At 45.2% G+C, this 57,671-nt stretch carries 54 protein-coding genes, 1 pseudogene and 1 riboswitch (1 of these 56 running past the window's edge); of the genes and pseudogenes, 7 read left to right on the top strand and 48 right to left on the bottom strand.

Annotation, left to right across the window (positions count from 1 at the left end; translation table 11 throughout):
- From addA to recX, 4 genes are all read right to left on the bottom strand, one after another.
- Nucleotides 1-432, bottom strand: partial view of a helicase-exonuclease AddAB subunit AddA gene (gene addA, locus H7198_RS01185; protein ID WP_274457980.1) — the 5' portion only. Its footprint begins 3,378 nt before the window's first position; only the first 432 of its 3,810 coding nucleotides appear in the window; it begins with the start codon at nt 430-432; its stop codon lies beyond the left edge, outside the window.
- Nucleotides 425-4,030 carry a PD-(D/E)XK nuclease family protein gene (locus H7198_RS01180; protein ID WP_274457979.1) on the bottom strand — a complete coding sequence of 1,202 codons (3,606 nt, stop codon included), beginning with the start codon at nt 4,028-4,030 and terminating at the stop codon, nt 425-427. The genes addA and H7198_RS01180 overlap by 8 nt, the downstream gene beginning before the upstream one ends.
- A gap of 103 nt (nt 4,031-4,133) precedes the next feature.
- Complete coding sequence (gene ntdP / locus H7198_RS01175) at nt 4,134-4,703, bottom strand: nucleoside tri-diphosphate phosphatase (protein WP_091501228.1); 570 nt, start codon at nt 4,701-4,703, stop codon at nt 4,134-4,136.
- Between the two features lie 70 nt (nt 4,704-4,773).
- A complete protein-coding gene (gene recX, locus H7198_RS01170) occupies nt 4,774-5,577 on the bottom strand; it encodes a recombination regulator RecX (RefSeq protein WP_274457978.1) in 804 nt (267 codons plus the stop codon).
- A gap of 311 nt (nt 5,578-5,888) precedes the next feature.
- Between recX and H7198_RS01165 the strand changes: the two genes are divergently transcribed.
- The gene (locus H7198_RS01165; protein ID WP_274457977.1) at nt 5,889-6,848 is read left to right on the top strand and encodes a Dyp-type peroxidase; all 960 of its coding nucleotides are present in this window, start codon (nt 5,889-5,891) and stop codon (nt 6,846-6,848) included.
- A 340-nt stretch (nt 6,849-7,188) separates the two neighbouring features.
- On the opposite strand, the gene holA is transcribed toward H7198_RS01165, so the two are convergent.
- The 8 genes from holA to pepA form a co-directional block, all read right to left on the bottom strand.
- On the bottom strand, nt 7,189-8,184 hold the full coding sequence (gene holA, locus H7198_RS01160; protein WP_274457976.1) for a DNA polymerase III subunit delta: 996 nt from the start codon (nt 8,182-8,184) through the stop codon (nt 7,189-7,191).
- The gene (locus H7198_RS01155) at nt 8,153-10,471 is read right to left on the bottom strand and encodes a DNA internalization-related competence protein ComEC/Rec2 (protein ID WP_274457975.1); all 2,319 of its coding nucleotides are present in this window, start codon (nt 10,469-10,471) and stop codon (nt 8,153-8,155) included. Before H7198_RS01155 ends, holA begins: the two co-directional genes overlap by 32 nt.
- On the bottom strand, nt 10,468-11,136 hold the full coding sequence (locus tag H7198_RS01150) for a helix-hairpin-helix domain-containing protein (RefSeq protein WP_274457974.1): 669 nt from the start codon (nt 11,134-11,136) through the stop codon (nt 10,468-10,470). The genes H7198_RS01155 and H7198_RS01150 overlap by 4 nt, the downstream gene beginning before the upstream one ends.
- A 76-nt stretch (nt 11,137-11,212) precedes the next feature.
- Nucleotides 11,213-11,689 carry a pantetheine-phosphate adenylyltransferase gene (gene coaD / locus H7198_RS01145; protein ID WP_274457973.1) on the bottom strand — a complete coding sequence of 159 codons (477 nt, stop codon included), beginning with the start codon at nt 11,687-11,689 and terminating at the stop codon, nt 11,213-11,215.
- Nucleotides 11,690-11,701: 12 nt separating this feature from the next.
- Nucleotides 11,702-12,256, bottom strand: a complete 555-nt coding sequence (rsmD, locus tag H7198_RS01140) for a 16S rRNA (guanine(966)-N(2))-methyltransferase RsmD (RefSeq protein ID WP_274457972.1) — start codon at nt 12,254-12,256, stop codon at nt 11,702-11,704.
- A complete protein-coding gene (locus H7198_RS01135) occupies nt 12,257-12,640 on the bottom strand; it encodes a YlbG family protein (protein WP_345945862.1) in 384 nt (127 codons plus the stop codon). It lies immediately after the preceding gene.
- Nucleotides 12,640-13,824, bottom strand: a complete 1,185-nt coding sequence (locus tag H7198_RS01130) for an FtsW/RodA/SpoVE family cell cycle protein (protein WP_274457971.1) — start codon at nt 13,822-13,824, stop codon at nt 12,640-12,642. The genes H7198_RS01135 and H7198_RS01130 overlap by 1 nt, the downstream gene beginning before the upstream one ends.
- On the bottom strand, nt 13,824-14,897 hold the full coding sequence (pepA, locus tag H7198_RS01125) for a glutamyl aminopeptidase (protein WP_274457970.1): 1,074 nt from the start codon (nt 14,895-14,897) through the stop codon (nt 13,824-13,826). The genes H7198_RS01130 and pepA overlap by 1 nt, the downstream gene beginning before the upstream one ends.
- 278 nt (nt 14,898-15,175) lie before the next feature.
- Here pepA and H7198_RS01120 point away from each other — a divergent pair, with 278 nt between their 5' ends.
- Nucleotides 15,176-16,486 (top strand): NCS2 family permease, encoded by a 1,311-nt coding sequence (locus H7198_RS01120; protein ID WP_274457969.1) that lies wholly within the window; start codon nt 15,176-15,178, stop codon nt 16,484-16,486.
- 89 nt (nt 16,487-16,575) lie between these two features.
- On the opposite strand, the gene H7198_RS01115 is transcribed toward H7198_RS01120, so the two are convergent.
- The 7 genes from H7198_RS01115 to xseA form a co-directional block, all read right to left on the bottom strand.
- Nucleotides 16,576-17,019 carry a hypothetical protein gene (locus H7198_RS01115; RefSeq protein WP_274457968.1) on the bottom strand — a complete coding sequence of 148 codons (444 nt, stop codon included), beginning with the start codon at nt 17,017-17,019 and terminating at the stop codon, nt 16,576-16,578.
- Nucleotides 17,020-17,156: 137 nt separating this feature from the next.
- On the bottom strand, nt 17,157-17,459 hold the full coding sequence (locus tag H7198_RS01110; RefSeq protein ID WP_274457967.1) for a hypothetical protein: 303 nt from the start codon (nt 17,457-17,459) through the stop codon (nt 17,157-17,159).
- Nucleotides 17,460-17,695: 236 nt separating this feature from the next.
- Nucleotides 17,696-19,393 (bottom strand): DNA repair protein RecN, encoded by a 1,698-nt coding sequence (recN, locus tag H7198_RS01105; RefSeq protein WP_274457966.1) that lies wholly within the window; start codon nt 19,391-19,393, stop codon nt 17,696-17,698.
- A gap of 49 nt (nt 19,394-19,442) precedes the next feature.
- A complete protein-coding gene (locus H7198_RS01100; RefSeq protein ID WP_274457965.1) occupies nt 19,443-20,267 on the bottom strand; it encodes a TlyA family RNA methyltransferase in 825 nt (274 codons plus the stop codon).
- A gap of 2 nt (nt 20,268-20,269) precedes the next feature.
- The gene (locus H7198_RS01095) at nt 20,270-21,145 is read right to left on the bottom strand and encodes a polyprenyl synthetase family protein (protein WP_274457964.1); all 876 of its coding nucleotides are present in this window, start codon (nt 21,143-21,145) and stop codon (nt 20,270-20,272) included.
- Nucleotides 21,138-21,365, bottom strand: coding sequence for an exodeoxyribonuclease VII small subunit (locus tag H7198_RS01090; protein WP_274457963.1), 228 nt, complete (start codon nt 21,363-21,365; stop codon nt 21,138-21,140). The genes H7198_RS01095 and H7198_RS01090 overlap by 8 nt, the downstream gene beginning before the upstream one ends.
- Nucleotides 21,358-22,632 (bottom strand): exodeoxyribonuclease VII large subunit, encoded by a 1,275-nt coding sequence (gene xseA, locus H7198_RS01085; RefSeq protein ID WP_274457962.1) that lies wholly within the window; start codon nt 22,630-22,632, stop codon nt 21,358-21,360. Before xseA ends, H7198_RS01090 begins: the two co-directional genes overlap by 8 nt.
- Before the next feature lie 381 nt (nt 22,633-23,013).
- Here xseA and H7198_RS01080 point away from each other — a divergent pair, with 381 nt between their 5' ends.
- Nucleotides 23,014-23,268, top strand: a complete 255-nt coding sequence (locus H7198_RS01080) for a hypothetical protein (RefSeq protein ID WP_274457961.1) — start codon at nt 23,014-23,016, stop codon at nt 23,266-23,268.
- Between the two features lie 44 nt (nt 23,269-23,312).
- Here H7198_RS01080 and H7198_RS01075 read toward each other — a convergent pair whose 3' ends face one another.
- The 14 genes from H7198_RS01075 to efp form a co-directional block, all read right to left on the bottom strand.
- Nucleotides 23,313-23,837: a hypothetical protein gene (locus H7198_RS01075; RefSeq protein ID WP_274457960.1), complete on the bottom strand. Its 525-nt coding sequence runs from the start codon at nt 23,835-23,837 to the stop codon at nt 23,313-23,315.
- 100 nt (nt 23,838-23,937) lie between these two features.
- On the bottom strand, nt 23,938-25,281 hold the full coding sequence (locus H7198_RS01070) for a dihydrolipoyl dehydrogenase family protein (protein WP_274457958.1): 1,344 nt from the start codon (nt 25,279-25,281) through the stop codon (nt 23,938-23,940).
- A 168-nt stretch (nt 25,282-25,449) separates the two neighbouring features.
- On the bottom strand, nt 25,450-26,004 hold the full coding sequence (locus H7198_RS01065; RefSeq protein WP_274457957.1) for a hypothetical protein: 555 nt from the start codon (nt 26,002-26,004) through the stop codon (nt 25,450-25,452).
- Between the two features lie 317 nt (nt 26,005-26,321).
- Entirely contained in the window at nt 26,322-27,698 is a 1,377-nt protein-coding gene (gene glmU, locus H7198_RS01060) for a bifunctional UDP-N-acetylglucosamine diphosphorylase/glucosamine-1-phosphate N-acetyltransferase GlmU (protein WP_441316736.1), read from the bottom strand.
- Nucleotides 27,698-28,531: a pur operon repressor gene (gene purR, locus H7198_RS01055; RefSeq protein ID WP_274457955.1), complete on the bottom strand. Its 834-nt coding sequence runs from the start codon at nt 28,529-28,531 to the stop codon at nt 27,698-27,700. Before purR ends, glmU begins: the two co-directional genes overlap by 1 nt.
- Before the next feature lie 130 nt (nt 28,532-28,661).
- Nucleotides 28,662-29,450 carry a metal ABC transporter permease gene (locus tag H7198_RS01050; RefSeq protein ID WP_274457954.1) on the bottom strand — a complete coding sequence of 263 codons (789 nt, stop codon included), beginning with the start codon at nt 29,448-29,450 and terminating at the stop codon, nt 28,662-28,664.
- Nucleotides 29,440-30,141: a metal ABC transporter ATP-binding protein gene (locus tag H7198_RS01045; RefSeq protein WP_274457953.1), complete on the bottom strand. Its 702-nt coding sequence runs from the start codon at nt 30,139-30,141 to the stop codon at nt 29,440-29,442. Before H7198_RS01045 ends, H7198_RS01050 begins: the two co-directional genes overlap by 11 nt.
- Before the next feature lie 59 nt (nt 30,142-30,200).
- A complete protein-coding gene (locus H7198_RS01040; RefSeq protein ID WP_091501178.1) occupies nt 30,201-30,431 on the bottom strand; it encodes a Veg family protein in 231 nt (76 codons plus the stop codon).
- A 96-nt stretch (nt 30,432-30,527) separates the two neighbouring features.
- Entirely contained in the window at nt 30,528-31,412 is an 885-nt protein-coding gene (gene rsmA, locus H7198_RS01035) for a 16S rRNA (adenine(1518)-N(6)/adenine(1519)-N(6))-dimethyltransferase RsmA (protein ID WP_274457952.1), read from the bottom strand.
- Nucleotides 31,396-31,995, bottom strand: a complete 600-nt coding sequence (rnmV, locus tag H7198_RS01030; protein ID WP_274457951.1) for a ribonuclease M5 — start codon at nt 31,993-31,995, stop codon at nt 31,396-31,398. The genes rsmA and rnmV overlap by 17 nt, the downstream gene beginning before the upstream one ends.
- Complete coding sequence (locus tag H7198_RS01025; protein WP_274457949.1) at nt 31,988-32,782, bottom strand: TatD family hydrolase; 795 nt, start codon at nt 32,780-32,782, stop codon at nt 31,988-31,990. Before H7198_RS01025 ends, rnmV begins: the two co-directional genes overlap by 8 nt.
- Nucleotides 32,783-32,913: 131 nt before the next feature.
- Nucleotides 32,914-33,327, bottom strand: coding sequence for a transcription antitermination factor NusB (nusB, locus tag H7198_RS01020; protein ID WP_091501170.1), 414 nt, complete (start codon nt 33,325-33,327; stop codon nt 32,914-32,916).
- Nucleotides 33,324-33,791: an Asp23/Gls24 family envelope stress response protein gene (locus H7198_RS01015; RefSeq protein ID WP_274457948.1), complete on the bottom strand. Its 468-nt coding sequence runs from the start codon at nt 33,789-33,791 to the stop codon at nt 33,324-33,326. Before H7198_RS01015 ends, nusB begins: the two co-directional genes overlap by 4 nt.
- 91 nt (nt 33,792-33,882) lie before the next feature.
- Nucleotides 33,883-34,443 carry an elongation factor P gene (gene efp, locus H7198_RS01010; protein WP_274457947.1) on the bottom strand — a complete coding sequence of 187 codons (561 nt, stop codon included), beginning with the start codon at nt 34,441-34,443 and terminating at the stop codon, nt 33,883-33,885.
- A 191-nt stretch (nt 34,444-34,634) separates the two neighbouring features.
- On the opposite strand from efp, the gene H7198_RS01005 reads away from it, so the two are divergent.
- From H7198_RS01005 to H7198_RS00995, 3 genes are read left to right on the top strand one after another with little or no spacing between them, the layout of a single operon-like run.
- Nucleotides 34,635-34,850, top strand: a complete 216-nt coding sequence (locus tag H7198_RS01005; RefSeq protein ID WP_274457946.1) for an RNA polymerase epsilon subunit — start codon at nt 34,635-34,637, stop codon at nt 34,848-34,850.
- 4 nt (nt 34,851-34,854) lie between these two features.
- Entirely contained in the window at nt 34,855-36,537 is a 1,683-nt protein-coding gene (gene rnjA, locus H7198_RS01000) for a ribonuclease J1 (RefSeq protein WP_274457945.1), read from the top strand.
- Between the two features lie 57 nt (nt 36,538-36,594).
- Nucleotides 36,595-37,524 carry a hypothetical protein gene (locus H7198_RS00995; protein WP_274457944.1) on the top strand — a complete coding sequence of 310 codons (930 nt, stop codon included), beginning with the start codon at nt 36,595-36,597 and terminating at the stop codon, nt 37,522-37,524.
- A 40-nt stretch (nt 37,525-37,564) separates the two neighbouring features.
- Here the strand turns inward: H7198_RS00995 and metK are convergent, their stop codons facing one another.
- Nucleotides 37,565-38,725, bottom strand: a complete 1,161-nt coding sequence (metK, locus tag H7198_RS00990; protein ID WP_274457943.1) for a methionine adenosyltransferase — start codon at nt 38,723-38,725, stop codon at nt 37,565-37,567.
- A gap of 78 nt (nt 38,726-38,803) precedes the next feature.
- Nucleotides 38,804-38,888: riboswitch (SAM riboswitch) on the bottom strand.
- A gap of 67 nt (nt 38,889-38,955) precedes the next feature.
- Between metK and H7198_RS00985 the strand changes: the two genes are divergently transcribed.
- Entirely contained in the window at nt 38,956-39,804 is an 849-nt protein-coding gene (locus H7198_RS00985; RefSeq protein ID WP_274457942.1) for a hypothetical protein, read from the top strand.
- Between the two features lie 134 nt (nt 39,805-39,938).
- Here the strand turns inward: H7198_RS00985 and H7198_RS00980 are convergent, their stop codons facing one another.
- The 14 genes and pseudogenes from H7198_RS00980 to H7198_RS00915 form a co-directional block, all read right to left on the bottom strand.
- The gene (locus H7198_RS00980) at nt 39,939-41,078 is read right to left on the bottom strand and encodes a CamS family sex pheromone protein (RefSeq protein WP_274457940.1); all 1,140 of its coding nucleotides are present in this window, start codon (nt 41,076-41,078) and stop codon (nt 39,939-39,941) included.
- A 34-nt stretch (nt 41,079-41,112) separates the two neighbouring features.
- Nucleotides 41,113-43,152, bottom strand: coding sequence for an NAD-dependent DNA ligase LigA (gene ligA, locus H7198_RS00975; RefSeq protein WP_274457937.1), 2,040 nt, complete (start codon nt 43,150-43,152; stop codon nt 41,113-41,115).
- Nucleotides 43,153-43,233: 81 nt separating this feature from the next.
- Nucleotides 43,234-45,486 (bottom strand): DNA helicase PcrA, encoded by a 2,253-nt coding sequence (pcrA, locus tag H7198_RS00970; protein ID WP_274457935.1) that lies wholly within the window; start codon nt 45,484-45,486, stop codon nt 43,234-43,236.
- Between the two features lie 146 nt (nt 45,487-45,632).
- Nucleotides 45,633-46,262 carry a glycoside hydrolase family 73 protein gene (locus H7198_RS00965; RefSeq protein ID WP_274457933.1) on the bottom strand — a complete coding sequence of 210 codons (630 nt, stop codon included), beginning with the start codon at nt 46,260-46,262 and terminating at the stop codon, nt 45,633-45,635.
- A 101-nt stretch (nt 46,263-46,363) separates the two neighbouring features.
- The gene (locus tag H7198_RS00960) at nt 46,364-46,762 is read right to left on the bottom strand and encodes a hypothetical protein (protein ID WP_274457931.1); all 399 of its coding nucleotides are present in this window, start codon (nt 46,760-46,762) and stop codon (nt 46,364-46,366) included.
- A 121-nt stretch (nt 46,763-46,883) separates the two neighbouring features.
- Entirely contained in the window at nt 46,884-47,183 is a 300-nt protein-coding gene (locus H7198_RS00955; protein WP_091501145.1) for a DUF1292 domain-containing protein, read from the bottom strand.
- 20 nt (nt 47,184-47,203) lie between these two features.
- Nucleotides 47,204-47,638 carry a Holliday junction resolvase RuvX gene (gene ruvX / locus H7198_RS00950; protein ID WP_274457928.1) on the bottom strand — a complete coding sequence of 145 codons (435 nt, stop codon included), beginning with the start codon at nt 47,636-47,638 and terminating at the stop codon, nt 47,204-47,206.
- Nucleotides 47,638-47,889, bottom strand: a complete 252-nt coding sequence (locus tag H7198_RS00945; RefSeq protein WP_091501141.1) for an IreB family regulatory phosphoprotein — start codon at nt 47,887-47,889, stop codon at nt 47,638-47,640. The genes ruvX and H7198_RS00945 overlap by 1 nt, the downstream gene beginning before the upstream one ends.
- 156 nt (nt 47,890-48,045) lie before the next feature.
- Nucleotides 48,046-50,724, bottom strand: coding sequence for an alanine--tRNA ligase (alaS, locus tag H7198_RS00940; RefSeq protein WP_274457924.1), 2,679 nt, complete (start codon nt 50,722-50,724; stop codon nt 48,046-48,048).
- A 307-nt stretch (nt 50,725-51,031) separates the two neighbouring features.
- The gene (locus H7198_RS00935) at nt 51,032-52,450 is read right to left on the bottom strand and encodes an APC family permease (protein ID WP_274457921.1); all 1,419 of its coding nucleotides are present in this window, start codon (nt 52,448-52,450) and stop codon (nt 51,032-51,034) included.
- Nucleotides 52,451-52,582: 132 nt separating this feature from the next.
- A complete protein-coding gene (locus H7198_RS00930) occupies nt 52,583-54,193 on the bottom strand; it encodes an APC family permease (RefSeq protein ID WP_274457919.1) in 1,611 nt (536 codons plus the stop codon).
- 148 nt (nt 54,194-54,341) lie between these two features.
- Entirely contained in the window at nt 54,342-55,724 is a 1,383-nt protein-coding gene (locus H7198_RS00925; protein ID WP_274457917.1) for a gluconate:H+ symporter, read from the bottom strand.
- Between the two features lie 42 nt (nt 55,725-55,766).
- Nucleotides 55,767-57,311: a gluconokinase gene (gene gntK / locus H7198_RS00920; protein WP_274457915.1), complete on the bottom strand. Its 1,545-nt coding sequence runs from the start codon at nt 57,309-57,311 to the stop codon at nt 55,767-55,769.
- Between the two features lie 132 nt (nt 57,312-57,443).
- Nucleotides 57,444-57,671: pseudogene (locus H7198_RS00915) on the bottom strand (phosphogluconate dehydrogenase (NAD(+)-dependent, decarboxylating)); the annotation flags it as partial.

Below are 57,671 nucleotides of genomic sequence, written 5' to 3'. Positions count from 1 at the left end.
GAAGAGTCCATCCAGAACCCGGTTCTTAAACAGCGCTTCCTCAGCCGAATCGGCCACCAAGCGGAAAGCTGGATCTAAGTCAATTTGATAATAGTAAGACTCAATCAACTTCAGAGCAAAACCATCAATAGTCGTAACTGCCGCCGTTGGCAAAAGGGCTAACTGTTCCTGTAAATAAACGCGTGTATCTTGGTCTTCTTCTGTCTGCAGACGCTTTGTCAACGCTGCTTCCAAACGGTCCTTCATTTCTCCAGCTGCCGCACGGGTAAAGGTCACAATCAAGAACTTATCGACCGGTGTACCCGCCATGATTTTACGAATCAAACGTTCAATCAAAACGGTTGTTTTTCCTGAACCAGCAGAAGCTGAAACTAGAATATTATGACCAGATTGTTCAATGGCTGCTTTCTGACTATCTGTAAACTCAGGCATGACCGTTCTCCTTTTCTGCATCTTCTGCTTCGTAATCGGCCGTTAAAGCTTTCATAACAGGTCCCTTTTGACCGCTGTAACGGAAGTTCTGATACTTATCGTTCAGAGCTGCATCAAAACGCATTACATCTAGGTATTTCGAATAAGTAAGAGCATTCTTTGCAGGGCTCAAATCAAACTGGCCGTTCTCAATCTTCTCTGCTGCATCCAAAATCAACTCACGGTTACGGCGCATCAAAAGGTCAAGATTATCAGTAGTAATAAAGTCAGAAGATTTTGTATCATAACCAGCTTTTGATTTATTTTTCTTCATCGCATAAGCAGAAGAAGCTTCTCCCCTATCAACATTATCAAGAGAATCTGCGTAATCTTCGTCATCTAGATATAGACCACGTAGCTTATTTCCTGGCGCCTTCAAATCCCCCGAGAACAGTTCGTCAAAATTGCCCTTAAAGTCTTTATATGCTGTCTGCTGATCATTAATTGGAGCAAAGAAGGCACCACCGACCTGGCCATTCGTAGCCAAACCTAACTTTTGATTATTTTCATTAACAGCCTGCCAGTACGCCAACAACTGCAACTCCAAACCATTGGCAGCATCCGCATACTTAAAGGTCTTACCCGACAACTTATAGTCAATAATTGTTCCAAAGTCGCCCACAGCATCTTGGCGGTCAAAGCGGTCGACCTTTCCGCGAAGCTTTACAGAATGCTGGCCGTCCTTCAGTTCAATGGTTGGTAAACCGCCACCTTTCAAACCGAATCCCTCTTCAACCGCAGTAGGTTGTGAGGCAGCAGACAATCGAGAAACATCGCGTAGGTTTTGCAGTACCTTATTGGCCTGCTTGTTCATCGCCTTAGCGAGTGCAATCCCCTGACCCTCTTCAGTCAATTCACTATATGCAGGGTCTGTCAGCAACAACTGCAAGGCGGCATTTACATCCTTACTAATTTCTTCATTCGTTGCATCAGCCAGTCGTTCCTGTTGGCTAATTACCTGATTGACAGTCTTTTCAAAAATCGCGTGGTAAACTGTTCCCTCAGTACGGTTATCAATTTCAGCCGTGGGCTTTTCATTCAAATGCAAGCCATATTTTAAGAAATACTCATATGGATTACGATAGAAAGACTCAACCTGTGAAATTGACAAGACGAGTGGACCACCAAAGAGTTCTTTTGCCAATTCAGGTTTAAGATTTTCCGGCGTATTATCGTAATCATGACTCGCCAATACCCGTTTTGCTTTATCCGCATAACCTGCTTCATCCAAACTCCTTAACAAGCGCTGAATAGTAGGTTTATCATTTTCATCAGTCGGCAACTTCACCAACTGACTCAACGTAGCCGATGCCGTACCAGCGTAGTTTTCAACCAAATCTACCAAGCCGTCCGCCTGGGCTGTGACTTTATCAAAGTCATCTTCATTCAAACCAAAAGCATGTGCCAAGCGCATCAAATATGGTGACGGTTCGTTCACATTGCCATCCTGGTCAAGCAACGGATAAGACATGGTGACCGAATCCGCCGCCGTTTGCAAGGCATTATAAAAGAGCAGGGATTCACTGGCCATTTGCTGTTGAGCGCTTTCCTGCAAGTAGCGTGGATCTGCTTGGTCTGCCAGTGCTGGTTGCACCATCAGACGATCCTGGTCCGAAAGCAAGGACTTATTGTTCGCCTGTGCTGGCAAAGCCGAACGGGTGGCCCCGATAAAGTACAACTTCTTGTACTTTTGACTCTGAACAATTCCCGCTTCGGAAATCGTTAACTGGTCCAACTGGTTCGGAATTCCAGAGAAGGTTCCACCTGAGAAACCGGCCTGTAAGGCTGATAGAAAAGTTGAACGGGCAAAGTCTTCATCCCCCGCTACGGCAACTAACTGTTCCAAAATCTTGGTGAAGAGTTGCCAAACCTCCTGCAGCTGTTGTGCCTTCATTAACTCTCCAGCATCTGTCAAATCGTCTCGCTGTTCCAAAACAGCTTCTGGCAACTTCTCTTCTTGCAAGAAAGTCATTAATGCTCGCGCACTCTCTTCAATCGTTTTGACTTCAGCAAAAGCATCCGTCAAAGCATCCAAAAGATGATGAACAAAACGCTTCAATGTATTTATTAAATTATTAACCGCTTGGTCCTCACTAAAGGCAGCGGTTTCTTCATTCCCCTCCACCTTAAAAAGAGCAAATTCAGCGGAGTCATCTTGCCAAGTACGGCGAGCAACCCGGTGCCCATCCAAATAGTTTTCCAAATAGGAAACCGCCTCGAAGTACGTATCCGAATCCATCAACTCACCGTCTACAACCGGACGCAAGTAGCCGGTCTTCAAAATCGTTAAGATCTTATCTTTCTGGTACAAAACTGAAGGATTCGCTAACAATGTCGTGGTCAACTCAACCAAGGGATGGTTACCCATCTTAACATCGTTATCCAAGAAGTAAGACAAATCAAAGGAATCCATCACGGCAGGCAAGTGCTTAGCATATGGATTCAAATCACGGGCCAAAACTAAAATATCGCGCAGATGCAAGTTAGCATCCCCACGCAAATCTTCTCGAATACGGCGTGCGACTTCTTCAAGTTCTGTCACAACGTTAGCACCCACAAAAACATTTAAATTGGTTACTTGTTTTTGTTTCTCATCTGCGGAAAAGTCCCGGTATGCACCGATTTTTTCCCAAGCACGCAAAAGGTTGGTCCGAGTATTCACCTGTACCTGATTCGTTGATTCGTTTAAGACTTTCACAGTAAAATCAACATCAGCCGTTGTGGCCAGCGCTCGAATCGTACGAGCCGTTTCCAAAGGCTTATCAAAAACAGATCCCGCCTGTTCATACTTCAGCGGATCAGCTGCATCAACGTTTCCCAGCAGTGCAAAGTTGACATCTGTATGTTGAACTAACAACTGCACTAAGGACCATTCCGCCGCCGTAAATCCAGTAAAACCGTCAAAGTAAAAGATGGAATCGGTCAGATTTGGATTCTTCATCTGCTCAACAAAGTAAGGCAATGTCTCTTGCGCTAACAAGTAATCATTCCCCATCTTCTTATTAAAGGCATCTGCCACAACCGCTAAATCGCGCAGCTTCTGCTGCAATGCTGACGCATTCAAAGCCTTCTGTTGATCATTTGATGTATCAATTTCAGACACAATGTTCAACAATTCTTCCGGAGTGACTCGTGATGCACGCAATTCAGCCAACTGCGCCACCAGCTTTTCAATAAAGCCACGCTTGGCAGCCATGCGAGCAAAGATTGGTAAACGCCCCTTCTCTTCATGCAAGATGTCAGAGACCATGACAAATAACCCGGCTTCACCCAAAACAGGTGGTTGCACCATCCCCTCATCTTCCAACAAACGCCAAGCCAAACGACTCAACGAATAGACTTGGACCTGTGATTGGGCATAGGAATGCTGTCCATCCCGCTGACCACCTGCTGAAGCCAGACGGGAGAGCACATCCACTTCACTGTCAAACTTCACGTGGTTTGGCACGATATAAAAGATACGACGCCGTTCACCCTGTCGAATCTTTTCCTTTATTTCTGAAACAAAATGGGCACGGCTGTCCACTTCACCTGTTGCTATATTAACTGTAACGGTCATGTCTACCCCTTACTTTTTTGCTTTCATGAATCAGTATCATCATAAAAATTCTACGACTTTATTGTACAAAAAAAGCAGGAAAATTATTCCTGCTTTTTTACAGTCAACGACGATCATTCAACCGCTGTTGCATCAAATATTGGTAACGGGAATACCAAACGTCCACGTACCCTTGCGAAAAAGGTCCTTTTTCTTGGTCAATCCAGTCGACCAAAATTTTAACATGGGCCTTCAAGATTTGGTCTACCTCTTTTGGATAGTGCCATTTCTTACTGTGGGCTGCATATTCATCAGCGTCCAACAGGTGCTTCTCCCCGTCAGGGAAAACTTTAACGTCCAAGTCATAATCGATGTACTTGAGCGCCTCTTTATCTAAGGTATAAGGAGAAGCCAGGTTGCAGTAGTAGGAAACCCCGTTATCGCGAATCATCGCGATAATATTAAACCAGTACTTTTTATGAAAGTACACAATGGCCGGCTCGCGGGTTACCCAGCGGCGGCCGTTATCTTCTGTCACCAAAGTATGGTCGTTTAATCCAATGATGGCATTCTCACTGGTTTTTAACACCATGGTGTCACGCCATGTTCGATGCAACGAGCCGTCATGCTTATAACTCTTGATCGTGATGACATCCCCTTCGCGTGGACCGCGACTTGGCTTATCAACAATCATGCTCGTCCCACTTTTCTGACAAAAAATTCCTTTTAGATTATATCATATATTCCGTCAAAAAAGATTAAAATCAGATTTCTTCACCAAAATCCAGCTCCGCCAACGCCCAGTCAATCACCTCACTTGGGAAACCTTTCGTATAGAGCTTAGCCTTAACTTTGTAATAGCGTTCTTTGGCCGTCCCTGTTCGTTGCCGACGGGCTGCCTTCTCCGCCTCCTTCAAGGCGTTTGCCTTCTCGTCCTCTTCGTCGGAGGCAATGTCGATTTGGTTAATCGCTGCAGTCGCAATGTCGAAAGAGAAACCCTTTTGAGCCAAGGACTGGGCAGTCTTTTGCTGGCGGATTCGGGTTGAATCCCGCTTATGTGTTCGGGCAATTTTTTCCGCCATCTTGGTTGCCACTTCCAACTGCGCTTCTTCCGGATACTCTAGAAGTGCATCCTCAATCAAATCATCCTTGACCCCTGCCCTTTTCAAATCCATGGCAATCGCCCTAGGACCCTTAGGAGAAAAGAACTGTTTTGTATTCACATAAGCCTTAGCATAAGTGGCATCATTTAACAGCAGTTGCCCCTGCAGGTAGTCAATGACCTGGTCAATAATCTCTTCTTTGATGTCCTTACTTTTTAACCGATCACGAACTTGCTTTTCAGTATGCAAAGCAGGTCCCAGGTAGTTCAGAGCAATTTGCAAGCCCTGATCAACCAGGTTGGCTTCTTTAATGCGTTCAATCTCTTCTTTGCTGAGTTCACGCCCCTTCATCAGGCCAAACTTAGCCAAAATATTTTCAGAGATACCAAATGCGAAGCGTCCGTCTAATTCAAGATTGTATCTTCCCGCTCGTTTTTGAGTGGAGATTTTCGTGATTTTTGCCATGTCCTTATTTTATAGAGGAAAGTCCAAAAAAGAAAGTTGCCCAGATAAGATGACTTTTTCAAGAACAATTGCAAACATCTGTTTTAATTCTAAAGTATTCTCCTAAATACTAAAAAAGAAATTTCGTAATTTTTTTGAATTATTTCGTATTAACATTAGCTAAATAAGCAAAAAGCTTTCTTTTTATCCCTTGATTTTCTAATCTTTCATTCTACTTTAGACTAGGCTAAAATGACTCTAATTTACTATGTTATCTATACAAAAAATAAGCTATAATATTTTTTATCAAAGAGAAGTGAGGATTTTACATTATGCCAATCAACCCAGCGATGGCCCAAGATGTCTGGAAGGATATCGGGCAAAGCGTACAATTTACTGTATTGAAGTTCAAGGACTTGCCTGCTGAAGACTTAAAGGAAATGTTCGAAGACTTTGCCGACCGCTCACAAGCGATCATCCGCTCATTGCGTATTCGCGACGGTCAAAACGATGAAACCCCTTCACAATTGAAGGTTGCCATCGGTATTTCAAACCACGCTTGGGACATCATGTTCCCAAACACAACGAAGCCTAAGGAATTGGTTACTTATGAAACCCTTGAAGGTCCTAAGTACCAAATGCCAGCCACCGAAGGTGACTTGTTCTTCCACATTCGTTCAAACAACCAAGCCGTTGTTGTCGAATGCCAGACTCAATTCATGAAGTTCTTAAAGGACTACACTGAAGTTTTGGACTCAACTCAAGGATTCCGTTACTTCGAAGGCCGTGCTATCATCGGCTTTATCGATGGAACAGAAGCACCTGCTGAAGCAGATGCCGCACCTTACGCAATCATCGGCGAAGAAGACCCTGATTACATCAACGGTTCTTATGCCTTTGCTCAAAAGTGGCGTCACGACATGGACTTCTGGAACAAGATGAAGACTGAACACCAAGAAAAGGCTGTTGGACGTGAAAAGTTCACCGACTTGGAATTGGATGACGAAGACAAGTACAAGAACGCCCACAACGTTGCTTCTCAATACGATGAAAACGGTGAAGAACAAAAGATTATCCGTATGAACGTTCCTTATTCAGACCCTGCAACGGGTATTACTGGAACTTACTTCATGGGTTACTCACGCTACTGGCACGTAACCAAGGGTATGTTGATTAACATGTTGGATCAATCCGACTTCTTGTTGACCTTCTCAGACATCTTAACTGGTCAACTCTTCTTCATCCCATCACGCGATACACTTGCACAAATCGCAGATGGCGAATTTAACTAATAAACTTTAAAAGTCCTGGATGACCTTATCGGTCATCCAAGGCTTTTTACTTATAAAACATTATGACTCTTCAGAATAACAGCCAAATGAACTCTGCCATTCTGTTATACTAATCATGAAAAAGGAGTTGAACACATGCTCAACTCCCGGCGATGCCGCAGATGCGGAGGTGGCCTTTAGTTCAAAAAAGAACCGTCAGCCGGTCAAAGCTTTTTAGCGGTTCTTTTTATTATCTTTAATATGTCTTTCGACATACTCTAGCAGATGGATAATCATATCCACTGCCAAATTAAATAAAAGAAAAATCGACTAGTATTTTAACGAGCCGATTTTTTATTAACTAAAAATTCACCATAAAGCTTTCAAACAAGAAGAGCGGATCCACCTGCTTGGACTTCATCTGAATTTCCATATCTAAGATTTTCAAGAAGCCTTCACGCACCTTCCCCAAGGGATATTGACGCAAAGATTGACGGGCCAGTTTCACTCGGAATGGGTGAATACCCAAGGCCTTCCCCGCCTCGGCATCACTTCCCTGCATGGAAGCCACCTGTAGTAAGAGTCGGAACTGCCCTAGTAATAGTGCATTCAAACGCAGTGGCGCTTCACCATTCTTAACTAAATCATGATAGGTCCGGATAGCTGCTTCCTGCTTGCCCTTGAGTACCAGGTCGGCCAAATCAAAGGCCTGGGCCGTTGATTCCTTGATGACCAAATCGTCTACGGCCTGGGCTGTGATTTTCTTACTATCCGCGGCATAAGCTAAGAGCTTTGGCAATTCCTGCAGCATCTTGCTGTAAGACGCTTGCACTCGAAGCATTAGCTCCTGCTCAGCAGCTGGTTCAATCTGGAATCCACGCTGATTAAGCAACTGATGCAAGGCTTGTCCTACTTGACGCTCATTCAAACGGACCAAATCTAACTTCTCAGCTTTTGAAGTAATCGCCTTCGTAACTTTTTTACGCTTATCCAACTTCATGTCAGCCGCAAAAACCACCAGTAAGTTGCCAGGCACAGGGTTATCAATCAAAGACAATAGCGCCTTTTCCTGCCCGTCTGTTAACTTTCCACTAGCAGTCATAAAAGTCGGATTCGTCAACATCACAACCCGGTGATCACCAAAGAATGGTGGTGCCGTTAAGTCCGCAATGGCGTCATCCAAACCAACCGCACCAAAGTCATAGGAAGCGAAGTTCATTTCCTGATCTTCTTCAGGAATAATCGAGGTAAAGAGTCGCTTTGCCTTTTGAAGTAAGGCAGTTTCATCCCCTGTCACAAGGTACAAGTCAGGGAGAGCCTGATGTTCAATTTGTACTTTTAAGTCCTGCAGGGTCATGTAATGTCACCTCAAAATGTCCATGATTCTTTTGATATACATATCTTAGCATACCCTGACTTTGCGTATTATAAACAATCATTTTCTCTTTTTCTGCCACTTCCAAAGTTTCCTTATGTGGATGCCCATAGCGGGAGTTTCGACCAGCCGATACAATCCCTACTTTAGGCTGCCAACTCGCAAAGACCTGTTCATCCGTCGATGTTTTCGACCCGTGATGGCCAAACTTCACTATCTGAGGAGAAAAGTCTGGATACTTGGCTAGAATCTTTTTCTCCCCTTCCTTGTCCAAATCGCCCGCTGTATAAATGTTCTTTCCACCTAAGCGACCAATCCATGCTAAAGAATCATCATTACCAGCTAACCCGGCTTCAAAGGGATAAACAATTTGAAGCGGGCAGTTGGTAATCCAAGTCTGGTTCGTTGCCTCGATCACCTTTGCCCCTCTCAAATAAGGTCTGATTTTCTTTTGATATGCCGGAAGTGAAGCCATCCCCGCCGGCATCACAACCTTATCCACGCGAAAATTTTCCAAAATAATCCGAGCATCTCCAATATGGTCTTGGTCTTGATGCGAAAGGGCTAAAGTATTGATTCTCGAAATTCCATGAGCATGTAAATATGGCAGAATCACGTTTCTAGCCAGTCCCTCCTGCTTCTTTAAAGTCCATTGGCTTCTTTCAGAAGGACTCTCTGCCAATCGCTGCAGCTGATAGGATTTTTGCGGCCCAAAGCTGACCTTTCCACCCGTATCAATTAGGGTCACTGAACGCATTCTGGGTTCTATTATCACCGCAGCATCCCCCTGCCCAATATCAAACGTCGTCCACTCACCATCCCGTGGAAAACGAATAAGCAAGTAGTTGGTTACCAAGAAAGACAACGCACAAACAGTCAGAATCGCTTTGCCACGTTTCCTAACGGCCAACGATAGAAAGGGTACTATCAACAAGAAAAAAAGTGTTGGCCAAAATAAGGCTCCAAGGACAATCTGACCGGGTAGCTTGCCAAGCAACGCAACAGTTCCATCAAAGATCAGAAGAATCACATTGGCTACTGTAGCCATTCCTGGAATGAAATAGCCTAATAATGTAACTGGTAAAATAACCGTTGAAAAAACCGGGACAGCTAAAAGATTAGCCAGAGTCTGCCAAATATTCCATGCATATTGTTGGGCCAAGATAATTGGAAAAGTCACGGTAGATAAATACACGCCCCTTTTCCAATAAGTCATTTTCCCAACCTGTAAAATCGCAAAAGTCAACGCAAAGGATAAGCGACCACCCATAGTCAGTAAAACTTGCGGATATATAATTAATGACGCTAAGAGTGACCCTGACCAAACGGTTATTCCTGGCAAGGGATGTAAAAGGTTTCTAGCGATAATTCGCAGTTCTCCTGCAACTAAAGCTCGAAAAAGGACAGCCGGTGCCCCCGTAAATAGATAAAAAACAGGCAAGAAAAGAACAATTAACCCGTCTGAAATCTCCCGAGTAATTCGTATTTTTCTACCCAGATACTGTATGAAAGTCAGAAAAAATGAAACGTGCAAGCCAGACAGAGCAAATAGATGAATCAGTCCTAACTCAGCAATTTGGGGATTATGTTCGTAAAGCTGGCTCTTTTTACTACCCAAAAGCAAAGACAAGCAATAGTCCCGTAGCGGATTAGGTAAACGACTAGCATACATTTCAGCGCTCTTATGCAACTGATGAATTTTAAAAGAAAAAGTCTGCCAGATATTCTTTGGCTTCGCACGTTTGGTACGCAACGTCTGAAAAGATAACTGGTGGGTAATATTTTGACTGCGCCAAAACTGTTGAAAATCAAATTGGTACTCATTAGTAGCTGGTAAAATCCGTTCTTTTTCAGCAACCCCTTCAATATCAAGAGTGTCCCGTGCATTATCAAAAAGCGTCACTTCTTCTTGATTCTGACAACGATAAAAGAAGAGTAGCTTCTGTCCCTTTTCATCAACTCCACTTCCGTGAACGATACCCTCCTCATTTACCTTAACTTGGTCTGGTTGAACGATGAGACGAACAGTCATTTGCCCCACTTCCTGATTAGCCTGTTGGTTTAATCGATTACTTCCTAACAATCCATAAGCACTGAATGCCAAAATTAAGGACCAAAAATAGAATAAGTTACGATTCCATCCTAATGAGAAAGAACAAATCAAAATTAACACGACTAAAAATAAAGTGAAACTGTTTGGCCGATAAAAAGCGGATGCAATAGCGCCCCAACTAATGGCCAACAGGAAGGGAAAACGAACCCTTCTCATAGTTGAACTTGATCCTTTAACTGGTCAAAGCGCTTGGGCCCAATGCCAGGAATTTCCTTCAATTCATCAACCGATTTAAATGGATGCTGCTCTCGATAGGCAATAATCTGTTCCGCCTTTTTAGGCCCAATCCCTGTTAAACTTTCTAACTCCTTTTGACTCGCCTGGTTTAAATGGATTTTACCAGTCGTAACATCTGTACCTGCTTCGCCAACGTTGCCACTAGACGGCATCCCTGGTAGACTTCCAGCATTCTTTACTTCTGGTACTTCTTCCTCGCCCACCTTCAAGACATAAATGAACATGCCATCTGCAAGTAACTGAGCCCGATTCAATTGATTAACATCCGCTTCATCAGTGACACCACCAGCCTTTGCCAAAGCATCTTCAATTCGATCCCCCACCTTTAATTGATATAGTCCTGGCTTTCGCACTGCCCCCTTCACATCAACCTTTAAAGTCGTTGCAACATGCTCACCTTTTCTTACAGACGAATACTGGCTAAGCACCGGCAAGGCTTTCACGGGCTCCTCCTTTTTATGAATACTTAACACCAGGATAAGCGTCGCCAGTAAAGCTAATAGGCCGAGGCTCCCCGAAAGCACCCACTTCCAATGACTTTTCAACCATCTGAGAATCTCTTCAAAGTTTATACTTTCAAACATCTTTCACCCTCCTTAATGACATATCACGAAAGGCAGAGAAAAAAAGCTTCCGAAATCGGAAGCTTTTTAACTAATTTTATTCAAAATGACTTTGTAAAGCTTCGACCACAACGGGCGGTACGAAAGCTGCTAAGCGATTGGAAGAAAGTTTCGAAATTTCCTTCACCATCGATGATGAAATATTCTGGTTCTCTGGTTTTGCAAAGAGCAAGACCGTTTCAACATTATCCAAAACAGAGTTCACACCGGCAATATCACGTTCATACTCAAAATCCTTACAGTTACGTAAGCCTCGAATAATATATTGAGCGCCAATCTGTTCCATATAGTCAACAGTTAAGCCATCAATTTGGCCAACCGTAACATTGGGAATGTGGGCAACGGCTGCTTTAGCTAATGCTAAGCGTTCTTCAGGAAGAAACAGTCCCTTCTTATTCGTGTTTTTACCGACGGCTACGACAACTTCGTCAAAGAGGCTGGCCGCACGTTCAATAATATCTAAGTGACCATTGGTTAATGGATCAAAGGACCCTGGAAAAACGGCCTTCTTCATTCTTACTACTCCTTAGGCTTCGTATCGGTAGATTGAGACCCGGGTAATCCCGTAGTCCTTCTGCTTCAACAAAGCAAGTTCTTGATTCGCTTCTGGTAGGTCTGCCACTTGGTCCGATTCAATCATCACAATGGCGCCATCAACTAATAACCCAGAAGAAATCATTTTATCAATATCTTGCTTTAACTTTTCCTTAGCATAGGGTGGATCCAGCAAGACCATATCAAAAGTCAAGCCCTGACCAGCCAACCGTGTCAACGCTGACGCAGCAGGCGCTTTCAACACGGTGAAGGCATCTTCGGCGTGTGTCTTCTCAATGTTCTTTTGAATAACTGCTAAAGCGGCCGGCTGCTTATCAACTAGAACCGCTTCATCCATTCCCCGTGAAATCGCTTCAATCGCTAATCCACCAGTACCAGCATACAAATCCAGCACACGTCCGCCATCCAAATATGGCATCAACATTGAAAAGATTGCTTCTTTCACCTTATCAGTGGTTGGTCGCGTTGCACGACCTTTAACGGCTTCCAAATGCAAGCCACCAAACTTTCCAGCAATGACTCGCATTTACTTTTCCTCCACCTTTATTTGCTCAGGCTGACTTTTTTCAGTATTCTTTGGTGATTCTGAGACAGTAGCCGGTTTTTCCGTTTCTTGCACAGTCTTTTCCTCATCTTGGCCCTTATCATATGCCTCAAAGAAGACATCGTCATGCAAGTCACCTAAATCAGGATCAATATCAGGACGTGGTGATTCCTTAACTGTCTTAACAAAACGGTACTTCTTTAATTTCGATGTCAATTCTTCAACATCGTCATCATTTACATACAAAGCAACATAATTCATCTTATTAGAAATATAGGCAATGTCACCAAACTTTTTTAATTGGCCAACTTGCTTGAGTCCACGCATATAAACGTAGATGGCTCGTCGTTTTTGCATTTCAAACATTAGTGTTTTAATTCCCTTCGTGCCGCATCATCTTGAGGACTTGGCCGAGTTGGTTGAACGTTCTGTGCCGCGATGTTTAGGGCATAGCCCACCGCAGCAGAAAAGAAGACAAAGGATGATCCCCCACCTGAAATAAATGGGAAGACGACCCCCGTAATTGGGAGCAAGCCCAATACACCACCCAAGTTAACAAAGGACTGCATCGTGAGTAGACCAGCTAGTCCATATAGGAAGAGTCGGTTGTACTGGGACTTTTGGCGAATACCAAGTACGACCAAACGGCCAATCAACAGCATCATTAAGCCAAGCACAACAACAACCAAAACGGCCCCAAGCTCTTCTGTGGCAACCGCCATAATGAAATCGGTATTTGATTCAGGTAGGTAAGGTTTAATCAATGAATTCCCCAAACCGACCCCGAATAATCCACCGTGCGAAATCGCATAGTAAGAGTATAGTAGCTGTCGGCTCTGGTCCATATTATACCAAGGATCAACGAAGTTTGATAAACGACGAACGGCATAAGATGACGATTCCTTCAGGTCTAGGGCCGAAATAATCTGAGGCAAAAAGGCCAACATCAGGAAAAAGATAACAACCAAAATCAAGTTTGCTTTTGGTTTCACACCAGAAGCCAAAACCATCAGTATCAAAACAGAAACCGTAATGAACAAATTCCCCAAATCAGGCATGATCAAAGTCAAAACTAAGATAGCAATCGGCCAGAGTAACTTAGCGGGGCGACCGGGCTGTACCCAGGTTCGGACAAACCCGCCAAGCCCCTTTCCGGGTTTCCAAGGATACACCGTAAACCAGTGGGCAAAGTAGAGAATCAACATAATCTTCGCCAACTCGACTGGTTGCAAAGTCACTTGTCCTAAATTAATCCAACCATGAGCACCGTTGACAGCAGGCGCTAAACGAGCGATTACCATTAAAATAGTTGTTCCAAAAAGCAGGATGTTTAACAGGGCTGGCGAGCGCAAAGCATTACGATTAATTTTAAAGGTCATAAAGGCCGCTGCCCAACCAACAATAACGAAAATAGCCTGCTTGGCAAAGGACATCACCGGTGCCAAATAGGCATTCTGAGTGGCCGAAAAGACCATGACGATTCCGAGTAAGGACAGCACGGCAAAGGGCACGGCTATCCAATAATCGAGTCGCTGTAATTTCTTAAACATCAGTTCCCCACAATATCATCAAGAGCTGAACGATCTAAGTTCTTAGCTAAAGCAACAATTAATTCACGGGCTGCATCGAAGTCAGGAATTGACCAGACCGTTTCGTGTGTATGGATATAGCGAGAAGCAACACCCAAAGCAACGGCAGGCAATCCCTGTCCGTACTTTTGAACACCACCTGCATCCGTCCCACCCTTTGAAACAAAGTACTGGTAAGGAATATGATTATCTTCTGCCGTCTGCAAAATAAATTCCTTCAAACGTGGTGAAGTAACCACAGTTGGATCAAAGACACGAATCAAGGTTCCTTGGTCCATAATTCCCTGACGTCCAACCGTTTGATCAACATCGTTGGCTGCAGATGAATCAACCGCAAAGAATACATCAGGCTTCATTTGCTGTACGGCAGGCAAAGCACCACGTAGGCCAACTTCCTCTTGCGTGTTCGCTCCCATAATCAAAGTGTTAGGAGTTTGAACGCCTTGCAAATCATTCAAGGCTGAAACAATGGCCGATACACCAAAACGATTGTCATAGGCCTTTGACAAACCACGGTTTGGGTTAGCCATGCGGACCGTCTTTGTTTCAGGAACGATGAAGTCCCCTGGACGAACGCCCATGGCTTCTGCCTGTTCTTTCGATTCAAATCCGGCATCAAAAAGAATGTCATCAATCGTCAATGCTTGGGCAGCACCACCCTTACCTCGCAAGAGGTGGGGCGCAATGGATGAAGAAACAACAGGATACTTACCTTCCTTAGTAAACAAAGTAAAGCGGTGAGCTGGTACCGTCATTGGATTCCACCCACCAAGGGCGACTACTTGAAGAGCACCGGTTGGTAGGATACCGGCAACCATGAAGCCAACTTCGTCTAGATGGGCTGCAAACATAACACGGGGCGCATCGACAGCCCCCTCCTTCACTCCAAAAAGACCACCCATACCATTTTCTTCTACTCGGTCAACTAAGGGGCTAATGTCCTCTCGAAAAGCCTTTCGAACAGCATCTTCCTGTCCGGAGGTTCCCTGCAATTCTGTATATTTAACAAGACGTTCCCAAGTTGTTTGATCCATTATTCTGCCCCCTCTAAAAAAGTTTACGATACCCAATTATATCTCAATCTCAAACAGGCTGCCAAAGTCCTTTTAAAAGAAATCAAAAAGTCAATGTCCGCCTATCAAAAGAAATATCTGGCTATCGCACAAATCAGAAAGATAAAAAGCAAACATTTATTTGATTTTTATGTAATCGTTCGTTTTTTACTTCTGTTTTTTTCATTTTTATTCAGCTATCCACATTTATTACTGGTAAACTATTCAGGTAGTCTTTTTTACTTATTGAGGAGTTATACATGTCTAAAATTGCATCTTACTTCCAGTTTAAAGAACTGGGCACTTCATTTAAGAAAGAGAGCATCGCGGGTATCACTACCTTCGTGGCGATGTCTTACATTCTTTTCTTGAACCCAAACGTTCTTGCCGCTGCTGGCATGGACAAGGGGGCGGTCTTCACCGCTTCCGCTTTAGCTGCTGCAACGGCTACCCTTTTCATGGGAATTGTTGCAAAATATCCAATCGCGATTGGCCCTGGCCTTGGCGTAAACGCCTACTTTGCCTACTCGGTTGTCATTGGGATGAAAGTTCCTTGGCAAACGGCCATCGCGGGTATCTTGGTTGCTGCCTTGATCTTCTTGGCGCTAACTCTGACACACATTCGTGAAAAAATCATCGATGCCATTCCATACAACTTACGTGTGGCTATCGCCGCTGGTATCGGCCTGTTCATTGCCTTCATTGGTTTGCACAACGCCGGATTAATTATTGCTAACTCAGAAACAATGGTCGCAATGGGTACTCTAACAAAGGGAACCACTCTTTTGGCCATCTTCGGTATCGCGTTGACTTTGATTTTAATTGTTAAGAAAGTCCCAGCCGCCATCTTCTTCGGAATGGTTGGAACAGCCGTTGTTGGTTTGATCTTTAAGCAAATTCCAATGCCAACCTCTATTATCTCTGCTGCACCATCTTTGAAGCCAACCTTTGGTCAAGCTTGGATGCACTTGGGCGACATCAACACCTTTGAAATGTTGATTGTTTCTTTGACTTTCTTGATCGTTGTTTTCTTCGATACAGCCGGTACTTTGATTGGTTTGACTGAACAAGCTGGTTTGCTTGATGAAAACGGTAAGATGCCACGTGCCGGTAAGGCCTTGATGGCCGACGCCGTGGGTATGACTGTTGGTGCAACCCTTGGTACATCCCCAACATCTGCTTTCGTTGAATCATCATCAGGTATCGCTGTTGGTGGTCGTTCAGGTTTCGCCTCAGTTATTACAGCTGGCCTCTTCATTTTGGCTCTCTTCTTCTCACCATTGCTAACGGTTGTTACCTCACAGGTAACGGCACCTGCCTTGATTGTGGTTGGAATCATGATGGCCGGTAACTTGAAGAAGATTAAGTGGGAAGACATGGCCATTGCGGCACCTGCCTTCTTGATTGTGATTGGAATGCCTTTGACATACTCAATCTCTGATGGAATTGCTCTTGGTTTCATCGCCTACCCTGTTACGATGATTGCCGCAAAGCGCGGTAAGGAAGTCAACTTCTTGATGTACAGCCTGGCTGTCATCTTCGTTGCCTTCCTCTTCTATACACATAGCTAAAAATTATCCAAATTAAAAGTCCTTTCCTAACGGAAAGGACTTTTTTGTATTAAAAAAGCACTGAATCAGTCAGTGCCTTCAATCACTTATTACTTATTCGTAAAGTCAACCTTGTCGCCGTCAATCTTTACCGTAAAGCTCTTCTTATCGCTGCTCAATGAACCAGTGTAAGAATCCTTACCAAGGTTCAAGGTGATGTCATCACCAGAAATCTTATATGATCCAGACGTTGTTTTCGTATCTGAACTTGAGCTTGAACCACCGAACAAACTAGTTACCGCACTGGCATATGAGTCAGATGAATCTGTCTTCAAAGTAACATCACTGCCCTTAAAGGTTGCTTTGTAAGTCACGTTTGTCCACTTATCCGTTGCTGAATAAGTACCTGAAATGTGCGTGTTATGGTAGTGGTAACCAAAGATTCCAAGCAAAACAACGATTGCGATAATAATCCACTTCTTATTTTGCTTAGCCCAGTTCTTCCAATTATTTGGAGCATCTGGCGTATTTTGTACGTTTTGTTCGTTTTCCATCATTTTCCTTCTCTCTACTCTCTCAATAAACAACTTTATAATGATACAAAATAATCAAAACAATAACAAGTTTTACGATATCAATACAAAAATAACAAAACAAAAAAAAGTCCCGCTAATAGCAGAACTTTTACTAATTAGTATTTTTTAAACCAAACTTTCGCATTATCGATATCTAGCCAAAAGTGTTCTTGGTCTTTATCCATCTGTCCATAATAGGTTTGCCCATCAATTGTAAGGGATAGCTGCCGATTATGAATGGTATACGTACCGTCATCCCAAGCGTCAGTACCATCTAAATTGCTGACAAGACTTTCACCATGAAAAACGACTGACGAATTGTTCGTCCCCTCATAGGCTCCGTGCAAACGAGATGATTGGTAACAAATTGTCACAAATAAAAGTACCGCAATGGTGTAAGCAAAGAAGCACTGCAGCATTCTTTTCTTTTTATAACGTATTATTTTTTCGATTAATTCGCGTAATCGATTGAGCATCATGGGAATACCTTCTCATCTACTTCCTGGTGTTCAATAAATCGGTTTATTTAAATAATCATTTTAACATGATACGTAATATTACAAACATATACAAGTGTCACATATCTACGATAACAGTGATGTGAACTAAAAACGACCCTTAGAATTCACTAAGGGTCGTTTTTGATTTATGATCATTACTTGTTATTTCCGGCCTTAGCCCGTAGATCCTTAGCATTGGCGAGAGCAACATCGGTAATTTCATCACCGGAAAGCATCATGGCCACTGCACGGTCACGGTCAGCCTCTTTCAAATCGGTCACATGGGTCACCGTACGGTCACCGACCGTCGACTTTTCAATTAAGAAGTGGTGGTCAGCTGCTGCGGCCACCTGTGGTAGGTGAGTAATGGCCAGTACCTGGGTTTGAACCGAAATGGCTCGCATCTTAGAGGCGATGGCTGAACCAACTCGTCCCGAAACTCCGGTATCGATTTCATCAAAGACAACCGTTGACAGTCCCTGTTGCGAAATGAAAATCGTCTTTAAAGCCAACATCAATCGCGAAGCTTCTCCACCCGAAGCAGCCTTTTCCAAAGGCTTGACGCCTTCCCCCTTGTTGGTCTGAACGTTAAAGGTTACGCGGTCAGATCCACTAGGTAAGAATCCTTCAACCGGTTCGAAATGAACTTCGAAGAAGGCTTCCTTCATTAGCAGGTCGTGCAGTTCCTGATTAACGGCTTCTTCCAGCTTCTTGGCCACCTTCTGACGGCGCTCGCGCAGGGTGATGGCTGCAACGTCCATCTTTTCCTTCAAGGCTGCTTTTTCGGCCGTTAGCTGGTCGATATCGAGTGAGCCACCATCCAATGCGGATAGGTCCGCTTCGACTTTTTGCTGGAAGGCCAAAATCTCATCCACCGTATCGCCGTACTTGCGCTTCAACTGGTGGATAACTTGCAATCGATCGTCAATTTTCACCAGGGCTTCTTCGTCAAAAGTCAAGTTCGCCACCGACTCATCCAAGTCCCGCCCGGCGTCCTGGGCGGCGTAGTAGGCTTCTGAAATTGACTGAGATAAATTCTCGTAATCTTTATCAAAGGATGCGGCTGTCTCCAAGGCAGCGTTCGCAGCCGCTAGCAAATCAATGGCCCCGCCTTCCAAACCAGGATTCAAAGCCTGCTGAGCTTGATCAAGAGAATCAGCAATCTTCTTGTGGTTGGCCAACTTCGCCCGTTCTTCGAGTAACTCGTCCTCTTCACCCGGTTGCAAATTAGCCGTCTTCAACTCTTCGGCCTGGAATGTCAGCAAGTCTAAACGCTGGTTTAAATCATGGGCCTGGTTCTTTACCTGGTTCAAGCGTTGAGCCAAGTCACGATAGCGAGTAAAGACTTTATCGTACTCAATCTTGGCCTGCTTCAAAGAAGCATCAGCAAAGTCATCTAGGAGAGCCAAGTGAGAATCAGGGTTTAAGAGCAAAGAGGTATCGTGCTGACCTTGAATTTCAACCAAGCGCGCGCCCAGGGAGGCAAGTGTTTTCAGGGGCACAATCATCCCATTGATACGGGATACGGAGCGGCCCTTCTGGTTAAACTCACGGTAAATGGCAACCTGGTTATCGGAAACATCAATCCCTGCTTCTTCGAAGGCCGCCTTCAACTCCTCGTTTCGAGATTCTGGCTTGGCATCTAACGTGAAAAGGGCCTGCAAAACGGCCTTATCAGCACCGTTTCGAATCATTTCGGTACTGGCACGGCCACCAGTTAACATGGCCAGAGCATCGATAATAATTGACTTACCAGCCCCCGTTTCCCCGGTTAAAACCGTCAAGCGGTCGTCAAAAGACAGTTCGACCTGATCGATGATGGCAAAATTTTCAATGACAAGTTGTTCAAGCATCCCCTGCCTCCAAACAAAATATGTACTCGCCTACAAAGAGGCGACTGAATTAACCTTCTTGGTCCAACTGACCGTGGGCATCGGCAATCACTTGAGCGATATTCACGTTATCAGCGATAACTGGTTCATCCGAACGTTCCAACCAGGCCAAGAACTCGATGTTTCCCTGACCACCCTTAATTGGTGAGTAGGTCAAGCCCTTCACTGAAAAGCCGGATTCAACCATCATTGGCAAAGTCTTCTCGAGCACCAAACGATGAACAGCAGGGTCCTTGATAATCCCATGCTTTCCAACTAGCTCACGACCGGCTTCAAACTGAGGCTTAATCAAGGCAGCAACTTCACCGCCCTTAGCCAAGATATCCTTCAAAGTTGGCAAAATCAATCCCAGTGAAATGAAGGAAACGTCAATGGTGGCACGGGTTGGCTGCCCCTCCATGAAGTCAGCCAACTTAGCGTAACGGAAGTTGGTATTTTCCATTACCGTCACCCGTTCGTCAATCCGGAGCTTCCAAGCCAGCTGATTAGTTCCAACATCCAAAGCATAAACGTGCTTAGCCCCGTTCTGCAAGGAAACGTCGGTAAAACCACCGGTTGAAGAACCAATATCCAAGACGATTTGGTCCGTCATGTCCATTCCAAAAGTCTCAATGGCTTTGACCAACTTGTAGCCACCACGAGACACGAAGGGCAGTGGTTGTCCCTTAAAATGTAATTCCGTTGTCACTGGAATTTTCTGTCCAGCCTTATCCAAGCGCTCCTCGTTCTCACCGAGAATTTGGCCAGCCATCACGGCTCGCTTGGCCTGTTCACGGGAGGTAAAGAGCCCCTGCTGAACAAGTAAGATATCGACACGTTCTTTTGCAACTGCCATTCTTATGCTCCAATTAAATCAATCAAATTTGTTAATAGACCGGCATCAAAGGCTGGTTCCAATTCTGCTAAATCAGACAAAGCCTGTTTAGCTTCTGCTCTCAAATCAGCAATCATCTGCTTCGACTTTTCCAAACCATAGAGATGAACGAGGGAAACCACGCCCTCTTCGGCATCCTGCTCGTAATCATCGAAGTCATCTTGAATCTGGAAGAAAAGACCCAGTTTCTGACCGTACTTTTCCAGCAAGGTCATGGCCGCCTCGTTCAAATCCAAGTAATGGCCACCAATCAAGGCCGCAGCCGTCAAGAGGTCCGCCGTCTTCTTCTGGTAAACCTGGTTCAATACGGCTTCCTGTGCCACAGCGTCGTGGGCAACGTTGTGGTTCTCCATGTCAAGCACTTGACCATAAACCATGCCAAAGGCCCCTGAACGGGCTGACAAAGTCGCGACCATCCGCATCTTTTGCTCCGCTGAAATACTTTCGACAGCAGACAGAATTTGGTAGGCCTGGGCCTGCAAGGCATCCCCCACTAAAACGGCTAAGGCTGGTCCGTACAAGGCGTGTACCGAGAGCTTACCACGACGGTAAGCATCGTTATCCATTTCTGGCAAATCGTCGTGAACGAGCGAATAGGCATGCACCCATTCGATGGCTGAAGCAGCCTTCACCGCTTGCCCATCAATTGGCTTTCCAAAGGAATCAATCACCGCCAAAACCAAAAGCGGACGCAAGCGCTTTCCCTTCGTTAGCAAGGCGTACTGCAAAGCCTGTTCGTAAGAATCGGACACTTCCGAACCATGTTGCTGACTCTCAGTCACCAAGGCGTCTTCCACCTGGGATTTATAAGTTTGAATGAAATCCTTGAAACTAGTCATTGTTTGTCAATTCCAAATCAGTCATGGAGCCGTCGTCCTGCATAACCTTTGCCAAAGTCTTCTCAGCCTCAGCCAAAGTCTTTTGCAAGTCCTTTGCCAAAACAACCCCTGTCTTAAAATCAGCCAAGGCCGTTTCCAATGGACGGTCACCCTGTTCCAAAGCCGTCACGATTTGGTCCAACTGCTTCAACTTATCTTCAAATGATGCTTCGTTAGTCATGTTTCTCTCCTAAAATCTCAGCTTCCAACTGGCCGTCTGCAAAAGTCAGTCCGACCTTCTCGCCCGCCTTCAAATCACTCTTTGATTTCACTACCTGACCCTCAGGTCCCTTCACAATGGTGTAACCCGCTGACAAAATCTTCAACGGTGAAACCAAATCCAACTTAGCAGCCGCTAGTGCTACCCGTTCCTGGTAAGGACGTAGCATCTGGGTCTGCTGGGCAGCCAAGCGTTCAGCCAAAGCCTTTTCCTGGTACTTGGCCCGTTCTGTCTTCCGTGAAAAAGCTTGGTACAAACGTTTCTCCAAGGAATCTACTTCCTGCTGGTAGGCTGCGTACAAGCGGTCCGGTTGCTTCATGATTGGCCGGTCAATCACGTACTTTAAGTCCTGCTCTTTTTTAGCCAGCAACTTCTGCCCAGCCAAAGTCAAACGAGAGGACAATTCCAATACTCGATCCACCAGGTTCTGCTTTGAAATTGGTGTTGCCAATTCGGCGGCAGCCGTTGGTGTCGCCGCACGTTGGTCAGCCACCAAATCAACTAGTGTGTTGTCCGTTTCGTGTCCAACAGAGGAGATGATTGGCGTTTTCAAGGCTGCGACTTTACGAACCAGAGCCTCGTCGTTAAAGGCCCAGAGGTCTTCAATCGAACCACCACCACGACCGATAATCGCCGTGTCAAAGCCGAGTTCATCAACCTTATCCAACTGCTTCAAGAGTGATGGTACCGCACCATCCCCCTGTACAACGGCTGGCAGCAAAACTACCTGTGCCTGTGGCAGGCGGCGCTCAACCGTCTTGGCCACATCTTCGACAACCGCTCCAGTTGGGGAGGTAATCACGGCAATCTTACGAGGCAGTGGTGGAATTGGTCGCTTAGGGGCTGAGAAAAGGCCTTCCTTTTCCAACTTATCCTTCAACTGCTGTAGGGCTAAGAAAAGGTCACCAACACCGGCTGGCGTCATCTGCTCCAAAATAATTGAGTAGGAACCAGATGGCTCATAGATTTGTACTCGACCAACGGCCTGGACCTTCATCCCCTCTTCCGGCTCAAACTTTAATCGTGAAGCATAGGAGAACATGGCGGCCCGAATCACGGCTTTAGCCTCCGGGTCCTTGATGGAAAAGTAAAGATGGCGGGAACGACGGTTACCCAGGTTCGAAATTTCTCCCGTTAGGTAAACTTTACCCAAGTGTGGGTCTCGATCAAACTTCGCGGATAAATATTTCGTTAGTGCAGCAACGCTGACATACTGTGATTCTTCCACCGAAAGCCCCTTTCCATAACTTGTTTTAGCTTTCTTTATTATATCAGAAAGTCTTTTAGCTGTAGCTTTAGACAGTAAAAAAGAGCTAACCGAAGTTAGCTCTTAGTTTGGCATGCCGAATTCGCTTCGACGGGCGGTTTGATTCAGTCACGAACCAAACAAGTCAGCGTCACCCTAGCTTGCGCTAGTAGTCATGGTGAGAAATGGAAGTTCCACAACAACCATTACACCTGCACCAAATCCGTGGCTTGGAATTTAATCCTAGCAGGCCGCGTGGGCGTCTTAAAAGACGCGCTCGACTCATCGCATACTTTTATTATGCCAGCTAAAGGGCAAAAAGGCAAGCTAGATTATTCTTCCCCCAACCCCTATAATCAAGCTATGCTAATCATTACAAAAATTCAGACAAAAGAACTCAAGTCGATGGGACGTGCCGATACCCGTGAATACGAGGACCTGGCCATTCCCGCCATGGACTTTTCCTCCAAAAAAGAATTAGTCCAAGAAGTGATTGACGCTTACGACCTTGGCGAACTCACCACCCTTTCACATGTTTCGTCACCGAACGTTTTGAAAGCGACTGTGGAAAAGGACAACGTTGCCTACCACTTATCCGCCAAAATTCATGAAGAATAAGAAAACCTCCCGGTTATTCAACCGGGAGGCTTTTTTACTACGCATTATTTTTTCTTAGTTGAAACTTTCTTGTCCGCAGCCTTCTCTTCTTCAGCTGCTTCCTTTTCTTCTTCCACCGCTTTTTCCTGATTCTCGCGAATGGTATCGAGCAGTTCGGCAAAGCGGCTAGCCGCCTTGGCCAAAACAGAATCTGGGTCATCCAAGAAAGCTGACAATGAAGATAACTTTTCAATCTTCAAAGCAGACTTGCTAACGTGGGCGTTGTCCACAATCAGGTAAACGTTTAATTCGTAAGCCTGATCAACAAAGACTAACTTCTTTTCTTGATTCTTATAGCGCAATGGCAAGTTAATGACGTTAGCTTCCATCGACAAAGTAGTACCACCCTGTTCAATTCCGCCATCGATATCAAGTGCCGCACGGGCTGGTTCTTCATTCTTGGCTAGCTCTTTGAAGGCTTCAAAGAGTGCGTCCAAATCAACCGCTTGTCCAGCTGGATTTTCAACAACTTTATCTTGATATGACTGATTGTCGACCAAATCGACAATGGCATCGCCTGCTAATTCCATCAGAATCTCCTTTTACTTAACAAAAAAAGTATAGCATAGCCAAAGACGCTACAAAAGTCAAAATCCACCGCTCCGATAAAAAGCGGTGGATTTATTTCACTTAAACTAATGGCAAGCGGCGCTGCAAGGTATAAGCAATGGAAGGAAAGACGTAAACGAAGTCGTTTAACTGTTCCTTCGTCAGTCCCATCTGCACGTAAGGAACAATCGTATTAATTGTTTCTTCGGCATCCATGGCCATCTCAGCCGCTCCAACGAGTTTCTGGTTCCCTTTATCGAAAATCAAGGCCAACTGAGCACCCTGTTCATTCTTAATTTGGCGGTACCAGTCCCCATCGTATGAGGCTTCCACTACTTCATACTGTTCTGGATTAGCCTTGGCCTTATCCAAGGAAACACCCACTTGGGCAATTCGTGGCGAAGTAAAGACAATCTCTGAAATTGCAGGGTAAACGATTGGACCATCGTTTGTTCCCATGAACTTAGCTGCCAAATAGCGTGATTCGAATGCAGCAGTTGGTGTCAACTTGGCAATGGTCTTATCAATGGCATCCCCTGAGGCATAAATGTTTGGCACGTTGGTCTGCAAATTGTCGTTCACAACAATCCCACGGTTGGTTGCTTCCACTCCGACTGCTTCCAAATTCAATTGATCGTGGTTTGGTACACGACCCGTTGCATCCAAGACGTAATCAGTGCTTAACTGGAAGGCTTTAGGACCGTACAAAGTCAACGAACCATCCGCATCCTTTTCAGCACGCTCAATGCTCATATCAGGGATAAAGCGTACGCCGGCCATCTTCAAATCCTCTTGAACCTCAGCAACGTATTCGGCTGGGAATTGCTTTAAGATCCGGTTGCCACGGGTAATCACATCGACTTTGGCACCGACTGCAGCGGCAATGGTGGCGAATTCAATGGCGACAAAACCACCACCCAAAATCGTTACATGCTTTGGCATGTGTGGCAATGACAAGAAATCCGTTGAATCCGCAAAGTTCTCAGCACCAGGAATCGTCAAACGGTGTGGGCGCATTCCCGTTGCAATCACAATTTTATCGGCAGTATAGGTCTTTTCACCCACCTTTACCGTATGTGCATCGACGAATTCTGCATGACCGTTAATAGTTGTGATACCGACGTTATCTAGACGTTCCTTCCCGTGTTGGTCTTGCGGAACAATTAATTCATGCTTATGGGCCATCAGGTCTTCCCAGTTTACCTTGGGTACACCATCCAAGCCACGGCCTTGTAAAGCTTTAATTTGATCAATCAAAACCAGTGGCTTGTCTAAAATAATCTTGGCGTTGCAGCCCTTGTTGGAACAAACACCACCATACTGCGATTCTTCAATCACGCCGACCTTAACACCGGACTTGGCCAATGGTACCGCACCGTTCCAAGTTGCCTGTCCTGAGCCAATATATAATACTGAAAAGTCCATAAGCACTCCTTTTAAAAAAATAAAATAATCTGTCTAACAAAACTACGCTTACATTTTAGCATATAAAAGTCGTTTGTGTAAATTGGTATACTTTCTATTTTACGAAGCCAAAGTAATCACATCTCTTTTAAAGCAACAAAAAAAGAACCGCTGTCACGGTTCTTTCTATTAATAGTAACGTGAGAAACGTTCACGATCGCGATCTGCCATACCTTGAACATTGTTTCGAATATCTTGCAAAGCAGATAATTGACGTGCCTGAACTGCATTTTGCACACGTTGATTCTCCAAAATTTGTGCTGTAGAACGGCGTTGTTCATCAAGCATTTGTTGAGAGAGCCCTTCCATCTTTGCACGGTGCCAATTATCACGAACAACACGGATTCCTTCTTTAATTGAATCGGCTTCATTCTCATAAATAGACTTAAATAAATCAGCTACCGCACCCTCATTACGGAATTCAGATGGCAACAACTGTTCAACATCCGATACAACTGGTAGTTGATTCATACGGTTAACAGCATCGTTTTTAGCATCATTCAATTGAATCAAACGTTCATTAATGGCTTGCGATTCCTGACGAACCTGATTAGATTGTGCATTCCTTTTGTTTCGATAATGAATAATCGCCCAACCGATACCAACTATAACAGCAATTGCTACGACAGTTGATGGTAAAAATGGTGCAAATATACTTGCAACCATCCAAATACCAATGTACATAAAAATTTGCTTCTTAGTTACTTTTCGATTTTCTTTTGGGGCTGCTAAACGGCGTTATTCATTTAACAACCCATTTTTTTGTGAATTAATATTAGCGTAGGTGCGATTTAAACTATTCACCTCTGAATAATACTTATACAAATACACTAAATCACTTATCTCTACTCTTTTTCGACTCATTCCGTCGATAGTATCTTGGCTTGCCATGTTTCTCAATCTCTCCTATTAAAATTTAAATTCAGTATACACCTAACTGTAATATTTGTTAAATTTGTAAACAAAAAGAAAAAAGAACCGCTCTCGCAGTTCTTTTCGTTTTACTTCTTATGTGGCATCCGCTTCCAGAAATCAGCCTTGTTGCTTTGACGTGAACGAGCGATTCCCATTTCATGTTTCGCGATGTCATCGGTAATGGTTGATCCAGCAGCTGTAATCGCTTCGTCTGCAATCGTCACTGGCGCAATGATTTTGGTGTTGGAACCAATGAAGGCTCGGTCGCCGACTTTGCTATCAAACTTATGAACACCGTCATAGTTAACGAAGATGGTACCTGCACCGACGTTGACGTCTTCGCCAAGGGTGGCGTTTCCAACGTATGACAAGTGACCAACCTTTGAACGCAATCCAACCGTTGCCTTCTTGACTTCAACGAAGTTACCCAAGTGGGCTTCGTCTTCAATGACAGCCAAAGGACGAAGGTGGGCGTAAGGGCCAATGGTGGTCTTGTTCTTAACAGTGGCTTCTTCCATGTGGGAAGAAGTAATCACGTTCCCGTCCCCAATCGTTGAATCTTCGATACGAGTACCGTTGGTCAACACATTATCGCGACCAATCACCGTCTTTCCAGTAATCGTCACGTTACCTTCAATCACCGTATCCTGACCAATTTGAACATCAGCTTCAATGTAGGTTTGGGCGGGTGCTAGTAGTTCAACACCGTTTCGCATGTGCTTTTCGTTAATACGAGCGCGCATAATTTCGTTGGCCTTCGCTAAGGCCACGCGGTCGTTAACACCGAGGGATTCTGAGAAGTCCATCGTTTCGTAAGCAGCAATTTGATGGCCTGACTCACGGAGAATATCCAATGTATCTGGCAAGTAGTACTCACCCTGGGCGTTGTCGTTACCGACTTTACCAAGTGCTTCAAAGAGCAATTGGTTATCGAAAACGTAAACACCCGTGTTGATTTCTTGGATGCGACGTTCCGTGATTGAAGCGTCCTTTTCTTCAACAATCTTCAAAACCAAACCGTCATCGTCACGAACGATACGGCCGTAACCCGTTGGGTCATCGGCATGGGCAGTCAAAACAGTCACTGCTGCCTTCGTCCGGTCGTGTTCTTCCAACAGGGCTTCCAGCGTCTTTGTCGTAAAGAGTGGCGTGTCTCCTGAAAGAATCAAAGTAGACCCTTTGGCATCACCCAATGCTGCCTTCGTTTGCAAGACTGCGTGACCAGTTCCAAGCTGCTTTTCTTGAATAACAAAGTCAGAACGGTTACCGATGTGAGCTTGAACCTTTTCGTTACCAACACCAGTAACGGTTAAAATCTTTTCGGGTGCCAATGGTGAAACGGCTGAAATAACCCAGTCAACCATCGCCTTCCCTGCCACTTGATGCAAAACCTTTGGCAAGTTTGACTTCATTCGCGAACCGTTACCGGCCGCTAAAATGACAACGTTTGTTCCCTTCATGATTAGTCCTTCTTTTGATAAATACGTGACAAATAGTTTCCAGCTGTAACCTTAATTTGGCCAGTGGTATCAGGGGTTGTCTCAACGTGCAAAAGTGAGGTGAAGTCTTCAATCAAACGAACGTTTGAACGACCTTCAGCAAAGACTGCCGTTCCAACAACTGTTCCGCCGAATTCACGAACTAGTGTCTGCATTCCTTGAATGGTTCCACCAGCCTTCATGAAGTCATCAACAATCAACACACGTGAACCTGAGCGCAATGAACGCTTTGACAAAGCCATCTTTTCAACACGCTTTGATGAGCCCGTCAAATAGTTAACAGAAATCATTGATCCTTCCGTCACCTTGGCATCGTCACGAACGATAACGAAAGGCACGTTTAATTCAGATGCGACAGCCTGTGCCAAAGGAATTCCCTTGGTAGCAGCCGTCATCACAGCATCGATTTCTTCACCAACGTATTCCGTTGAGAGTAGTCGACCCGTTTGACGCAAAACGTCTGGTTGTCCTAACAAATCAGACAGGTACACATAGCCACCTGGTAACACACGGTCTTCATTTGAAACTTCAGCAATCACTTCATCAACAAAAGCCGTTGCTTCCTCTTCGCCCATCAATGGTGTGTAAAAAACACCACCAGCTGCGCCAGGATAAGTCTTCAAATCACCAGTTCCACGTGTTTTAAAAACGCGACGAACAATGGCCAAATCTTCAGAAATTGATGACTTAGCGGTTTCGTAACGTTCAGCAAAGAAATTCAATGAAACGAGCTTGCGTGGGTGCTCGAGTAAATAATGGGTCATATCGACCAAACGATCTGCACGACGTGTCTTCATAATTAATAGTGTCGGACTCTTTAGTCCGCCCCCTTTTATAAACAAAATATCCAAATAATTATAGCATAAAAAAAGCCGATAAAGGCGAACATTCGTCTTTATCGGATAACAATTTGATTTCTTTTTTGACTTAATTAACCTTAGCCAAAGCCAGTGATAGCAAGTATATAGCGACTTCGATTAAAGCAATAAAGACTGACGTTGGCAAATTCGTCATATAGGCCAGTGCCAATCCCAACCAGGTTCCAAACAGAGCAAAGAAAATGCTCAAAGCAATCAAGCCAGGAATCGTTTTCTGATAGGTACGGGCTGAAGCGGCTGGCAAAGTCACAAGCACAAAAATCAGCAAAGAACCAACCAACTGCGATGAAATGGCAACAGATAAGGCCATTACAAGTAAGAAGACGATTCGCAGTAAGCCCTTCTTCTTATTTGATAGAAGCAAACCAGCTTCATCAAAAGCCAAAAGTGAAAGTGGGCGGAAAAGCAGGAAGAAAAGCACCAAAATAAAGGCTGCCATTCCAAGGAGCAATTGAATGTCACCAACCGAAATTCCTAATACTGACCCAAAGAGAATCCCTGTGGCCGATGAAGACGAGGAATGTCCCAAGGCAAGGAATAGAATTCCGAGGCCAATGGCCAGAGCGGAAATGGCTGAGGTCACGTTGTCGGACTTGACTTTGGCGTTTTCCAAAGAGCCGATGGCAATGGCGGATAAGGCTGTCAAAGCAACCATTCCAAGGAGTGGTGCAAAACCTAGCCAGAAGCCCATGGCAGCACCAGCAAAAGCAATTTCAGATAACGAGTGGGTCAAAAAGTTATAAGAACGAGCCACAACAAAGGTCCCAACCAAAGCTGAGATAATTGAGATGACTGTTCCAGCCAGATAGGCGTTAACCATATAAGTTTCAGAGAACATGTTTTACCTCCTCCGAATGCTTTGAAGAAGCCCCGTCCGGTAATTCAGCAGCCGGTCCCATGGTAATTGTTTGGTCGTGTAACCAGAGGTAGGAATCAGCCGACTCCTTTACCCAGGAAGTATCGTGGGAAATCCAAAGTACGCCAATCTTCCAGTCCCGCTGTGCCTGACGAATCTGATTAACCAATTCCGCCGTGTGCATACTATCTAAAGCAGAACTCGGCTCATCTAGAATCAACAAATCTGGCTTTTTGGCAAGCGCTTGAGCAATGTAAGCCCGTTGCTTCTGCCCCCCAGATGCCTGAGCCAAAGGCATATCAGCCAGCTCACTAAGGTCGAGGCGAGCGAGGGCATCTGACACGCGTTCCTTTTCTTCGTGACTTAACCAAGGCAAGCCCGCGTCCCGAATCCCCAAGCCAACAAATGCTTTAATTGATAAGGGATAGTCATCTCCCAAATCTCGAAACTGAGGTACATAGGCCAATTTATTCGTGTGGACCTGAATGGTATCTGAACTCTCCCCAGTCAAAGCGGATTGGATCAACGCTCTAATAAGAGTCGTCTTCCCTGCTCCGTTTTCACCAAGAACAACGGTCAGTTGATCACCAGCTAGAGCAAAGGAAACGTCCTTTAAGATCATCTTTTTTCCAAAAGAAACGGTATAATGGTTCACTTGAATCTGTTCTGTCATCATCATTTCCTCGGTATCAAAAAAGACCCACAAGCGGGTCATTTTAATTTGAAATTACCTTAATCAGCAAAATCAATATCTACGTTTTTAGTTAATACGTCAGTATAACTATAAGAGGCACGTTCAAACTGTGCTTCTTCGTCTAATTCCACAACAAATAGGGAAGGGAAAGTTGAACGAAGAATACCTGAACGTCTTGTATATTTCTTGCGGCCAGCTTGAGAAACAACTGTCACTTCTTCTCCGATGTGCGCATCGAGGCGCGACTTAATCTCTTCTAAGGTTGACATAGGAACCGCCTTTCTCATTTAACAATAATGATTATAACCTAATGTTAATAATTTATCAAGTGAAGGGGCAATTTATGTAGAATCATTCAATTTTACTTAAAAAACTGATTCAACTTTTAGAGCATTGTAGAGATCAGTGAACTCCGCTAACGTCAAGCGTTCAGCACGAATCCCAGGTTCAATTCCGGCCTTTTCCAGGGCTGAAGTCAGCTTGACTTTTGTCTTCTCTTCCTTGCCAAAACGTTGAAGCAAGTTATTCCAAAGTGACTTACGACGGTGGGCAAAACAGGCCTTCACAAGTGAGAAAAGTTGCTTTGGTTCTTCCACTGGGTGTTCGGCTGGCTTTGGTGACAATGAAACAACCGCTGAGTCGACATTTGGCGCGGGATTAAAGGCTGCTGCAGGTACTTTTAAAGCCACCGAAACAGAAGCATAGTAGTCCAGCATAACGGTCAGAACGCCGTATTCCTTGGTCCCTGGCTTAGCGGAAAGTCGGTCAGCCACTTCCTTTTGCATCATCACCACTAACTTTTGCCAGTTAATACCCGCCTGCAGCAAAGCCAGCAGGATTGGCGTTGTAATGTAATAAGGTAAGTTCGCCACGACTTTGACTGGCGCATTTTCGCCAAAAGCATCGGACAAGACCGTCTTTAAATCCGCTTCCAAAACATCTTGTTCAAGGACTTGAACATTATCGTATGGTGACAAGGTTTCCGCCAAAATCTTCACCATGTCTGGATCAATTTCAAAGGCCAAGACCTGCTTAGCTGCACGGGCCAAGTACTCGGTCAAGCCACCGATACCAGGTCCAATCTCAACAACGTTATCTTCCTTTGTTAATTCCGCTGCATCAACAATGCCAGACAGGATGTTGCCATCCGTCAAAAAATTCTGGCCAAACTTTTTCTTAGCACGAAGACCGTACTGGTTCAAAATCGCCTGCGTACGTGCAGGTGATGCAATATCAATCGTTTTGGCCATCCTGGCCTCCTTCTAATGCTTCAATTAAATCTTTCTTTTGGTAGCCAAGGGCCTGTAAGCGGGCTAAAAACTGCTTTCCATTTCCATAGCCAATCGACAGTAGGTCACCCAAAATCCGACGTTTTTCACGGGATTCTGGTGCTCCCATTAATCCACAGGCCATCATAATGGAACGGTCAATGTCAGATGCCGTCCGCTCCCCCTTGGTCTTTTTATCGGCCTCTAACAAGACCCTTCGCAAAACAGTAACAGGAGCATGTTCGATTCCCAAGGACTTGTGCGGGTTATCCTTCTCGGCCCGTCCCTCATCTCTAGAAATACTTGCCAAAGTCACCCCCGGCACCGCCGTTAAAATCAGCTGACGCAAACGGTTCCCGTTGAAGTCCGGATCGGTTAAAACAATCACACCCCGCCGTTCTTGAGCTAGACGAATTCGTTCAACCACTTCGTCCCCCAAAGCAGAGCCTCCGGTTTCAATGGTGTCGCATTCAACTGCAAGGGCCAGACGCTGAGTATCCGACCAGCCTTCAACAACGACCACAGCATCAATTACCGGCCGCTTTTCACCAACACTTTCAGTCATGGTTCAAAAAGGCCCGGTGTGCGTTTTCAACCGTCTTGGATGCCAATTCATCACGGTCCATATCCAAAGTTTCCGCCAATGAATCCACCACGTACTTCGTCCAGCCTGGTTCGTTTGTTTTACCACGGTATGGCGTTGGTGCTAAATAAGGTGCATCCGTTTCTACCAAAATTTGATTCAATGGTACAACTTTGGCGCCCTCACGCACATCGTTTGCCTTCTTAAAGGTCACAACACCCGAGAAGGAAACGTAGTAACCCAAATCAGCCCAGGCCTTGGCCTGTTCAGCAGTTCCGGAGAAGGAATGAATCACCGCCTTCTTCACGCCCTGCTCCTTCAACACACGGTAAACATCGTTGAAAGCATCACGGTTGTGGATAATTACAGGCAAATCGTACTTTTTTGCAAGGGCGATGTGGGCAAGAAAAGACTTCATTTGTACATCACGGTCCGTATCCCAGTGGTAGTCTAAGCCTGTTTCACCAACACCGACAACGGATGGGTCCTTCAACTGCTCTTCTAACTCAGCAGCAGCCGCTTCATCGAAGTCCGGCGTATCTTCTGGCTGATAGCCAAGAACGGCATAGACCCCATCGTTTTCATGGGCAATTTCCAAAGCGCGGGCATTTCCGACTTTGTTATAACCAACCACGTTCATTTCCAAAACTTGGAATTCGTGTGCGCGGCCAAGGTAGGCAGGCACGTCAAAATAAAGCGCGTCATCGTTTAAGTGAGTGTGCGCGTCGTAAGTTGGTGCAGGTTGTTCGTTTGGGTGATAAATTGCCATGAAATCCTCCTAAGTATCTCCCCTTATTTTAGCACAGGATAGGCGTTCACACCTCTCTCCCACGTGATTCGTTTATCAAATAAAAGCCAAATAAAAAAGTCGGCCCAAGAGCCGACAATTCCACTTAAAATTTATTGAACATTTTCAGGTGCATAATTCTTCAACACACCGTTAACGAACTGCGCGTCTTCCTTCGTTGCAAATTCCTTTGCCAACTCAACCGCTTCGTCTACAACAACCTTATAAGGAGTTGGTTCTGGCAAAGTCAGTTCGTAAGCCGCAATACGCAAGATAACTAAATCAATACGTGAAATACGGTCTAACTTCCAACCAGTTGCCAAGTGCTTTGACAAGTTTTCATCCAATTCCTTAGATGTTGCCAAAACACCGTTCACTAGTTGAGGAAGAAATGCTTGGTAGGCGTCGTTACGCAATACCAAGTCGTAGTTCAAGTCCATTTGATTGTCATCAGGAACTTCCTTAACGGCTGCAAATAGAATTTGCAAGGCAGCGCGGCGCTCCTCATGTCGTGACATCTGGGTCATTTTGCTGACTCCTTCTTCGCACTTTCATCAAAAAGGTGTTCTGGATCAATCGTCTGGTGGTCTTCATCTGGTACCAATCCAGCAACAGTTACGTTAACCGAGTCAACCGTCAAACCAGCTAAGTTCGTAAGGTCAGACTTCACAGCCTGTTGAACGGCGAAGGCAACCTTAGGAATAACAGCACCGTATTCAAGAATCACTGAAAGGTCGAACGAGATTGTTCCCCGCTCGTCCTTCTTCATCATGACACCCGGAACAGCTGGCTGAAGACCCGCAACCTTAGTCAAGTACTTTGGCAAGTGCTCGTAAACCTTGGCTTGCATGGCAACAACCCCATCAACGCCTTGTGCAGCTGCCTGAGCAACTGCCTCAAGAGCAGTCTTAGAAACGAGCATCTGCCCGTCAGCCATTTGCTCTTTTGTCAGTAAAAAGTTCTTGTTTGTTAAATCAGTTGACTTTGCCATGAGCTTCCTCCTTGATTGACCAAGATTAACCGTCTTGACGGTCTAACATAACACAAAAGACTGCTTTACCAGAGCAAAGCAGTCGACATAATTAAGCGCGACCCTTGTATGAACCGTCTTCAGTGTTAACGATGATTGTTTCACCTTCGTTAACAAAGTCAGGAACTGTGATCGTTGCGCCTGTTTCAACAACGGCTGGCTTACCAGAACCAGTTGCAGTTGCGCCCTTGATACCTGGTTGTGTTTCAACAACCTTCAATTGAACTGATGAAGGCAATTCAGCCCCCAAGACTTCTGAACCGAACATCGTGATCTTCACTTCCATACCTTCAAGCATGTACTTCAAGGCTTCCTTCAAGTGATCATCAGGAATGTTGATTTGTTCAAATGTTTCAGTATCCATGAATACTCGTCCACCGTTTTCAGCGTACAAGTAAGACATTGGACGTGTCGAAATATCTGCTTGTTCGAACTTATCACCAGGACGGAACGTTACTTCGTTAACCGCACCAGTACGCAAGTTCTTCAACTTTGAGCGAACAAAAGCCGCTCCCTTACCAGGCTTCACGTGTTGGAATTCAATCACGCGCCAGATTGAGTTTGAGTACTCAATTGTCAAACCTGTCTTCAAATCATTCATGCCAATTGCCATGAGCATATCCCTCGTTTATTCGTAATTGGTGTTATTATAACAAAAAAAACAACATTTCGCACGTTTACAGAACGATTTTGTCTAGAATTTTACTCTAATAAAAGTCGCCACTTCCTTCTATCTATGGTAAAATGACAAATAAGGTTTTCGATTCGTGACAAAAAAGAATTAAATATTTTGGAGGAACCACAATGGTTTACAAAGTTTATTACCAAGAAAGTATGGACCGCAACCCAAAGCGTGAACTAACACAATCTTTCTATCTAGAGGCTGACAATCAGGCCGACGCCTACGCAATGGCTCAAAAGAACACTGATTACAACATTGAAACAGTTGAAGAACTCTCTGACGCAGCACTGGTGTACGAACAGGCTGACCCAGAATTCAAATTGACAAAGTTCAACTAACTTCATGGATAAAATTGATATTAAGCCCAACGAAGTTGCGGTCTACGCTCTCGGGGGTCTTGGCGAAATTGGGAAGAATACCTACGGAATCGAATACCAAGATGAAATTGTCATCGTCGATGCCGGAATTAAGTTCCCTGAAGATTCCCTCTTAGGAATCGATTACGTCATTCCTGACTACTCGTACTTAGTCGAAAACATTGACCGGGTCAAAGGCCTTGTCATTACCCACGGACACGAAGACCACATTGGAGCGATTGCCTACTTCTTGCAGGCTGTTAACGTCCCAGTTTACGCAGGACCACTAGCCATGGCCTTGATTAAAAACAAACTGGAAGAAAAGCAAATGTTAAACCGCGTGGAACTCCACGAAATTACGGATGGCTCCGTAATCAATTTTGGTAAGACATCCGCCGAATTCTTCCGTACCACCCACTCCATTCCCGATGTCTTTGGTATCGCCATCAAGACACCTGTTGGAACAATCGTTGAAACGGGTGACTTCAAGTTTGATTTGACACCAACTACCAAACAAAAGCCAAACCTCTGGTCAATGGCTCGCATTGGTCACGAAGGTGTTCTCCTCTTGATGTCTGATTCAACGAACGCGGAACGTCCTGAATGGACCAAGTCCGAAGCCTGGGTTCAAAAGACGGTCGACAAGCTCTTCAATCAGTTGCAGCACGGTCGAATCATCTTTGCCACTTTCGCTTCGAACATGAACCGTATCAAAATGGCAACGGATGCTGCCATCCGTCATGGTCGTAAAATTGCCGTCTTCGGACGTTCAATGGAATCTGCCATGTCAAACGGTCGCGCCCTTGGTTATTTGGATATTCCTGATGATGCCCTTGTCGAACAGTCACAAATTAAGAACATCCCCGATGATGAACTCTTAATCATGTCAACTGGATCACAGGGTGAATCAATGGCTGCCTTGGCTCGTATCGCCAACGGTACCCACAAGCAAGTTCGCTTGAAGCCAAAGGATAACGTCATCTTCTCTTCTTCTCCAATTCCTGGTAACACAGCCTCTGTTAACGCTGTGATTAACAAGTTGGAAGAAGCAGGTGCAAACGTTATTCATGGAAAGTTAAACAACATTCACACTTCTGGTCACGGTGGCCAAGAAGAACAGAAATTGATGATTTCCTTGATGAAGCCAAAGTACTTTATGCCTGTCCACGGTGAGTTCCGTATGCTAAAAGTCCATGCCGGACTCGCTGAAGAACTCGACGTACCAGCAGAAAACACTTTCATCCAAGAAAACGGTGATGTTTTGGCAATGGACGGTGTGAACCCACCCCGCCTTGCTGGACACTTCCCAGCCGAAGATACCTATATCGACGGTTCCGGAATTGGTGACATCGGATCTGTTGTCTTGCACGACCGACTCAAGCTATCTCAAGATGGTTTGGTTATCGTAACGGCAACGATTGACCTTAAGAAGAAAGAAATTCTTTCTGGTCCTGATATCTTGTCCCGAGGCTTCGTTTACATGCGTGAGTCTGGTGATTTGATTAACGACGGTCGTCACGTCATCTTCAATACGATTCGTAAGGCAATGTCTCAAAAGAACGCCTCTGAATCTGATATTCGACAGGAAATCATCGATGACCTCTCAAAGTATCTTCATAAAGAAACTGCCCGAAAGCCAATGATTCTACCTATGTTGATCATGGTTTAAGGCCGAAGGCATGCGAATAGCATGCCTTTTTTATACCAATTATTTAGGAGGGCTATTATGCCCACGCAAGCACATATCTTTGTCGGCGCTTCTCTTATTCGTCATAAAAATAAGCAGGGATTACTCGACCAATTACAGGGAGAATTAACACAAGCCAATCTAATGGCTTCTTACCGTGTTGAAAAACAGCACCACTCCCTTTATGCACAGGCCAAAATTGTGGCTCGTTCCCGCGCCTTCCAAAACATTGACCTACCAATCATCGTCATCGGAAATGAAGCAACGGCTAACGAAGTCCTTTCTGGTTTCCTAGCCATTAATCCGGACCGTAAGCTTCCCCTTCTCTTAGTCTCCTGGCCAGAAAAGGGGCTTCAAGTTCACGAGATTTTAGCTGAGATTAACGCTTCTTTGAACCAGAACACGATTATCAAGCGGCCAATTGCCAAAATTGATGGCGATGTTCCAACGAAGGGAACCCGCTACTTCTTCGACTATCTACAGATTGGTTCTGACTTTTCTGCACTACTTCCAACCTTTAATCAAAAAGTCATTTGGAAGCAGGCCGGTCAACAGTTTCTGAACTTCTGGAGTAACTTCTCCCGCAACCAAGGCAAGATTTTCTTTGCTTGGACACTGCGGCACGGGACTTCTTACCAACACAACCCAAAGACACTTGGTCTTCAGGTCCTATTAAACAAGGACAATGAAAAAGAGCCCTTCACGGTTCGTGTCGTTAACCAGGTTGCCTGGCCCAAGATTCTGCTAACCTATTTGCAAGGAAAGAAGGGACGGCAAAACCCTTCCCGCCGTGGTTTCATTTCCTTCCCATTGGGTAACGATGCTGCTTTCCACATTCGCGATTTGGAAAGTATCAAACTAGATGGCAACGTACTTGAAAACGGTGCCTACTCCTTTACCCTTTCAATGGCTGGCACCTACCCAGTAATTCAAGCAGCAAATCTTTCAAAAGATAAAAAGAAAAAGTAATCAAAAAAGCCAGCATGATGAACATGCTGGCTTTTTTATTTTATTGAATGGCAGCCTTAATTTCATCTACCTTATCCAAACGCTCCCATGGTAAGTCCAGGTCCGGACGTCCAAAGTGACCATAAGCAGCCGTTTGCTTATAGATTGGCTTTTGCAAATCGAGTGAACGAATGATTGAAAGTGGGCGGAAATCAAAGAGGTCCTTCACGACTTGTTCAATCTTATCTTCTGAAACCTTAGCCGTTCCGAAGGTTTCAATGTTTAGTGAAACGGGTTCAGCCACACCGATAGCATAGGCTACCTGCAGTTCGGCCTTATCAGCCAAACCAGCAGCAACCAAGTTCTTAGCCACGTAACGGGCGTAGTAAGCACCGGAGCGATCCACCTTAGTGGAATCCTTACCAGAGAATGCTCCTCCACCGTGATGGGCAGCACCACCATATGTATCAACGATAATCTTACGGCCTGTCAAACCAGAGTCGGCCTGTGGGCCACCAAGAACAAAGCGACCAGATGGGTTAATGTAGTACTTCGTTTCTTCATCAACGAGGTCAGCAGGCAAGACCTGATCAATAACCAACGTCTTCATGTCTTCACGCAACTGTTCAAGGGATACGTCAGCATCATGCTGCGTTGACAACACAACGGCCGCAATACGTTCCACCTGACCGTCATCGGATAGTGCCAAAGTCACTTCCCCCTTCGCGTCTGGGCGGAGGTAAGCAACCTGTCCTTCTTCACGGACGGCTCGAATCTTACGCATCAACTGGTGGGACAAATCCAGGGCCAATGGTAGATAGTCAGCCGTTTCGTTTGTGGCATAACCAAAGACCATTCCTTGGTCCCCTGCTCCCAGTTGGTCAGGGTCATCATCGGCGTTATCAACGGCCTGGGCAATGTCTGCAGACTGTTCAACAATTTTGTTTGAAACGTTAATAGAATCGGCTGAGAACCCAAGTTCTGGCTTATCATAACCAATGGCGCGAACCGTCTCAACGGCAATTTGACGAATGTTAACATAGGCCGTCGTTGAGAGCTCTCCAAAGATGGAGACATCACCAGTAGAAGTCGTTACTTCAATGGCCGCACGGGCCTTAGGGTCCTGTTCCAAGACCGCATCCAAGATAGCATCGGCAATTTGGTCTGCGACTTTATCAGGATGGCCATTGGCCACCGATTCAGCTGTAAAATACTTTGTCATTTCCTATTCCTCCTTACTATCAGAAACCATAAGAGCAAAAGAAAAGCGCCCAAAGCAAGCCTTTGGACGCAATGACTTTGCCTATCTTACAGAATTACCACCGTGCACATGCCGGTTGGTGCAGGATCATCGTGCTGTATCACTTCCCTGCTCTTGATAGCTGTTGTAATGTATATTTGTTATTCTACATGATAAAATGAGAAAGTACAAGAAAACACTCGAGGAATAACATGAACGAAGAGCCACAAAAGGATAATCAAAGCAGCAAAACTGCTGAAACCACATTACCAACAGCTGCTCAAAATTTCTTTTCCCGTAGTCGACGACGTGAGGAAAAAGAACAAGAAGCTGACAAACAAGTAAAACCTTACGCAAAACTTCCAGCAGTTCAAGCTTACACAATGCCAATCATCACATTGGCCTTAACCGCCATCTGGTGGATTAAGCCCATGCTAAACGGAACTTTAACAGATAAATTAACTTTCGAACAGGTCTGGCCTTTGCTGGCCTACTCGATTTTCTGTGCCGCAGCGATTGCTCTAGAAGTCGTCGAACGCTTTGAAAAGAAGGATTGGCGTATCTACGCCTTTCTTACTGCTTCGCTTGTTGTGCTCTTTTCTTCCTCACTGCGGAATCGTTTTGAAATTCTAGTGCTACTGCTATTACTCATTTTAGTTTTAGCCATTCTTCCATTCCCAATGGTTCAATTACAAAACGGGTTGGGATTAGTCGCACTAGCTTCCCTAATTACTTTCTCCGTTCCAGTCTGCGTTGCCTTCCTGGCTAACAACTATGTCGATCAGACCTTCTTAAACAGCTCCTGGACGTTTTTTTACGCCACTCTCTTCTATCTTACCGCTCTCTTCTTACCCAAGTCTCAGGGGCGCCTTCTTGGCCTTCTAACAGGCGGCCTATACATCGGTCGGTTACTTATCTTCCATTCTTTCGGTCCAGCGACCATCTTGGCCTTAATTCTAGTAATCGGCGTTTATACCCTTTCCTTTATCCGACCATTAACCTACCGTTATCAACCAGCTGCAGCGATGCTGGCCCTCTTACTTTCAGTACTAGCTTTATAAAATAATGAATTTGTAACTTTCCATTAAATCGTTAACCTCGTGTTAATGATTTTTTATTTTATTCATTAGTTAAAAATAACTAAAAAAGACAGCCCAATCGTAATCGATTGAACTGCCTTTTATTAACTTACTATTTACATAATCGTCGTTGTATAAGACTTATCATCCGACTTACGAACGAGGATTGCCTGCGTTTCGTTAGCCGTCTTAATCGTGATTTGAACAGGCGCTGATGAAGGTAAGAACTTAACGGCAGCTGAAGCCACATAGTTTGCGAAGGCTTCAATTTCTGTCTGTGAGAAGAACTGCGTTGTAACAGTGACCTTCATTGACTGTAACTTTGAGTTGGTAAACTTACCAACAGCTGTCGCCCCAGCAATGTTTGGGAAGAAGCTTGAAATATCATTCTTAAAGTTAGTAAAGCCAGTGTTTTCATCAGATCCAACGGATGATGAATCAGAAGATTCCTTAGGGAATACAACGGTTTTATCATCAATATCTGTCCATGACGAAATGTTTGTTCCAGACTTTGAAGTTGTTTCTGAATAGAAATTACCAGAACCAAGTGAGTCTTCAGAGGCATTCGCATACATGGCAATCACAATCGGAATGTTCTTGGCAACACCATTTTGAGCACGGATCTGCTTAATCAGCTTTGGTGCAATCTTCTTACCATAAGCAATTCGATCTTCTTCTGAAATGCTCTGGTAGTAGTTGGCCCCATATTGTTCCTTTTGGTAGGTATCCTGCGTGTTCATTGCCACACCGACAACCATTCCCGCCAACTTCAAGTTTGAACCGTCCTTGGTCATGAAGTCTTGTTCAGTCAAACTCTGAACGTAAATTGGATTACGTGAAGAATCCGTCTTTCCGTTATCCTTAGGGTTTAAAGCAGTAGTATTCGAATCAGTTTGACGGGCCAAGAGACCGCTAACTGTGTCTGATGACAAATACTGTCCCTCTTGGAAGATATAACGTCCCGTCTTGAAATGGCTCTTTGCCAAAGTCAACAAGCCGGACTCAAAGTCCTTCGTATCAACTGCATTTCCCTGGGAAGTAGCCGTCAAACCACGAGCGGCAGAAGTGAGGTAATGCCCATCTTTAATAACCGTCTGGTACTGTCCCGCACCGTTTTGGGTCAACTGCACACCCTTTGTTTTCGAAGTTGAAGGGCCCTGTGATGATAGATTAACAACGAAAAAGAAGATTCCTAAGACGATGACAAGAACCAATCCAATAATAATCCAGGTTCTCATTTTGATGCGTTTTAACATAAATATTCCTCTTTATGAAAGATAATAATCAAATTTAATTACTTTCATTACCTTGAGCGGTTAAGAACTCCTGCTCATTCCAAACGGTAATACCAAGTTCTTCCGCCTTTTTCAGCTTTGAACCAGCATCCGTTCCGGCAATTACTAGGTCCGTTTTCTTAGAGACGGACCCTGTGACTGAAGCACCATGTCCTTCAAGCCAAGCAGCAATCTCGCTGCGCGAACTTACTTCTAGTTTACCAGTCAAAACAATCTTTTTACCATAGAAAAATGAATTTTCATCAATTGGTCCCTGATCGGAATGGTAAGCCATGTTCACACCAGCCTGGGCTAATTCAGCCAAAAGAGCCTGGGCTTCTGGTTCTTTGAAGTATTTAACCAATGAATCAGCAATCGCCTGGCCGACACCATCAATGGCGACAATGTCTTCTTCTGACGCTGAAGCAACCTTTCCCAGGTCACCAAGACTTTGCAAAATTGTTTTGGCAGCCTTTGCGCCCACTAGTCGAACACCTAGTCCAAAGAGCAAACGGTCGGCGGAATTATCCTTAGAAGCAGCAATTGCGGCCAAAAGATTATCTGCTGACTTTTCCTTAAACTTATCCAAGGTGAGCAGTTCTTCACGATTCAATGAGTAGATAGAGGCGACATCCTTAACCAGCTTCTTGTCTAATAACTGAGAAACAATTTGGGGTCCCAAACCGTCGATGTTCATCGCGTTTCGTGACGCAAAGTGGGTCAATCCCTCTTGAATTTGAGCAGGGCAAGCTGGGTTCATGCAGCGCAAGACCACTTCCCCTTCGACGTGAACCAATTCGGCTCCACAGGCTGGACAAGTCGTTGGAATTTCATAAGGCTTAGAATCCGCTGGACGCTTTGACAAAATGACCTGACCAATTTCAGGAATGATATCCCCGGCTTTGTGCAAAGTCACGGTGTCACCCACGCGAACCCCCTTCATTTCTAAGTAATCAGGATTATGCAAGGAAGCACGCTGCACTGTTGTTCCGGCTAGTTGGACAGCATCCATAGCCGCCGTTGGTGTCACCGCCCCCGTTCGGCCGACTGTCCATTCAATGTCACGGACAACGGTTTCCGCTTCTTCAGGTGGGAACTTATAGGCAATGGCCCAGCGAGGAACCTTGACCGTGTTACCAAGGTCGATTTCATCGTCGAAATTATTGACTTTGACAACCACACCATCAATGCCATATGGAAGTCCCTCACGCTTGGCAGTGTACTCTTCCAAGTATGGTTCAACTTCAGACATCTGATTGATAACCCGGTTATCCGGATTGGTTGGCAAGCCTAACTCACGGAAACGGTCGAGCAAGCCAGCCTGAGTGGTTACACCCAACTGATCTGGCTCAGCCGTGTAATAGATAAAGGCGGACAAGTTTCGCTTTTTTGTTTCGCGGGCATCCAGCTGACGCAATGATCCAGCCGCCGCGTTACGAGGGTTGGCGAAAGGCTCCTGCCCTTCTGCTTCCCGTTCCTCGTTCAACTTAGCAAAGGACGCCTTTGGCATATAAATCTCACCGCGGACTTCGACTGTCACGTCTTCTGGCAAAGTCTTGGGTACATCCTTGATTGTCATGACGTTAGCTGTCACGTCTTCCCCAACCAATCCGTTTCCACGGGTTGATGCCTGAACTAGCTTTCCCTGTTCATACTTCAGGTTAATGGCCAGGCCATCAATCTTTAATTCTAGATTGTACTTTGGCTGGAAGCCCAAAGCTTTCTTAGTCCGGTCTTCCCATTCTTGTAATTCTTCTAGGGAGAAAACATCCCCCAATGACAACATTGGGACTGGGTGTTGCACCTTTGGCAAGCCAGACTTAGTCTGGGCACCCCCAACGTTTTGGGTTGGTGAATCTTGTTTAATAAACTGTGGAAAGGCCTGTTCCAAAGCTTGCAAACGGGCGTACTGTTCGTCGTAGACGTGGTCTTCAACTAATGGGGCATCCTTTTCATAATAGGCAATTCCATAATCAGTCAAGCGGTCCTGCAGGGTCTGAATTTCCTTCTTCGCCTGTTCCGTTGTGAGGTCTTTAATGTTAATTGGCTCTGGCATGAAAACTTCCTTTCCATCTTTTTATTGCTATGTACAAGTCTGTTCTAAAAACAAGAACAGAACTTTTAAGTTTTTTATTAATTAATTTGCCTTGGTAATTGGCGCAAAGGCAGCCAAAAGTTGTTTGATGCCATCTTCTGGGAAGGCAACCTTCAACTCCTGGTCCTCAGCCGAACCGGTCACCGAAACAACCGTTCCGATTCCCCACTTCTTGTGCTGGACCTTATCACCGGCCTGCCATGACACACCTTCCGCACCAGTCGTCTTACTTTCAGACTTCTGAACAGCAGAGGCTTGAACTGGACGACCCTGGTAAGTTGTGGCAGTGGCACGAAGGAACTTCGATGATAAGCCAGGCTGAGTGGCTGATGAACCGGCTGGATAGGCCTTTTCAATCAAATCATCCGAAATTTCATCAATAAAGCGGGAAGGCTGGTTGGACTGCGTCTTTCCGTAGAGCATACGGGAGAAAGCGTTGGTCAAATATAACTTCTTCTCGGCACGTGTAATTCCAACGTAGGCCAAGCGGCGCTCTTCTTCGAGTAAATCTTCGTCCTGAGCAGCTCGTCCTAGTGGGAACAATCCTTCTTCCAAGCCAATCAAGAAGACGACTGGGAATTCCAATCCCTTGGCGGCGTGCAACGTCATTAGCGTTACTGCCCCTGAATCTTCTTCAACGTTATCCAAATCGGCCATCAAAGCCGTTGAACCTAAGAAGTCCGTCAAAGGATCAACCGCATCCTCAGCATCCTTATCGTACTTCGCCTCAAATTCCTTGGTAACTGAAATAAATTCGTCCAAGTTTTCCAAACGGGACTGTGATTCAGGGTCAGACTTTTGCTGGAGCTCCTTACGATAGCCCGACTGGTCCAGAATCAAATCAGTCAATTCCGACACTTCCAAGAACTCGGCCTGCTGGCGGAAGTTGTTAATCATTTCCGCAAAGGCCAGCAACTTGGTTGCAGCCGCTGGACGAATGTCCGGTGCCATTTCGATTTGATCGATGGCGGCTAACATTGGCAGGTTAATTGAATCAGCAAAAGTGAAGAGTCGGTCCAAAGTTGTTTGACCAATGGAACGCTTTGGCACGTTGATAATCCGTTCCAGAGCAGCGTTATCAGCTGGATTGGCTACCAAAGAGAGGTAGGCCATGATATCCAAAATTTCCTTACGGTCGTAGAATTTGTGTCCACCAACAATTGTGTAAGGAATGTTGGCCTTCACCAGCGCTTCTTCCATCGCACGTGATTGCGCGTTGGTTCGGTAGAGAATGGCAAAGTCCGACAGGGACTTCTTCTCTTCCCGCTGGGACTTTTGAATCTTACCCAAGACATAGTAAGCCTCGTCCTGGGCTGATTGGGCACGGTAATAGGTCAGCTTTTCACCCTTACCATTTTCCGTCCACAACTTCTTTGGCACACGCTCGTTGTTATTGTTAATCACATCATTGGCGGCATCCAAGATATTTTGTGTTGAACGGTAGTTCTGTTCCAAGAAAACAGACTTAGCGTCAGGCCAATCCTTCTCAAAGTTCAGGATGTTTTGCATGTTAGCACCACGCCAGCCATAGATTGACTGGTCGGCATCCCCAACAACGGCTAGGTTGCGTGATCCCTGCGCCAGCATGTTGACAATCTTATACTGGGCGTCGTTGGTATCCTGGTACTCATCGACGTGCAGATAACGGAATTGTTCTTGGTAGCGCTGCAAGACCTCTGGCGCCTTCTCGAAGAGTTCAATCGTCTTCATAATCAAATCGTCAAAGTCGACCGACTGTGTTTGGGCTAAAGCCTTCTGATAGGCACGGTAGACCTCAGCCACCCGTTCCTCATAGTAGTTACCAGCCTGCTGGGCGTAATCCTTTGCCGTCAGCAATTCATTCTTAGCGTTTGAAATCGTTCCCAAAATTGTCCGTGGATCGTACTGGTTAGAATCCAAGTTCAACTCGTTAACTACTCGCTTGACCAGGGTCTTTTGAGCAGATGAGTCCAAAATGGTAAAGTTCTTACCCAAGCCAATCTGTTCCCCATCGCGACGGAGAATTCGCACGGCTAGGGCGTGGAAGGTTGATACCCAAACGGATTGTGCCACTTCTGGATCAACTAGTTTTCCAATACGCTCACGCATCTCACGAGCGGCCTTGTTCGTAAAGGTAATGGCTAAAATCCGCCATGGCCGAACATCTAAATCTTCAATCAGGTGTGCCACACGGTGTGTTAGCACACGGGTTTTACCTGAACCGGCGCCGGCCATAATCAACAGTGGTCCTTCAGTCGTTCGAACCGCCTCGGCCTGCTTCTCGTTCATCCCCTTGGTTAATTCTTCAACAGTCATTTTGCCATCCTAAAGTCTTAATATCGCTCCTTCCATTTTAGCATAGAAAGACGCTTTCTCTTACCCTATCTCCCGGGGAAAAAGGAACAATGTACAGGACTTTTCCCACAAAAAAAGTCCGCTAAAGCGGACAAATTCACTATCCATTAACTCACTAAATCAAAACGATGCAAATGGTATTTATCAATCACCTGAATCAACTTCTCGGCGTAATCAGGATCAGTCGCATAACCATCAGTCACTAACCCCTTTGCTGCATCTTGGTAATTTTTTGCCGCTAGTACGTGGGCATACTGCGTTGGATTCCAAGAGGTCCCTGACTTCAGCAATTGCGCATGGGCTAACATGGAAGCCTGCCAGGAAGAGTAAGAAACAAAGGCGGCATTAACCGTTACCCAAGAGCCGTTTTCATACTCTTTCGTTGCCATGGTTACCGATGGTTGACCCGCCGATGCTTTCACCCCAAAAAGGTTATGAGCTTGAGTAGCTAATTCAGATTTACCAAAATCTGATTCGAGGGCTGCTTGTCCCAAAGAAATTGATGCAAAAATACCATACTGCTGCTGTATCTTTTGAGCATATGGCGCCCAGGCCTTCAATTGCTTTGAACGTTCATCCTCTAAGCGGGCTTCCTTACGGTCTTGAATAAATTGAGGTGTCATAACACCCGCTGCAACAATCAGAGTCAATAGAGCCAGCACAGCAATAAAATAACGGCGTCGTTCTTTTTTATTTCGCGGTATTTTCAGCCACTTGCGTCGCTTTCTTTTTGCCATGCCTTCCTCCTGACTTTTATTACATTTATTTACTATACAACTTTTTAATAATAAGTAAAAATAGCAATAAAAAAAGCCCTGATTCTGGGCTTTGATAAAACTTACTTTTTGAAATCTGCACCTTGTAGATTAATTGTCTTGTGCTTGTTAGACAATTGGAAAACGGCGCCACGGCTACCGGTTTGTTGTGAAATCGATGAGTTCTTATCGTACATCAAAACAACAGTATCACCATTAACGTAGTACTTACCACCCACCTTGTTGCTTGGGTTCGACTTGTTATAGAAAGAATAAGTTGACTTCGTGAATGAAAGAACCGCAGTTCCATCCGTTGTCTTGTAAGTATATTGTCCAGAAAGCTTCGTGCTGTCCTCATATACCTTATAGCCAACACCGGCTCCAGCAATAATAACAACGAGCAATACGACAATCGCTGTGATCCACTTGCTCTTCTTAGATATGTTTTTCAAGCTAAACTTTTTTGAAGACTTTTCTGCCATAATTTCAATACCTCTTTTCTTATCTAGACTATTCTTCTGAGTTAGAAAGTCAAGGCCATTTAAACACTTCAGCGAATAGCTGTCAAAAAAAAGCCCCTAAAAAGGGACTTTTTCTTAAGTTTTATTCAAAATTTGAATCATCATCCAAGAAAGTGTTCAACACTTCTTCGACCATTGCCCATTCGGCATCGTCTTCGATTGGCATCAAGTTGCCTTCCTTTGACTCACCGTCTTCTTCAGGGTTGAAGATGTATGCTTGAACATCAACCTGTTCATCTTCTTCAACACCATCTGGGACGAGCAAGATGTATGACTTATCGTATTCTTCTGAATGGAAAGTGAAGAGCACTTCGTACAAGGCTTCATCGCCGTTGTCATCCACAAGGGTAATCTTATCAATTTCAGGGTTTTGTTTTGCCATGCTATTATCCTTTTTAAATCTTATAGTTTGGTCAACTTGCCGTTTGCATCTAAATAGTTTTTCAAAATAAACTCTGCGGCAATTTTATCAATGACCTGCTTACGCTTTTTACGAGAAACATCGGCTTCTTCGATTAGCATTCGCTCCGCTTGAACCGTCGTTAAACGTTCATCTTGAAAGTCCGTTGGTAGACCAAAACGGTCTTCCACCATTTTAGCATAGGCTCTAGAAGCTTCTGCACGGGGACCTTCTGAATTATTCATATTTTTAGGTAAACCTAAAACAACAGCGTGAGCATTTTTCTCCTTGATAATCTCACCAAGGCGATCCAAGCCGAATTCCTTCTCATCCTCATTGATGCGAATGATTTCAACACCTTGAGCCGTCCAGCCCATGGGATCTGAGACCGCCACACCAACTGTTCTGGAACCTACATCTAATCCGAGTATCCGCATTACTTTTTCAAATAGGCGTGTACGAGTTCCTCGATAATCTCGTCACGTTCATGCCGCTTAATCAAATTACGGGCATCGTGCAAGCGAGGAATATAGGCTGGGTCACCAGACATCAAGTAACCAACGATTTGGTTAATTGGGTTATAGCCCTTCTCTTCCAAGGCTGCATAAACCAAAAACATCGTATCATGTATGTCCTTTGGCTCCTGTTGGCCAAAATCAAAAATGGCTGTCTTATCACTTACGCTCATCGTACACACTCCTTTCTTTAACAAATCTTAAGGTTTCTTCTTGCCTCTAGTTTAACACGATTTCCGGTCTTGGACAGTTAAACTATCAAAAAAGTCGGTGTCGGTCTAGACAGCTAGAACAGTTCTAGCCAACTAAATCAGCACCAACTCGACTTTTTAAACTTCAGCAATTAATTCCTTGGCCTTATCCAAAGCGGCTGGAATCTGGTCTTGGTCCTTACCACCGGCTTGCGCCATGTCAGGACGACCACCACCGCCACCACCAACAATTGGAGCAATGGCTTTAACAATGTCACCGGCCTTTACGCCAGCGCCGTTGGCCGTCTTATCAGCGGCAACCAAGAGGTTCACCTTTTCGCCAATGGCAGCAGCCAAAATCAAGACGTTGGAAGCGCCCTTATCACGCCAAGCATCGGCCATTTGACGCAAACCAGAAGCGTTTTCAACCTTCACAGAAGCAGCAACAACGGACAAGCCGTTAATGTCTGCTGGGTTCTGCCAAAGTTCAGTGGCCTGCAAAGCTGCCAACTGACCTTGCAAGGCCCCCATCTGCGTCTTAGCTTCCTTCAATTCGGCAGCCAAATCGGCCACACGGTCTGAAACAGCCAAAAGGTTTGGCACCTTCAAGTTCTTTGCGATTGTTTGCAAAGTTTGTTCTTCGGCTTCAAAGTCAGTCAAAGCAGGCAATGATGTCATCGCTTCAATACGACGGATACCAGCGGCAACCCCTGATTCAGAAGTAATCTTAAAGAGGTTTAATTCGGCCGTTGACTTAGCGTGTGTACCACCATCGAATTCACGGTTGTAATCGCCGATTGAAACGATACGAACCGTGTCACCGTACTTGTCGTCAAAGACGGCAACGGCACCAAGCTTCTTGGCGTCTTCAATTGACATTTCTTCCCAAGTAATTGGCAAGTTTCGTTGAATTTGACGGTTCACTTCGTCTTGCACCTTGTTCAAAGTAGCCTGATCAACAGGTCCTTCGTGGTTGAAGTCAAAGCGCAAGTATTCAGGTTCAACCAATGAACCGGCCTGGTGGACATCCCCACCAATCACGTTACGCAAAGCTTGGTCAAGCAAGTGGGTAGCCGTGTGGTTCAATGAAACAGCGTGGTGACGTTCCATATCAACGGCGAGGTCAACCACTTGTCCAACTTGAACATCATCAGCCAATTCCACTTCGTGGATGTTTTGACCATTTGGTCCAGCCTGCACGTCACGCACTTCGGCAACGATGTCGCCATTCTCGTCCTTGACTGTACCAAAGTCGGCTACCTGACCACCCATTTCTGCATAGAATGGTGTTTGGTCGAAGACCAACCAGGCAGTGGCGCCGGCCTTAGCAGAGTCGGTGTTCACGGCTACGCCAGAATCGTCATGAGCGATGATGGCTACAATCTTGGCACCATCAACAGCCGTCTTTGACCAACCAACGTACTTAGAGTCAACCGTCAAATCAGTCAAGGCAGCGTTTTGAACACCCATGGCGTGTTCCTTACCACGCGCAGCACGAGCACGGTCCTTTTGTTCTTGGAGGGCCTTCTTGAAGCCTTCCATGTCAACCGTCATCCCCAAGTCAGTTGCTTGTTCAGCAGTCAATTCAACTGGGAAACCGTAGGTATCAGACAACTTGAAAGCGTTTTCCCCTGAGATTTCCTTTGAGCCAGCAGCCTTCGCTTCTTCAACGAATTGGTCGAACATGGCCAAGCCGGCCTTCAAGGTCTTGTTGAAACGCTTTTCTTCGGCCGTCATGATAGATTCAATCAAGCTTTCCTTTTCCTTCAATTCAGGATAGAAGGCATCGAGCGTACCAACCATTGAAGGAACAATCTTAGCTAAGAAGTTTCCTTGGATGCCTAACTTTTGACCGTGCAAAACGGCACGACGGAGCAAACGGCGGATAACATAACCACGACCTTCGTTAGAAGGCTTGGCTCCATCTGAGATGGCAAAGGCAACAGCACGGACGTGATCGGCAATCACCTTGAAGGAAACGTTGTCTTCCGTATCCTTGGTTTCATCGTACTTCTTACCATCCGTCAATGGTTCGATGGCGTGGATAATTGGTAAGAAAAGATCCGTATCAAAGTTTGTACGACCGTTCTGGAAAACAGAAACCAATCGTTCAAGTCCCATCCCCGTATCAATGTTTTTATGTGGTAGTTCTGGGTAAGTACTGTTGTCAGTTAATCCAGGCAAGTGGTTAAACTGTGAGAAAACAATGTTCCAGATTTCCAAGTAACGTTCGTTTTCACCACCTGGGTACATTTCAGGGTCATCAGCAGGCAAGTCCGCAAAAGCTTCGCCACGGTCGTAGAAAATTTCTGAATCGGGACCTGAAGGACCTTCACCAATATCCCAGAAGTTGTCTTCCACTTCGTAGATGTGGCCATCTGGCAAGTCGGTCTTTTCCCAGATTGCCTTTGATTCCTGGTCCTTAGGGTAAACCGTCACGTACAACTTTTCCTTATCCAAGCCGTACCATTCAGGTGACGTCAATAATTCCCAAGCCCAAGGAATGACTTCTTCCTTGAAGTAATCACCAATTGAGAAGTTTCCCATCATTTCAAACAATGTATGGTGGCGGGCTGTCTTTCCAACGTTTTCGATATCGTTAGTACGGATGGCCTTTTGGGCGTTAGTCAAACGAGGCTTTGGTGGCACAACTGAACCATCAAAGTACTTCTTCAAAGTGGCAACCCCTGAGTTAATCCACAACAAAGATGGATCGTTGTCAGGAATTAGTGACTTAGAAGGGACCACCAAGTGGTCCTTTGATGCGAAGAAATCCAAGAACATTTGTCGGATTTCTGCTGATGATAATTCTTTCATAGACAGCTCCTTTTTAAAACAATAGAAAAAGCCATCACAAAGAGCGGACGCGTGACCGTGGTACCACCGCTGTTTGTAATGACTGTTAAAGTCTTACCTCAAACCTTGTAACGCCAGGAAAGCGCCCTTGCGGGCTTGCAACTGGGAGCACAGAAAATGGCCGCCTAACCCTTTTCACCAACCAGGGTCTCGCTTAAAGGCTAGTCATTACTGCATGACCAATCAATACTGCCATTATAGCATAAGAGCGCCGCCGTCAACCATTTAAAGCAACAAAAAAGCCGGCTGAGGCCGACTTTTATAAAACTTACTTTGAGTTCTTGGCACCGTAGAAGGCGTAAACCAAGAGACCGATTAGGAACCAAGCCCCGGCGTAAAGCTGTGCTTGTGTATCCAACGTGTAGAAGATGTATCCTGCACCAAGGGCTGCCAATGCTGGCAAAACTGGGTAAAAAGGCATCTTAAAGCCAGGAACTGGTAGGTCCTTTCCTTCTCGTGGACGCAAGGCGTAGATACCAAGTGACACGATCATGAAGGCAATCAAGGTTCCGGCAGAAATTAGGTCAGCCAATTCAGTAAATGAGAAGACCGAACCAATCAAGATGGCGATCACTGTAAGAGTCAACAAAGCGTTGTTTGGCTGTCCCTTTTCAGAAACCTTACCCAAAAAGCTTGGCAACAAACCATCACGTCCAAAGGCGTAAAGCAAACGTGAACCAGCTAGCATCATTCCAATCAAACCAGTAAACATACCAGCCAGTGAAACCACTGACAGGATGTGTGAAGTCCAAGTGTGACCAGATTCAAGAAGGGCCCAGGCAGCAGGCGCCGCGTTGTTTGCGTAACGGCTGTAGTGGAACATTCCAACAAGAACCATAGAAACCGTCACAAAGAGTGCAGTGGCAATCAACAACGAACCAATGATTCCACGTGGCATTGTCTTTTGTGGGTCCTTGGCTTCGGCTGAGTTGGCAGCGATTGAATCAAAACCAATGTAAGCCAAGAAAATTTGGGAAGCACCAGCAGCAATTCCCTGCCAACCACCGAAGGTAGTACCTTCAACATGGGTAGGAATAAAGTGTGCGTAGTTGCTTGGCTGGATGGCGGTTGCCCCAACGATGATGAAGAGGATGATAACGGCAACCTTCAAAACAACCAAAGTATTTTCAACACGGGCCGTGTTCTTCGTTCCACGGAACAAAAGAGTCGTCACTGTCAAGATAGCCAACAAGGCAAAGAGGTCAACGATTCCCCCATTACCACCAGCCAATGGATTGGCTAAGGCATTTGGCAAAGTCCAACCAAATGAAGACAAGAAGAGCTTAAAGTTGGCTGACCACCCCGCTGCAACGAAGGCAACGGCGATAAAGTATTCAGCTAAAAGTGCCCAACCAGCAACCCAACCAAAGACTTTACCGAAAACAACGGAAGCCCAAGAGTAAACAGAACCTGCAAATGGCAAAACAGAAGCAAATTCAGCGTAGGCAAAGGCCGTCAAGCCAGAAACTACGGCTGCAATCAAGAATGAAATCGTCACGGCTGCACCAGCGTGCGTTGCGGCAACAATACCAGGCAAAGTAAAGATGGCGGCACCAACAATGGTTCCAACACCCAAAGCGAGCATTTCCTTTACGCCAAGCGTCTTATTCAGATGCTTATCTGATTGTTCAAAGGCGCTTGGATCAGCTTTTTTTAGCCAAGCACCTTTTTTATTCTCTGATGTCATAATTCCCCTCAGTTCTTTCTAATAAACTTCTTAGAATATTACCAGTATTTCTGCTGCATGTCAATTTCTCTCACATGAAAAATTTAATAAATATTAAAAAAAGTCGAATCTTTCGATTCGACTTTTGATAAATTATTCAGCTGGTTCTTCGTAGTCAACTGTATCGTTAACCTTCTTAGCACGCTTGAAGTGCTTTGTAATCAAGTGTGAACCCTTACCCCAGGCATAGAACGCCAAGGATACAAAGGCAACCATCACGAAGTCCCATGGATAGTGAACCCAACCCACACCGTTAAATTCAACTGAACCGATGTATGATTCAATTGACAAAACGATAAGGTATGAAAGCAACCAGAATGAACCCTTCAATTGCTTCTTCGTCTTTTCCCAAGTGAAGCCTTGCTTCCACTCATAGTAGAAGTAGAATGGCAAACCAAGGATGATAATCAAGATAACTTCAATGGTTGTTGGCCACATTGCCCAGTACGTAGCAAGTGATGCCAAGATAAAGGCCAATGGTGCCATCCACTTCATTGACTTTGACTTAAATGGACGCGTGAAGTTTGGCGCCATTTCACGAAGTGACATAACCGTAACTGGTCCAGTCATGTAAGCAATCAATGTCGCTGTTGAAATAACAGCGGCCAAAGTTGCCCATGAACGGAACAAGGAAACCATGATCATTGAAAGAACAGCATCGGTCACCATCGCCATACGTGGGATACCGTACTTCTTGTTAATCTTACCAATGAATTGTGGGATGTGCTTGTCGGATGCCATCGCTGCCAAGACACGACCGGTTGAAGCGGCGAAAGAAACACCGGTTCCGAATGGTGAAATAAAGGCATCGGTATAAAGCAAGATTGATAACCAGTTCAAACCAACCAAGATAGCCAAATCAGCAAATGGTGATTGGAAATCAATTCCATGCCAACCGAACTTTGCAATTTCAGAAGGTTCGATGGCTGTGATGAAGGTCGACTGAATCAAGATGTACATAACAGTCGCAATTCCAAGTGAAATCACAATTCCACGTGAGATATCCTTCGTAGGGTCCTTCACTTCAGAACCAAAGTTAATGATGGTCTGGAAAGCGTTGAAGGAGAAAATAATACCAGAAACAGTCGTCGCCGCAAAGATTGGGGCTGAACCGTATGGCATGAATTCATGCATGTTTGACCCATAGTTTGATGGGTGGAAAGATGCAATCGTCAACATAATAATTGTCAACAATGGTACCCCCAACTTGAAGAAGGAGATAAATGACGTAAAGCGTGTCAGCAATGTCACTGACCAGTAGTTCAATAATGTAAAGATGGCAATGAAGGCAAAGACAACCAACAAACCGGGAGTGGTAATCTGACCACCCTCAAGGAAGTGGTGCGTCCAGTTCGCCCATGACCAAGGCCATGTTGCCATATACTGAACGGCTGCAACCGCTTCAATAGGAATCAAGGTAATCAAAGACACCCAGTTGGCCCAAGAAGCAATGAAGCCGAGCAGTGAACCGTGCGTGTACTGAGCGAACTTTGACATCCCCCCAGACTGTGGAAACATCGTTCCCAATTCAACGTACGTGTAGGCAATGACACCGATAACCACGGCACCAATCACCCAAGAAATGATAGCCGCTGGTCCAGCCACACGGGTTGCTTCCCAAGAACCGAACAACCATCCGGAACCAATCAAAGAACCTAACCCCAGCAGAACCAGCTGCAATAAACCAATTTTATTAGATTTCATAATAACCTTTCGTCTCTTTTCAAAGTGACCACTCGTAAGTAATCATCCGATGGTCACTATTTTACCAGAAACACTTTGAAATGCAAAATTCATTTTTACATTTTACGACGGCAAGCAAAAAGCCACCGCCTTAGCGGTGGCTTTGGTCTTAGACTAAGACCGCCGTTAAAATCAAAATAACAATCAAACCAGTTACGGAGATAACCGTTTCCAAAACCGTCCAGATTTGGAAAGTCTGTTTCACTGATAAGTCGAAGAATTCCTTGAAAATCCAGAATCCAGCATCGTTAACGTGAGAAGCAATCAACGATCCGGCACCGATGGCCAAGGCAACCAATACCAAAAGCATGTCCCCGTGTGGGTTGGCTAACAAGATACCGTTCACAACACCAACGGCTGTGATACCGGCAACTGTGGCTGAACCAACGGCAATACGAAGCAATGAGGCAACTGCCCATGCAAAGAAAACAATGGCAATTGGTGACATTGAACCAGATGACTGGAAGAGGTCGGCAATCTTATCTGACATTCCTGAGGTAACAAGAACACCACGAAGGGCTCCACCACCACCAACAATCAACAAGATCCCTGAAACGGCGTTCATTCCTTCGTTCAATGAAGCACCAACCGTCTTCATATCACGCTTTTGCATCAACCCCATTGTGAAGATGGCCAAAATCAAAGAAATGGTCATGGCAATCGCTGGGTTTGCCAAGAAATCAATTACTTGGTACACAGCATCAGGGTTCTTAGGTGTCTTACCACCCGTTACAACCAACTTGTAAATGGTTGCGATGATCATAAAGATCAATGGGAAAACAGAAGTCAAAACAGACAATCCAAATGATGGTGTCTTGTCCAAATCGTATTCCTTCACATCCCCAACGGCTTCGATATGTTCCTTAAACTGGAAAGCATCAGGAGCATACTTCTGAGCCAACTTAGTAAAGACTGGTCCGGCAACAACGGCAGTAATCACTGACACGAAAAGTCCAACCAAAAGCATCAAACCAATGTTAGCGTTCAACTGTGAGGCAACGGCTGTAGGAGCTGGTTGTGGAGGCAAGAAACCTTGTGCAGATGACAAGGCGGCTGTCATTGAGATACCCAAGTATAGCAATGGCACACCGGCTTCGATAGCAACCGCAAAGACGATTGGAATCAAAAGCACCATACCAACACCGAAAATCATTGAAATTCCGATGATGAATGAGGCCAACAAAACGGCCCATTGCAAACGCTTCAAACCGAACCAAGCAATCAAAGTCTTAGCGATTCGGTAAGAACCTCCAGCGTCAGCAACCAAACGGCCAATCATTCCACCAAAAATGAAGATGACGGCGTTTGAACCAAGGATGTTTCCCATTCCCTGGTTACCCAAAACGGCGTTTGGAATCTTAGATGGGTTCATACCCAAGAGCAAAGCCAATACAATCGCTGTAATGACCAATGAAACGAATGTGTTCAATTTGAATTTGGTGATCAAGACCAACAAAAGCAAAATGGACAGAATTAACATGATAAATTCCATGGTATTTGTTTAGGGCGTAAACGCCCCACTCCCTTATTTCTCTTAAGCCGGACGCGTATGCTTACGCTGATAGTCGGCAATGTTGTCATACTCCGTCTGCAATTGACGTGAGAGGCGAATGAAAATAGGTGCCAATTCACGGTAGGCTTCGAAGTTTTCAGGATCAGGTTGGTAAGTGTTGGACTTACCAATGTACTTGGAAATCTCGTACAAATCGTCAATTTGGCCGAGTGACTTTTGAGCAACAATAACCGCTGCCAAAGCCCCTGATTCAAAGGCTTGTGGAACAGTCACAGGTTGTTCAAAAATATCTGCAAACATTTGACGCCAAAGTGGTGAACGTGCAAATCCACCGGTTGCTTGAATGGACTTCAAGGAACCAACCACTTCTTCCAATGCCAATGAAACCATGTAGACGTTGAAGGTAATTCCTTCAAGAACGGCACGGAGCATGTTGGCACGGGTGTGAGAATGGTTCAATCCAAAGAATGATCCACGAGCGTTGGCATCCCAAATTGGAGCACGTTCGCCACCAAGGTATGGGTGGAAGAGCAAGCCATCAGATCCCGCAGGAATCTTTGAGGCAATTTCAGTCATTAAGTCGTAAGCATCTTGCCCAAGCAAGGCAGCTGTTGACTTTTCAGCATCAAAGAGGTTATCGCGGGCCCAACGGAAGACGTCCCCACCGTTGTTAACTGGTCCACCAACAACCCAGTGATCCTTATCCAAAGCGTATGTAAATGTACGTCCCTTTGGATCAATAACTGGCTTATCTGAAACGACACGGATGGCACCAGAAGTACCAATCGTGATGGCAGCGACGCCTGGTTGAACGGCGTCGACACCGAGGTTTGACAAAGGTCCATCACCGGCACCATAGACAAATGGTACATCGTCTGGCAAACCGATAACAGCAGCCAATTCCTTGTTCATACCGGTTTCATATTCATAAGGTGAAACAGGTTCAGGCAACTGGTCCTTTGACAAACCAGTTACTTCCAAAGCCTGCTTATCCCAATCGAGTTCAAAGATGTTAAAGAGGCCGGTTCCAGATGCGATTGAAATATCCATCTTGTTAGAACCGAACAAACGGTGGAACAAGTATTCCTTAATTCCAAGGTAGTGAGCAGCCTTTTCAAAAATAGCGGTCTGGTCATTCTTCAACCAAAGCATTTTTGACAAAGGTGCCATTGGGTGAATTGGGGTTCCGGTCTTTTGGTAAATTTCCATTCCCAAACCAGAAGCCTTCAATTCATCGGTGTACTTGACCGCACGTGTGTCGGCCCAAGTAATCACACGAGTCAATGGTTGCCAATCCTTATCGAAGGCAATCAATGAGTGCATGGCAGATGAGAAAGACACGGCTTTAATCGTGTTTCCCTTGCCTAACTCAGCCTTTCGTACTACCTCGCCTAATGCATTGGTAAAGGCTACGAAAATTTCATCCAAGTCCTCTTCGGCCATATCGGTTGTTTCCCGGTAAAGGGGGTAGCCGAAGTTAGCTTGTGCAGCCACTTGGTTTTGATCGTCGAACAGAACTGCCTTAGTGGACGTTGTCCCCAAGTCAATTCCAATCATATAGTCCATGTTATGTCTCCATCTTTACTTATCTATAAGATAAAATGTCGGTACAGCATATTATTCTAAACTGTGATACATGTTGCGACCACACAAAAAGCCCCCAGCATTAGGGAGCTTAGTGCAGGTTTCTTCGAATGCTTACTTAGCAGAGTCCATTGCGTGACCACCGAAGCCGTTACGCAAAGCAGAAACAACCTTTCCTGAGAAAGTATCTTCTTGCAATGAACGGTAACGCATAACAAGTGACAAGTAAATAACTGGTGCTGGAACTTCCAAATCAAGTGATTCTTCAACAGTCCACTTACCTTCACCAGATGAGTGCATACGACCAGAAATTGCTGACAACTTAGGATCCTTAGCAAATTG

Origin of the sequence: Fructobacillus sp. CRL 2054, assembly GCF_028764065.1 — a bacterium.
Lineage (GTDB): Bacteria > Bacillota > Bacilli > Lactobacillales > Lactobacillaceae > Fructobacillus.
This window is presented reverse-complemented; position numbering and strand designations above follow the sequence as displayed.

Bases quoted from the DNA above. Each gene is read 5' to 3' on its own strand.
- H7198_RS01180 (WP_274457979.1), bottom strand. From the start codon at position 4,030: ATGACCGTTACAGTTAATATAGCAACAGGTGAAGTGGACAGCCGTGCC.
- ntdP (WP_091501228.1), bottom strand. From the start codon at position 4,703: ATGATTGTTGATAAGCCAAGTCGCGGTCCACGCGAAGGGGATGTCATC.
- recX (WP_274457978.1), bottom strand. From the start codon at position 5,577: ATGGCAAAAATCACGAAAATCTCCACTCAAAAACGAGCGGGAAGATAC.
- H7198_RS01165 (WP_274457977.1), top strand. From the start codon at position 5,889: ATGCCAATCAACCCAGCGATGGCCCAAGATGTCTGGAAGGATATCGGG.
- holA (WP_274457976.1), bottom strand. From the start codon at position 8,184: ATGACCCTGCAGGACTTAAAAGTACAAATTGAACATCAGGCTCTCCCT.
- H7198_RS01155 (WP_274457975.1), bottom strand. From the start codon at position 10,471: ATGAGAAGGGTTCGTTTTCCCTTCCTGTTGGCCATTAGTTGGGGCGCT.
- H7198_RS01150 (WP_274457974.1), bottom strand. From the start codon at position 11,136: ATGTTTGAAAGTATAAACTTTGAAGAGATTCTCAGATGGTTGAAAAGT.
- coaD (WP_274457973.1), bottom strand. From the start codon at position 11,689: ATGAAGAAGGCCGTTTTTCCAGGGTCCTTTGATCCATTAACCAATGGT.
- rsmD (WP_274457972.1), bottom strand. From the start codon at position 12,256: ATGCGAGTCATTGCTGGAAAGTTTGGTGGCTTGCATTTGGAAGCCGTT.
- H7198_RS01135 (WP_345945862.1), bottom strand. From the start codon at position 12,640: ATGTTTGAAATGCAAAAACGACGAGCCATCTACGTTTATATGCGTGGA.
- H7198_RS01130 (WP_274457971.1), bottom strand. From the start codon at position 13,824: ATGTTTAAGAAATTACAGCGACTCGATTATTGGATAGCCGTGCCCTTT.
- pepA (WP_274457970.1), bottom strand. From the start codon at position 14,897: ATGGATCAAACAACTTGGGAACGTCTTGTTAAATATACAGAATTGCAG.
- H7198_RS01120 (WP_274457969.1), top strand. From the start codon at position 15,176: ATGTCTAAAATTGCATCTTACTTCCAGTTTAAAGAACTGGGCACTTCA.
- H7198_RS01115 (WP_274457968.1), bottom strand. From the start codon at position 17,019: ATGGAAAACGAACAAAACGTACAAAATACGCCAGATGCTCCAAATAAT.
- H7198_RS01110 (WP_274457967.1), bottom strand. From the start codon at position 17,459: ATGCTGCAGTGCTTCTTTGCTTACACCATTGCGGTACTTTTATTTGTG.
- recN (WP_274457966.1), bottom strand. From the start codon at position 19,393: ATGCTTGAACAACTTGTCATTGAAAATTTTGCCATCATCGATCAGGTC.
- H7198_RS01100 (WP_274457965.1), bottom strand. From the start codon at position 20,267: ATGGCAGTTGCAAAAGAACGTGTCGATATCTTACTTGTTCAGCAGGGG.
- H7198_RS01095 (WP_274457964.1), bottom strand. From the start codon at position 21,145: ATGACTAGTTTCAAGGATTTCATTCAAACTTATAAATCCCAGGTGGAA.
- H7198_RS01090 (WP_274457963.1), bottom strand. From the start codon at position 21,365: ATGACTAACGAAGCATCATTTGAAGATAAGTTGAAGCAGTTGGACCAA.
- H7198_RS01080 (WP_274457961.1), top strand. From the start codon at position 23,014: ATGCTAATCATTACAAAAATTCAGACAAAAGAACTCAAGTCGATGGGA.
- H7198_RS01075 (WP_274457960.1), bottom strand. From the start codon at position 23,837: ATGGAATTAGCAGGCGATGCCATTGTCGATTTGGTCGACAATCAGTCA.
- H7198_RS01070 (WP_274457958.1), bottom strand. From the start codon at position 25,281: ATGGACTTTTCAGTATTATATATTGGCTCAGGACAGGCAACTTGGAAC.
- H7198_RS01065 (WP_274457957.1), bottom strand. From the start codon at position 26,004: ATGTACATTGGTATTTGGATGGTTGCAAGTATATTTGCACCATTTTTA.
- purR (WP_274457955.1), bottom strand. From the start codon at position 28,531: ATGAAGACACGTCGTGCAGATCGTTTGGTCGATATGACCCATTATTTA.
- H7198_RS01050 (WP_274457954.1), bottom strand. From the start codon at position 29,450: ATGTTCTCTGAAACTTATATGGTTAACGCCTATCTGGCTGGAACAGTC.
- H7198_RS01045 (WP_274457953.1), bottom strand. From the start codon at position 30,141: ATGACAGAACAGATTCAAGTGAACCATTATACCGTTTCTTTTGGAAAA.
- H7198_RS01040 (WP_091501178.1), bottom strand. From the start codon at position 30,431: ATGTCAACCTTAGAAGAGATTAAGTCGCGCCTCGATGCGCACATCGGA.
- rsmA (WP_274457952.1), bottom strand. From the start codon at position 31,412: ATGGCCAAAACGATTGATATTGCATCACCTGCACGTACGCAGGCGATT.
- rnmV (WP_274457951.1), bottom strand. From the start codon at position 31,995: ATGACTGAAAGTGTTGGTGAAAAGCGGCCGGTAATTGATGCTGTGGTC.
- H7198_RS01025 (WP_274457949.1), bottom strand. From the start codon at position 32,782: ATGGCAATTTATCACCCAAACGAACAACCTGCACCAACTTACGACGCG.
- nusB (WP_091501170.1), bottom strand. From the start codon at position 33,327: ATGACCCAGATGTCACGACATGAGGAGCGCCGCGCTGCCTTGCAAATT.
- H7198_RS01015 (WP_274457948.1), bottom strand. From the start codon at position 33,791: ATGGCAAAGTCAACTGATTTAACAAACAAGAACTTTTTACTGACAAAA.
- efp (WP_274457947.1), bottom strand. From the start codon at position 34,443: ATGGCAATTGGCATGAATGATTTGAAGACAGGTTTGACAATTGAGTAC.
- H7198_RS01005 (WP_274457946.1), top strand. From the start codon at position 34,635: ATGGTTTACAAAGTTTATTACCAAGAAAGTATGGACCGCAACCCAAAG.
- rnjA (WP_274457945.1), top strand. From the start codon at position 34,855: ATGGATAAAATTGATATTAAGCCCAACGAAGTTGCGGTCTACGCTCTC.
- H7198_RS00995 (WP_274457944.1), top strand. From the start codon at position 36,595: ATGCCCACGCAAGCACATATCTTTGTCGGCGCTTCTCTTATTCGTCAT.
- metK (WP_274457943.1), bottom strand. From the start codon at position 38,725: ATGACAAAGTATTTTACAGCTGAATCGGTGGCCAATGGCCATCCTGAT.
- H7198_RS00985 (WP_274457942.1), top strand. From the start codon at position 38,956: ATGAACGAAGAGCCACAAAAGGATAATCAAAGCAGCAAAACTGCTGAA.
- H7198_RS00980 (WP_274457940.1), bottom strand. From the start codon at position 41,078: ATGTTAAAACGCATCAAAATGAGAACCTGGATTATTATTGGATTGGTT.
- ligA (WP_274457937.1), bottom strand. From the start codon at position 43,152: ATGCCAGAGCCAATTAACATTAAAGACCTCACAACGGAACAGGCGAAG.
- pcrA (WP_274457935.1), bottom strand. From the start codon at position 45,486: ATGACTGTTGAAGAATTAACCAAGGGGATGAACGAGAAGCAGGCCGAG.
- H7198_RS00965 (WP_274457933.1), bottom strand. From the start codon at position 46,262: ATGGCAAAAAGAAAGCGACGCAAGTGGCTGAAAATACCGCGAAATAAA.
- H7198_RS00960 (WP_274457931.1), bottom strand. From the start codon at position 46,762: ATGGCAGAAAAGTCTTCAAAAAAGTTTAGCTTGAAAAACATATCTAAG.
- H7198_RS00955 (WP_091501145.1), bottom strand. From the start codon at position 47,183: ATGGCAAAACAAAACCCTGAAATTGATAAGATTACCCTTGTGGATGAC.
- ruvX (WP_274457928.1), bottom strand. From the start codon at position 47,638: ATGCGGATACTCGGATTAGATGTAGGTTCCAGAACAGTTGGTGTGGCG.
- H7198_RS00945 (WP_091501141.1), bottom strand. From the start codon at position 47,889: ATGAGCGTAAGTGATAAGACAGCCATTTTTGATTTTGGCCAACAGGAG.
- alaS (WP_274457924.1), bottom strand. From the start codon at position 50,724: ATGAAAGAATTATCATCAGCAGAAATCCGACAAATGTTCTTGGATTTC.
- H7198_RS00935 (WP_274457921.1), bottom strand. From the start codon at position 52,450: ATGACATCAGAGAATAAAAAAGGTGCTTGGCTAAAAAAAGCTGATCCA.
- H7198_RS00930 (WP_274457919.1), bottom strand. From the start codon at position 54,193: ATGAAATCTAATAAAATTGGTTTATTGCAGCTGGTTCTGCTGGGGTTA.
- H7198_RS00925 (WP_274457917.1), bottom strand. From the start codon at position 55,724: ATGGAATTTATCATGTTAATTCTGTCCATTTTGCTTTTGTTGGTCTTG.
- gntK (WP_274457915.1), bottom strand. From the start codon at position 57,311: ATGGACTATATGATTGGAATTGACTTGGGGACAACGTCCACTAAGGCA.